This window comes from bacterium (assembly GCA_030247525.1).
In the GTDB taxonomy this organism is placed as follows: domain Bacteria; phylum Electryoneota; class JAOADG01; order JAOADG01; family JAOADG01; genus JAOTSC01.
The window spans coordinates 1-57,671 of the sequence record JAOTSC010000002.1; the positions used below are offsets into that span (position 1 = coordinate 1).

A 57,671-nucleotide genomic window follows, 5' to 3' on the forward strand; every position below is an offset into this window, starting at 1 on the left:
AGGAACCGTACATCGGCAAAAAATGTCCGATGGCGTAAAGGATAGTAGTAGGGACAGACGCCCCTGTCTGTCCGACGACAATGTTCGCGACATGGTTCCCGAGTCGCGAACCACTGTAGGAAAATCTTTCACGAATTCGACAGACAAGAGTGTCTGTCGTACCGATTCGGGTCGAACCCCGAGTCCCGAATCCCGAACCCCTACGAATGGAACCCCCATTGCCCAATCCCCATTGCCCATTGCCGAGCTTCTCCTGCCAACATCCTTGGGGGAATTGCGAACGGCGCTGCCGAGTGTGTATCAAATCTCGGCAAATGGAACACGCAATGAAATCGATGCGGTATTTGAACTAACCGACAAAAACACTTTCGGGATTACGCTCCCCAATGGCTACAACCCCGACCATTCTTTACGCATCGATCCACTTGTTTACAGTACATTTTTGGGGGGAGGGAATACCGACATTGCACAAGATGTACTGGTTGATCGTAGCGGGATGATTTACTGTGGCGGTGAAACGACTAGTACGGACTATCCCCTTACGCCAGGTGCCGTGCAACCTTTCTACTTGGGGATGTACGACTGTGTGGTAACGAAATTTAATAGTGCATGTACGCAACTGCTATTTAGTACCTATCTTGGCGGGTCTTCCATGGACGCGCTGTTAGCGATGGCGTTAGCCAATGACGATGGTATCTATTTTACTGGCAGTTCCATGAGTCCCAATTTCCCCACGACGCGGAATGCGTATGATCGTACCTTCAATGGTGGCGAAGGGGATGGCGACGCCATTATCGTACATCTCAATAGTAGCGGTAACGAATTGCTTGCCAGCAGCTTCTTCGGTGGCACCGACAACGAAAATTCTGGATTTATCCTTCGCAGTCCAAGTAACTACATTTACATTGGTGGTTATACCAAGAGCCCGGACTTGCCAGTTACTGCCGGTGCGTTCGATACATCCTTTACTCCCATCACTAACTGCTATCTGGCAAAGTTCGATGCTTCGATTTCGAGTCTATTGGCTTGTACTTTTATCGGCGATTCTGGAGGTCAACTGCTCTTTCACGCCGAGTTGTCCCGTGATGGCTCGATTCTCGCTGCCGGAACGACGACCTGTGCGGCTTTTCCCACAACGCCGGGAGCCTACCAAACCGAGTATCGTGGTACCACCAACCAAGTTATCGGCGGTGATGGTTTTCTACTCAAAATCGATTCTTCGCTGTCGCAATTGACATTTTCGACACTATTGGGCGACAGTGCTATCGAAATGATTTATGCATTCAAAGTGTTGAATAACGACGATATCGTCTGTACGGGCTATACGAACTCACTTCACTTCCCTATAACAACCGATGCTATTCAAGATACGTTTCAAGGGGGGGGGTGCGATGGGTTCGTAGTGAAGTTTAACGCAACGGGTACCCGGTTGCTATATAGTACCTACCTGGGTGGTAACAATTCCGACAACCTTTGGGGAATTTGTATCGATTCGACGAATAAGATTGCGATATGTGGGAGGACACAAAGTTCGAATTACCCGACGACCGCGAACGCGATTCAACCAACATCCGGTGGCGGTTTCGACGGCATTCTCACCTATCTGGATAGCAGTTGTTCGCAGTTAGTAAATAGTACTTATCTCGGTGGTTTCAGTACCGACAATTGTTCACGCATAAGGCAGATCGGTGACGACGAATTTCTGGTCGTCGGCTTTACCGGAAGTCCTGATTTCCCCATTACCTCCACCGGTTACGATACAGCTCAAAACGGTGATTGGGACGTGTTTCTCCTGAAAATTATTCTTGATCCAGTCTCGGTCGCTACGGAGGTTTCTTCTCATCCGAATGATTTTTATTTGTACCCCAACTACCCGAATCCGTTCAATGCAACGACTCGCATTACTTACTCAACGCAGTTTCCTTCCCGGGTACGTTTGGTCGTCTACGACGTAACGGGTCGCAACGTTGCGACCTTAGCCGACACATTCCAATCGCCCGGTAAACACTCACAAGTCTTTTCACCGCATACCCTACCCTCGGGTGTCTATTTTGTCCAGCTCCAAGTCGGCAAGGAAGCGGTATCTCGCAAACTCGTTCTCCTAAAATAGGAACTAGTACAATCCAACGGCCTTAGGTGTATCAACCGAAGAGGAGCGCATCATGAAAATTGTCGTGAATCTTTTCGCATTAATCGTTCTCGTAGCTATATCTGCCGCAGTAGCAAACGCAGTGATCAATTTTCACGGTATGACTTGGAACGGCAATTCGGCATACGCACGGGCGTATGCGCCAAGTGGGTATTCTGGATTACAAACTGTAACGTTTTACAACGCCAAGTGGGAATGCGATCGTTGGTGGGATTCGACAGCGAGTGCGATGTGGGTCACCGGCACCTACGATTCACTGACGCATTCAGGCGATACGCTTCATTTGCGGTTCTATCGCGGCTTGAATAAGTACTATTACAACATTGCCGATACCAATGCGACACCCGATTCGATTCGGCAATTTTACAACACATTGACTAACTATTACAATAATGATATAATGGATCCATTAAGGCGAATTTATTTTGTAGAAGATTCTCTGATGCTTGCTGCGATGGGTCGGGAATATGTCTGGTATCAGTGCGATATCCGCAGCATCGATTTCCTGCGATATGGGAAATTCCGCTGGGATGTTCGGGCAAATTTCCTGAGCGATTTGAATGGCTACTTACATCCGGGATTGTGGATCTGGCATGACGATTCTATCAATACCAGTGCGACACCTGACGATACCATTTACTCGAATTGGCAACAAGCGCAAAACGAAATCGATTTTGAGTTTGGCGGATGGAGTCAACAACTTGGGGGATGGACTGACCAGAGTGGTTGGATGAATACGGCTGTCCAACCGTGGACCGGTCCGGATGCCGGGAATTGGGCTTGGTGGCCGGAACGCGGGAGAAATCTTCCGATCCAAGATGGCAGTTCGACTCATGAAATCACTTACCTACCGGAATCAATTCGATTCTTCAGTTACTGGGACACAACCGGAACCGATACATCCTGGACATTTCCCGATCCTCTGAACCCGACACCCCGCCGCGGCTACATCAATAATGCCGGATGGGGCGGTTTAGCCAGTGGTAAACCGGAACCCATTCGTACGGATTCATTAATTCTTGTGCCACGTTGCGGAATCGGCAATCGCGCCCGGATCGATTTATTGGATAAACTGCTCGGAACAGCAGAATATGACGATGGCGATTCATTCGAAATGGTTGTCACAAATTTCACGTGGACTGGCATCCCCGATCTTTCGTTTCGGGATACCGTTGGTGGGCCGTGGCCGTGGGCAACCGGTGAATGGCATCCATCGGGTTGGCATAAGTCGATGATGGTGACGACCGATTCGAATGTTACAACGACTACCATCAATTCAACCCATTCGTGCGATACCATCCGCTATGGTGAACGGGCGTGGGTGTATTGGGGGGTTCGTAACGTCGGAACCGCAACGATTCCGCCAAATGAAGGAATATCTACTTCGTTCTATGATAATGACGAATTACTCTTTACCCGGCAGCGCTTGGATTCGTTAGCGATTGGTGCAACCCTCTACGATTCGGTACAACTATCTTTAGAACCCGGCAACCACTGGCTGAAACTGATTACTGGTGTCGAGTATGGCGGTAGCAGTTTGGAAGAATTGCGGAAAAGCAATAACGCCGACTCAATCAAGATTAATGTCACTGTTCAGGACGCATCGTTAAAGAACACTGATGGGAGTGGGTTGTCACTGCAGCGTGGCGCACACTGCACAGAAGCAAAGGTAACTGTGATGGGCACTCGATGTTTGTACTTCAGTTTGTTTACCGATTCAATTGGCAGAACTCATTGTATGTAGAATAAAAAATCTTCGTAGTTCAGGAGCTTATGTCCGGACATTGCTAATCCATCTGCTATCCATCTGCTACAAATTGGGGAAAGTACTGTGGTTCTGTTCGGAGCTACAGTGATCCATTTGAAAGCTGTTCCGTTTGGTTGGAGCCAGAAGGTCACCTCCATCGTTTCGACTTCATCCGGAACGCCGAGATCCCAGTACACTTTCTCTTACGATTGTCTACTCCATTCTACAACCTTCCGTTATCAAGCTCGTGAATTGGAGAAAGATTCTTAGTTGGGTTTCCTCTAAAATGAGAATGAGGAATTTTCCGCAATGATTGAGTGATATGACACAAGTTGAAAGTGTGGAAAGTTATGAGAAGGGTTTCTTGTTACTTTGGGCTCCACAATTCTTTTCTATGTACTGTAATAATAATTACATAGAATATCGTTGCGTTCTTTTTGCCGTATCGGGTGACTACACAAAGAAACGGCACAGCTCTTGCACAGCTCAGGTTGTCAAAAAACCAAGCCCTACGTGAATTGGTTCACTTTGTCAAAGTTTTTATTTTACTTGTTTGTTAGGAGGATAATACGTGAAGTCCACGCTCACCTTCGTGGTGGCAATCCTATGTTTCGCTGGGCTCTCGTTTGCGCAGATTAGCGGCACGCCGCACGATCTCTCTTCCGCTACCAGCGGTTCCAACGCTTACTACTCCAATCAATCGCAAATCTGCATTTTTTGTCATACGCCACACGCTGCCTCATCCGCTCGCACTCAATTGTGGAATCGCAGCGAACCTGCTGGAACATTTCAAGTTTACTCCAGCCCGACGATGAATGCTTTTGATCCAACCGGTCCGATACCCAATGTGACAGGTTCTTCACTGATGTGTTTGTCCTGTCATGACGGTGTTACTGCATTAAACTCATTGGTCTATAACGGTAGACATGGTGTTCCTCAAATGACAGGTGGAAATACGCTTACCGGACTCGCCAATTTGAATGACGCCAGTGGATTAACCAACGATCACCCGGTTTCGATTAATTATGCAACCGCTGCCGCAGCTGATGCTGAATTGCGTCCGATTGGCACTTTGCCCGGCTGGGCAATCAAAGATGGCAACTCGATTCAATGTTCAAGTTGCCATAATGTTCACTCTTTTGGCGCAACTTCGGACATGCAACCTTTCTTGAATGCATCGAAGACGGGTTCCGCACTTTGCTTGCAGTGCCATATTAAGTAAACCGGTAGTTTAGCTGCGTCCAGTTCAGTAAGACGAAGCGATCTTAAACGACATAGCTTTTTTTTTTACAGGGAATCAGTGTCATGAAACGTCATTACGTCGGAATCCTAATGGTGGCATTAGCACTTTCTTTGTGCTGTGCGCTAGTTGCAAATGCCCAAATCGTTGGCACGAAGCACGACTTATCGCTAAACGGCGGTGGATATTGGGCTGGTAACGACCCGGCAAATCAAGTTTGTGTCTATTGCCATACGCCCCACGCCGCATCGACGACCCAAAAGCCGTTGTGGAATCGTGCTGCAACCGCAGAAACTTTCATTCCGTACACCAGCTTGTCCTACAATGGTGGAAATTACGCAGCCGACCCGACCGGACATCAACCCATGGGTGAATCGAAACTTTGCCTTTCTTGCCATGATGGTATCACGGCACTAAATGCATTACTTCACACCTATGGTCCCCCCATCCAAATGGTTGGTGGTTTCGACCAATTGGGTGATGTATATTACCCCGGTTCCCCTTACTCTACGGGAATGGGTGCGAACATCGGTGAAAACTTTCCCGGCGGCGCTGGTTCCGGCCATACGATCAACAACTTAGCAAACGATCACCCGGTTTCGTTTGCGTTCAACAACGCTTTGATTTTGGAAGATGCAGGTGGCGGCGCAGCTCAACTGCAGTTACCAGCAACCGGCAGCGCAATCAAACTGTTTGGCACGAATGGCGACCAACTCGAGTGCAGCTCCTGCCACAATGTTCACAGCAACACCAACGCACCATTCCTTGCGATGAGCAACAACGGAAGTGCGATCTGTTTAACTTGCCACATTAAGTAGTCTTAATCGGCTAAGCATAGATAGAACTAAGTATTGTGAGTACCTCACCCTCTAATATCAGTTACCATCAGAGGGTACTGAATCAAAAAAAGTGCCACTCTCCAGACCTTTGGGGAGTGGTTCTTTGCTTGATTACATCATTTTTTTTTTGTGTCACGTCGGGAATTGCTCAGCCACGACTGGCATTTCAAGCCGAACTGGAATCCGGTTATCGGACAACCCAGAACTTGAACGACCCTTCTTCAGGAAGTAAAGGCAGCGAATTTCTCCACAATTACGGATTTGGGTTGCGTGGGTATATCCTGTCCCCCAACTTTATATCCTACCGAGCCGGGATGCGGCTTCACCAATCCAATCGAAAGTATGGTGACACCTGGACGATCACCCGCACACTTGATCTTATTGATTTGAACACTCACGTTTTCCAAAACCGGCCGCTTTCGTTTAAGTTCAATTATCGACGAACACAATCGGACTTCACTTATGGTCGACAGACCGATCGGAAGTACGATAACTTTGCCGGAGCCGACATTCTCTATCAAAATCCGATACTCCCGTCGATTCAACTCAGTTATCTATACAACTCCACGGAATCCGATAAATATGGAACTGCCGGCTCGCACATCAGTTCGATTCGATTACAACGCTACACCGATTTGGCGACTGTTAGCGCATTTTTTCTGGATGAACAGCGCCGCGATTTGATTGGCGGTCGATTTGCTCGTCACCAGCAAATCCAATTGGATGGACAAGCGAACCTATTCGACCGAACAACCACCTTGACCTCCAACTTCGAGTATGCCGGTTACAACAACAATTACCGTTCCACTCGCTTTGGTACCCGGGTGTTAAGCATGCCCAATCCGAAGAACCGGGTGTTAGCACAATATGGCTTTAACACTACTCAAAGTATTGGTTCCTCAACATACTCAAATGTGCTCCAAGCGGATTACAAACGATTCTTTACCCCGGAGTTGACTGGAACAGTGCGGGGTAGTCTTTTTCGACAGATGCAACTCACGAAAACAACCGAAGAAGAATTTGTCAATCGAAGCGTTAGCGCAGGTTCCGAGTATATTTCAGTAAAGCTGCATAACGACAAAACGATGCGCACGATTGCCAACGGATTCTTCGATTACGACAAAAGCTCCACCACCGATGACAGGGTAGTGTTTCGCTCTGTTGGCGCTTACCAGATTCAACAACGGTTTACAACAAAGTTTGCTTGGTCGAATATGTACACGCTTTCGGGGCGGGTATCGCGTACCCGACAATTGAATGATTACAACGTAAATCATACGTTTGAAAATCAGATGTCGTTTACCCCAATTCGCGTCGTTTTGCTTCAAAACATGATTACCTTGAAGGATCAAGAGGGGAGACGGTTCACGCGAGGATTTGAGAATCGTAGCAATCTTGCGTTACTCTTTTCTCATGGGTTTTCGGTTCGTACCGGCTTGATCACTAATGTAACAGTACAACCAGATTACCGACGGGTTGATTATTGGACGAGCAATCTTGGATACGAAATCACAAGAAATCTGGTCTGGTCAGCCCAATCTTCCTACACGTTGGACCGGCAGGTAGATGTTGAATTCGGGAAGGTCGAATCGAGTCTTCGCTATCAATTGAATGAACTTGCACTAAGTCTTCAAGCTGAAGAAAGCATATCTCAAGATCGAAAAGATTTAACTCTATTCGTGAATGCATCGAGAAAGATCGGTGGTGGCCTTGCGAGATAAGCGACATTTCGCATCGATTGCAATAACCCTGCTGGCCGGAGTACTTGTTATTTCGGTTATCGGATGCTTTTCGTCTCAAGAAGCAGTAATCCGGCAGCCATTGAGCCCGATAGTATGGCCACAACTACCGGAACAAGCCCGTATCCGTTTCGAGTATTCCTTTCAGTCGCCGGAAGAGCTTGGTGTAAAAAAGGGATTGTTATCTTGGTTAGCAGGAGATTCTAAACAGAATCAGTTGATACAACCGGTTGCCGTGGCAGTGTCCGATGATGAGACGATATATGTGGTTGATGTGACGGGTGTATTGTCGTCTTATCAAGTTGCGACGAAAAAGTACCGTCAACAACGATCAACAAAATCGGGATTACTTCATACACCAGTTTCGTTAACGTTGGGAAAAAACGACTCCGTGTATTTAGTTGATTCAGAGAGCAAAAAGATTACAGTTTACACAAACAAACTTCATCCCGTTCGTGAATTGGAAACCGGGTTAGATCGTCCAGCCGGGATTGTTTGGGATAAGTGGTCGAATCGGCTATGGATTGCCGATGCCAAAGGAAATCGAGTTGTCGCATTCAATTTGTCCGGCAAAGTAGTTGCCCAGATAGGGGATGGGCTCGATTCATTAACAAAGTTGAATACCCCAACACATCTATGCATCGACTCATTGGGAATTTATGTAACCGATGCCTACAACTTTCAGGTGAAAAAGTATTCATTTGCGGGTACACTGACACAAACGTTTGGTAAGTTAGGTACTAATTCCGGAGCTTTTTCGCGACCGAAGGGAATTGCCATTGACTCTGACTCGAATCTGTATGTCGTCGATGCATTATTCGGTAATGTGCAAATTTTCAATCCGGAAGGAAAATTGTTGCTCTTTTTCGGAACAACGGGCGTAACCGAGCCGGGCAACTTCAATCTACCGAACGGAATCAGTATCGATCATCGTAACCGGATCTACGTTGCTGACACCCATCACGGGATGATCCAGGTGTTTCAGTATCTGGCAAAACAGGCGACGACAAAATGATGAACGACTCGAAAATAAAGTTTCAGACTCGATTTCAAGTTGTTACTGTAACCGCTGTTTGTTCGTTGTCTTGTGGGGAGGAGCCGATGGGACATCCAAGCAAGCTTACCATCCCGAGAATGTTGGCTCGCATCTTCCCGATTATCGTCTCAATGATGATATCACTCGCATTAGCACAGCCGGAAGCGGTGACCAATACAAAGCACAACCTGTCAAGTTCCGGGACTGGCAACATTCGCGCGGTGGCTGAAACTCAGGTTTGCATATTCTGTCACACCCCGCACGGTGCTTCTTCGGAAACGCCGCTTTGGAATCGCAACGCAGTAACTACCACGTTCAGTATTTATCCGTCGGGTGGTTCGATGCAATCGACGGTTGGACAACCCAACGGCTCAAGTCGACTCTGTTTGTCGTGCCATGATGGCACTGCCGCGATTGGTGTGGTTCGTAGTCAAGCGGGACCGATTTCACTATTGGGAACAACTGTTGGTGGGATGTTACCGGCTGGTACAAGTAATTTGGGGGTGTCGCTTACCGACGATCATCCGATTTCATTTACTCCCTCATTGCTTGATCCTGAAATTCGAAATCCGCTGCCTACCGATCCCGTTCATCTTGATCAATCCGGTCAAGTGCAATGCCGAAGTTGCCACAATCCCCACAACAACCAGTATGACGACTTCTTGGTAGCGACTACAAATCGGGGGACGTTGTGCACTACTTGTCATATCGAAAGCGGATGGGATGTCTCTTCCCATGGCAATCCACAAAATCCATTATTCAATCAATTGACAGAGCAAGCATGTAATAGTTGCCACGTCCAACATACGGCAGCATCTGGTCCAAGGTTACTGCGAGCGGTAGAAGAAAATCTCTGTTTAAGTTGCCACGATGGTACCCAAAATGCGAGTTGGGAAACTTCTGGTGCTGTGAATATGATTACGGTTTTCCAAAAGACTAGCCGACATAGTGTTTCGATGAATGCCGGGGTACACAATCCAGGCGAAGGTCCCTTGAACTCGATACCAACTCCTTCGAGCTATTTACCGGAAGAATCGCCGATTGCCCAACGCCATGTAGAATGTGCCGATTGCCATAACTCTCATGCATCTACAACCGAAGACCAAGTTGGACAAATCAATGGGGCAATTCGGAATGTGTGGGGTGTATCGGCAGGCGGCACAAAAGTTGATCCTGCGATTTTTGAGTACCAGATTTGCTTTAAGTGTCATGGAGACTCACGCAATCTCCCGACGAATCAAACGAATAAGCGGCTGGAGTTCGCCATTACGAATGCCAGCTTTCATCCAGTGGTCGCTCCCGGTACGAGTTCGGATGTTCCCGGTTTGCTTGCACCATGGACGACATCTTCGACGATGAATTGTACCGACTGCCATAACAGCGATGAAGATGGTTCGCCACGTGGACCCCATGGTTCGATATACAGCCCATTGTTAAAACGAAACTATTATACTGGAACACGTGAACCGGAAACTGCGTCACTGTATGCATCATGTTATGAGTGCCATGATCGAACGAGTCTGTACAATCCTTCGGTTTCTCATTTCGGTGAGCATTCTCGACATGTGGTTTCCCAACAATTTTCCTGTTTCCTTTGTCACAGTTCTCACGGCAGCGCAAACAACCGACACCTTATCCGGTTTGATAGCAATAATTTGAATATCTCACCCTCATCGAGTGGAAGATTAGAATATTTGCCCAGTGCGGATGGGCACGGAACTTGCTTCCTGACTTGTCACGACCATAATCATAATCCGGGTATTTACTGATGGCATTTCGAATGATGAAACGGGTAGTTATCGTTGCAATCACTCTTCTGATCGGGTACTTAACTCTATCGGGAGCTGGCTCTGCACCTTTGCTACAGGTGATGTATCCTTCTAAAAGCAAGATGGAAGTGTCGACGCCTCATCATTATCTCGTGGGAGATGTCGATACGTTTACGGTAACCCGATTGGAATTGTCGCGCACTACCGAGCGGATTGATCAAATGACAGCAAAGTCCGGTTCCATTCGTAGTGAGTTTGTGAAAAAGGTTAGTGGATTGTTTTCCCGTGATTTCCAGATTACTAATTTTGAAATCACAGTGTTTTCCTTGAAACCGAATACGAAAGAAGTGAAGCATTCGATTTACTTCCCCGCACAGAATCGAGTCAACCGGGATGCTTTTTGGCAATCACACGAGTTTCAATCGATTTATGAGAAGGTTTTTAAGGATTCGTTGTTCCGTGGTCTCAATTTTGTCGCGAAAGGTAATCTTGTTTCCCATGTCGAGTTATCAAAACGGCGGTTGCTGGACAAACTCGGTTCAAAATTTGTCATGCGGGTCGATTTATCACCCGGACAAAATGATTATACGCTTCGTGCGATGGACAATTCCGACCGAATTTTAGAGGAACACCGTTACTCATTCCTGTATAAACCAGCAGTGAGCGAAGAAATCAAGAGTTTACCGGGATACGAAGCGGTGAAGTTTCACACGCCGGAACAAGAACAAAACTGTGCCAGTTGCCACCGGATGAAACCGAATGCATCGGAGTTGACTTCGAATACGGCAACTGTCCGATTGTGTTATCCTTGCCATGTCTGGGTGACTGCCAGTACCAATGTTCACTATCCCATTACCGAATGGAATTGTTTCTACTGTCACAGTGCACCAAAATCCGGTGAATCCGGGTTCGATGTTTCCGATAAACGCAAAAGCGATCAAACCTGTTTTGAGTGTCACGAAGACCTGAAGGATGCTTTGGCGAAAACCGATTTTCCCCATGCTCCTGCTGGTTCCGGTGATTGTCTTATTTGCCATAACCCGCACGGCAGCGATTTTCGCGGGATGTCAGTCATGAAGCCGAACGACCTTTGTCTTTCCTGCCATGAGAAGAAATACAGCAAGGATCACCCTGTGATGATGCATCCCGTGCAGGGCGTTCGTGACAGCAAGTCTCCGAAACAAGAACTATCGTGCGTAAGCTGCCACAATCCGCACTATGGAAGTAATGAGAAACTCTTTTATAAAGCGACCGGAACCTTCCAGCTTTGTCAGGAGTGCCACAAAAAATGAACGTACGTCTGTACAAACATCGAATTGATCAATGGCGCGACTGTCATTCCGTTCCGCTCAACTTGTCTATCCTTGTTTTGTTGTTGATTCTCGGTATTGTGCCAGCCAATGCACAAACCCTTTTCGGACAAAGTGGTGCGCTTTCCACTCCTTCCGCTGACACCTATCCTGCAGGAAATTTCTCGGTTGGAAGTTACTTTCGTTCTTCATGTTTTCAGCCAGAACGGTTCGACGCTACCAGTGTTTATTTGATTACTGGATTAAGTCCAACCACCGAAGCGAGTTTTTCTTTCCCGGGAATTTGGGGTAACAAAACACCACCTGCTCATTTTGAAATCCCGGCGCAAATCAGCTTCAAGCAAAAAGTGTATTCCTTACCGAAAAACCGCTTCCGCTTTGCGGTAGAAGGAATCATGCAACGCCGCCCGATGGGGGAAGATTCCGTATATGATCAAAGTGCAAATTGGGGTCTCGGTGTAATAGGCAGCAGTACATTTGGTCGAAATACCTATCATCTGTTTTACAGTCGCATGGTGTCTCGCGGCAACAAGAAGAGTCCACAGGATTTTGCCGGCGCTGGATTGGATCGCTCGATTTCCGAGAAATTGGTTTTCAATTCCGATATTTATGTCGTGTCCGAGAATTTCTTTACCCAGCGCAAAGAAATCACTACGATGATGGGTTTTCGTTATCGGGTGAACTCCTATTTCCATGCAATTGGTGGCGGCGGTGTCGGTATTACCAAGGGTAGCAATGATTGGCAGTATTTCCTCGGACTTTCGTTTACAACCGACATCAAGAAATCCATCTATACAACCTTAACAGAAACGGTTCCACCCCCACCACCGCAAAGCGATCTTTACGAACAGCCCGGTTACGACATTGCCGCAGGTATTCCACCACCCGGATCACCGGAAATCATTGAAGCTCCGCATAAGAATGGCAATGGGAATGGTAATGGCAACGGTAAGAAGAAACCACCATTTATTTTTACCCGGTTGTTCTTCGATGAGAATTCATTTGAGCTAAGTGAATTCGAGCAACAGAACCTCCAGTTAATTTCGCGGGACATTAATAAAATCGGTCGCGACCAGTGTTTAACGGTTATCGGTCACTCCGATCCCACCGGTTCGAATCAAGAGAACTATGCCATTGCGATGACTCGTGCGTTAACCGTTGCGGGAAAGATTATCGACAGTGCCGGGTTATCGCCGGAGAGCGTCATTATTGGCGGCGCGGGCGAAGTAATGTTGTCGGATCGAAGAACGACATCGAATGCGTTGCAGATGAACCGGCGTGTCGAACTTCGCACCTGTAATCGGTTAAGTGTGCAATTGGACACGATACCTGAAGATAGTTGTACCATTCGTCAAGCAATTCAATGGCGTTCAGGCTCACACGGTATAGCAAAAGGTTTCAAACAGCTTTCCGTACAAATGGCGAACTGTCTGACGAAACTGGGCGAATTGCAACCAGAAGAATTCTATATCATCTCACCGAAGTGGGATCCCCAAGTTGATTATCGGACAACGGTTTACCGGACAGCGCTATTTTGGTTGTACACTGTGCAAACAAAGCAAATAGCACCCGAACGTTGTTTTCTTAAACTTCAGCCCGAATTGAATTTTGCCGGTGAAACTGAGAAGAATGCAGCATCGGAAGTTGGAATTGACGCACAACTCATTCATGTTGAAACTGGGTCAGACTCAGCGACCGTTCGGATTCGCTTTACCAATCAACAAAAAAGTGTCAAACGCTCGGTTTATATTGTAGTCACAGCGAATATCGATGGCAAACAAATTTCCGTTGTAGGTGATACACTACCTGAAGATGCGATTCCCGAGTACAATACGGGAAAACGGTATCAATTCAAACACCAAATCGAACGAGAGTTTTCATTTCCACTTACTACGCAGGGAAGCAGTAAACCGGACTTCCAAGTGTACTTCTACGATGCAAATGGAAAAACCCTTGGTACTACGCAAGCACTAAAATCGGAAGGGTTATCGCCACGATGGGCGAAGCGGTTTGCCGAAGCGCTTCATCTATCCGAAAAGGCAGTCGAACAACCGAGTGACTTGGAAATCAGTATTCGTAAGTATCGCAGCAACGATGTTAGAGATTTTAATACCGCAGAAAAGTGAGGATTGGATGTTTTGTATCCCCCGTAACTGGATGTTTCGTTTGTTCGCTATTGTTGTTTTAATGATGACTGTAAGTATTGTGATGGCATACCCGCAGGGACATCCGATGGCGGGTGGTTTAAAGAAGTCGGCGGATAGCACGAAAAGTATGGATTCGATCCCCCAAACACCGCTCCCGACATTCGATAAAGTTTGGATTTCGATTCGGAAAAGTAACGGCGACAGTTTAGCGCCAATGGCAATGATGCCGAATGAACTCTATGCACTAAAAGGAACCGATGTCTTGTTACGTGTTACCGATTGCTATAGTCATTGGATGATTAAAGGAAAAGCGGTAAACTACTCGAAAGAGGAAAAGAACCCGGCGGTGAAAGTCGAGATACTTAAGGGTGAGACGGTATTGTATACCCGTTGGGCATTCAAAAATATCCCGTTCTTTGGAATGAACAACATGATGGGACACACCCAATCGGGTGATAATCAACTCTATTTCACTTTGACAAAATATGAAGGGATGAAGTGGTAATTGTAGTGGTGAATAATGCTTGAACTGCCGGTGTGAGATTTCACAATGCAGTTGGCAGTATTACACTACCACACCATTCGCGTAGTATTAAAGCGATCTTATAGCTAATCAATGCATCCTTTCCTTTGCGAAAATGATTCGAGGACTGCAAACGACGATTTGTTCTTGAATTCCCGGTTTCCGATATGCTAATAAAAAAATTCAGTTTGCGATACCGGATCATCGCCTCGATGGTCTTAGCAATGACGATACCCATTGCCATATCGAGCTGGATTTCGATGAACGAGCACCGGGAGTTAATGATTGCACAACACAAGCGATATCAGCAGTCGCTGATACAACTCGCCTTGAACAGCGTCATGCTGTTTATGGACACCAACCACCCCACTGAAATCCACAACTCCCTGACAGGACTACGCGATGAAACCCACATCAAATCGATTCGAGTCATTTCCAATGAGGGTATAATTCGTTACAGCTCGAGTCATCATGAAATCGGTTCTGCCGTTCCCGATTCGTTGTGGCGGCGCTTATCTAAGAAACCGATTGATATGAAGACGCAAGATGTCATCGATTTCACAAACCAAACAATGACACTCGTTATGCGGATACCTAAGGAGCAGCGCTGTTTGGCTTGTCATGACGAACAAAGTCTCAACTTGGGTTACATAAGTATCGTCGACGACATATCTAACATAAACACCGAGCTGAATATCCACCTTCGCGAATATTTAGTGTTATCGACCGGGATAATACTTACCGTCGTGTTGACGATATTTGGTATTCACCTCCGTTTTGTTCAGCGCAACATAAAGCACATGGGCGGCGCAATATCAAAAGTCGAGCGGGGCGATTTTCGCTCGCATATCCCGGTTGACGACTCAGAAGAGATTGGGACATTAGCGCGCTCGTTCAATGGCATGATCGATCGCTTGAATGTGATGCGCGAAGAGCTGCGGATTGCACACTTGAAGGAATTGGAACGTGCCGATAAACTTGCCAGTGTCGGGCAGTTGGCTGCGAGCATGGCACATGAGATAAAAAATCCGGTTGCCGGCATCTCCAGTGCGATGCAAGTCTTGATTGAAGACCCCGATCAGGACCAGCAAAATGTCCAGATTTTTGAAGAAATCGCCCGTCAAGTAACACGCATTGATCACGCCGTGAATAGTTTGTTGTATTTTGCTCGACCGAGTGAACCACGGATGTCATTCACTTCGGTTGACACCCTGTTGGAATTTTCGATGAAACTGATTCTTCAACAGGCACGACAAGCGAATGTAGTTGTCAAACAGCATGTGGATGAAAACATCCCGGAGTTGTATGTCGATCCCGGACAAATCGAACAAGTTCTGGTGAATCTTTCGATAAATGGCATTCAAGCAATGCCGTCCGGAGGTACATTAACGATTTCGGTGACATACCAAAAAGAGTCAGACAAGATATTCTTTCGAATCAACGATACCGGAGAAGGTATCCCACCCGAAAAATTGAAAGAGATTTTCAAGCCGTTCTACACCTCCAAGCATAAGGGAACCGGTCTTGGACTATCGATTTGCACCGGTATCATTACCCGCCATGGCGGCGAGTTGTTTGTAGATAGTGTTGTAGGCGCTGGTTCAACATTTTCATTCGTTTTACCACGGGCTTCCCTTGCTTCCCAATCCAAGCTGTAGATAACTTTTCCAGTAACCCCCTCTTAGCACTTGAATTAGAACCGTTTCTTATTAACTTACATTGCGAATCGGCTATCGAACTCACGATTCTTTTGAATCAGACCGATTAGCAATGAAAGAACAATCATACAATTCCATTGCTTGTGGACAGGGGTGAGCGTGTCGGATTACAAAATCAAATTGTTGATCATCGACGATGAAAAGTTGATCGGCTGGTCGTTAGCCAAACAATTTGAAAAGGACGGTTATCAGACTTTTACAGCTTTGTCGGGGGAAGAAGGACTCGAAGTGTTCCGTCGGGAATCCCCGGAAGTGGTGTTCCTCGATAACCGGTTACCCAAGAAATCGGGATTGGAAGTCCTGAAAGAAATTCGACATCACTCACAATCCACCATCGTCATCTTTATGACTGCCTACGGATCTACCGAGACCGCCGTCGAAGCTATGAAACTCGGTGCCTACGATTATGTGAACAAACCGTTTCAATACAACGATGTCAATTCAATTGTCGAACAAGCAGTTAAGGCAAACAAACTCGACGCGGAAGTTCTGGATATCCGTCGTAAGCTTATGAGCCGCTACGGTTTTTCCAGCATCATCGGCGAATCGAGCCAGATGATGCACATCTTTGAGATTATCCGAAAGATAACACATTCAGAAGCTTCGACAGTTTTGATTTATGGCGAATCCGGCACCGGCAAGGAAGTAGTCGCCCGGGCGATTCATTACGAATCAAATCGTTTCCAGAAACCATTTGTAGCGATTAACTGTGCAGCATTACCGGAAACCCTATTAGAGAGCGAGTTGTTTGGCTATGAGCGTGGTGCATTTACCGACGCCAAGCAGATGAAACGCGGACAGTTCGAGTTGGCGGAGGGGGGCACCCTGCTCCTCGATGAAATCGGTGAACTCAGTATCCAAATGCAGGTGAAATTACTTAGAGCGTTGGAAACCCGAACATTTAAACGACTGGGTGGTACACAGGACACCAAAATCGATGTCCGGGTCATAGCAGCGACGAATCGTGACCTTCAAGCAGCAATAGCTGAAGGGCGGTTCCGGCAGGATCTTTATTTTCGTCTGAAAGTCGTCACGGTGCAGCTTCCCCCTCTGCGAGAACGTCCCGAAGATATTCTGATACTGTCTACTTACTTCATTAATCACTTCAACAGGGAATTTTCCAAAAAAGTTACCGGACTTGATGAACCAGCTCGATGTGCAATGCTTGCGTACGAGTGGCCGGGAAATGTCCGTGAGCTCAAGAATGTGATTGAACATAGTCTCGTACTCGAAAATGATACCCTCATCCGGTTAGAGCATCTTCCAATAGAAATCCTTGGCAAAAAGCCTCAAAAAGTAGATCCCAGCGCTGTCCAATTAGAGTTTCCGGTCACCGGATTCCCTTTAGAGGAAATCGAGAAGCTGGCAATCCAGAAAGCACTTAACTACGCCAACGGCAACCAATCAAAAGCGGCAGCTTTGCTTTCAGTCACCCGTGACACAATTCGTTACAAAATGAAGAAGTTCGGATTACTCGATTGAGCGAGTTTTTCGGGAAAGCTGAGGATTTACGCGCAGGGAACTGGGTGATATTGCACAGTCCAATTCCGATGTGATAATTACCGGTCGATACCACCCCTTGGTATTTGCGGAAAAGAAGCATCTGAGTTGTCATCTTGGATGGTGTCGCCTGGCAAGAATTTTCAATAATGATTTTATGTTGTTGTTATTATAGTGTTTATATTATACTAAGCTGATCATATCCCATTCGAGTCTTTCCTTCCCGGTCATCAGGTGAATTTCCGCATATATGGCACACTCTTTGCCAATCTGTCGGTAGCTAAATAGGCTTTACCAACCCAAGGTATCGAAGGATTCCCAAGAATGTTATATCACTCGAAACTCTCACGCACCGGAACGATTTGCATCGTTGCACTCATGGTCGCCGTGACCATCACGTCTGCCCTTGCGCTTCCTTCCTTTATCCATGCCACTCGCACCCTTGACGGGATTACCGTCCAGCCGGAGCGGGTCGCTGTAGCTCCCAATGGCATAGTTTATCTGTCCGAACCTCAAAGCAACCGGATCTTAGCTGTTTCGACCGAGGGGATCGTTGTGGGTTCGATTCCGGTTGCTAATGTAATCGCTGTTGGTGTTCTTCCGAATGGCTCACTACTTGCCAGCCACGGAACCCAAGTCGATTGCTACAATGCGAATGGCACTTTTCAATTCTCATTGGGTAACGGGATCGGCGAATTCAACAAGGCAGGCGAGATTGCTGTTGCAACCGATGGTTCGATCTATGTGACCGATACCCGCCAACACGTTGTCAAAGTATACCAACCTGATGGAACTTTCCGGTTTGCATTCGGCAGCCGTGGTTCCGCCAACGGACAATTTGTATTTCCGACCGGCATCGCCCTAAGCGCAAACGAAACCGAAGTTTTTGTTGCCGATCAAGGCAATAGCCGCATCAACGTATATAGCCGCACCGGCAGCTATCTTCGTAGTTTCGGCCGTGCAACCTATCAAGTCGGTTCAAGCTGGGTATTTGATGGTACGTTTACCCGCGTTCAGGGAATTTCGGTCGATCAACTGAATCGACTCTACATTTCTGATTTGTATCAGAATGATGTACAAGTTCTTTCAGCCCAAGGCGAATTCTTAGGCAGAATCGTTCCTGGAACCAGTCTTCCCTTCGCTCATCCTGCAGATTTGGTCGTAAGTGGTAACCAACTCTATATCCTTTCGACTTTCTCGAATCAAGTGTTCGCATATTCCATCGATGGCGTTACCAGTGTCAACAATCCAGCCGCCGCGATTGTTTCGCACTTTGCGCTGAATAACAATTATCCCAACCCCTTTAATGGTACGACTCGAATTCCGTTCGCCCTTAAGCAAAACGGTAAAGTATCGTTGACCATTTGGAACGTACTGGGTCAGCAAGTCGGTACTCTCATCAATGCGAATATGAATGCGGGATACCATGAAGTCGTTTGGAACACTACCTCCGGCAGCTACGGCGCAGTGACCAGCGGTGTTTATTATTGCAAACTTTCCGTTGTCGACGAATCCGGAACCTCTCTTTACCAGTCGACCGGTAAAATGCTCTTTTTGAAGTAACCGATTTTACTAAGTCTCTACACAATGGAGCGATTCTCAATGTTTTTGAAAAAACATCTTTTCATAGCGATTGCGGTGGTATGCGCATTGACTTCTGTTGCCCTTTCGGAAGTAAATGAGCTTCAAGCTCCGCACGATGCGACGAACGCGATGGCATGCGCCAGTTGCCACGTACCTTATAATACAGTGCCACAACCGGTTCCGGAGAATTGGTTAACCACTTCGGTTTGCCAAAGCTGCCATACCAGCGGTGGTGTTGCTTCCAACATGAAAACTCACGTCGCCAATGCCGATACCGTATGGTGCCAGACTTGCCACGATCCGCACATGCACCAGACGACGTATCCCCGTTGGTATGTCAAGAATCAGATCATCACTCCGAATAGCGGCGCTCGTCCGTCGGTAATTCGTGATTCGCTTGACCTGATGCACGGCGCCACTGGTGTGGTTCAACCCTATGATGGTGTTTGTGAAACCTGCCACACTACTACCCCGATTTTCCGCAACAATGCTTCGGGTCTGCACCCGACTACTGCTGCGTTGATGACCCATGAAGGTTCGGACAAGTGCACGAACTGTCACCAGCACAAGAACGGCTTCCAGTCTTCGACCAGTGCAAACACCTGTTTCGCTTGCCACTCCGCTTCCACGAATTCAGTCCGCGATACATCGTTGCATTACACCGCGTCGAATATGTACAGCCGTTTCGATACGCTGCGCACCACTTCTCACCCGGTTCGCAAGCTCTATGACAATGGACGCTTTGTGTTCGCCAAGGTGGAAGGCAATGCCGCAATCACGACCAAACTACTTCGTACGCCGTCATGGTTTTCTGGTACATCTTTAACCAGTTCATCCATGATCACCTGTACGGATTGCCACGGTGACTCTGCCGCAACCGCTTCGAAGGGTATGCATGGCTTGAGCTATCCAATGATGGAAGAGACGACCGCAGTTGCACTTCAGTTGCGTGCCAGTTTACGCCTCGGTATGAATCAGGAATACGGTCCCAACTACGATCTGACTGGTAACGCTCTGTGCTATGCTTGCCATACCCCGGAATACTATCGACTGAGCGCTTCTGCTCGTCCGACCGGTTTCATGCGTTCAGACTCGAATCGTTGGTCCCGTCACTATTCGCACGTCGTGTACCACAATGCGAATACTCAGGAACGTCAGGAAAACTGCGTGACTTGTCACGGTGTCCATGGTGGCGCCACGACAGCACAAGATACTACGTTCCCAATAAATCGTGCATACGGTCGCACAGGCTTAATCCGTTGGTCGAAGCAAGCAACCGGTTTGGTGTTTGAACACGGTCAGACTGGTCCGGACTCCATTACCGTTCCAGACTCTACCTTGAAGACTGCGTTAACCGGCGGTTCGCCGCAAATCGCAACTGGTTATAAATCAGCTGCGTACGGATATTTCAAGTTCAAGAACAAGACCTATGATCGCACAATTCCACCGTTGTTACAAACAATGTGGAATCTACGAGATACCGCTATCGTGAACGTAGCTGGTGATACCATTGCTGATTACTACCTTGGCTTCTGCTACGTCAATTGCCATACTGGTAAGGATCTTCCAATGGTTGCTGGTGACACAGTTGGTACAAAGCATCCGAATAATCACTACGGTCGCTCTGTTTCCTATCGCATTTGGCGATAATTCGCACTACTTTGTTGTAACTTTCTAAAAGCAGGGTATCGGGCAACCGATACCCTGTTTTACATGGATTTGTTCCCACAAGTGATAAAGCAGTATTGATGCAAAGGAACGTGGGTGTTACATTGCAGTTCATGTTATGAAGGTATCGTTTCGGAGCTGACGACTCCACATCCATTTTGACGGGAGTTACTCGTAATGAATCCGGCAAAGACTTTTTTGCTTTTCACCTTGTTTACCTCACTCACACTTTTTTCTGTGGGTTGCGCTCCCAAACAGGCAATCAAACCCGATTTAGTCTGGCCGTCGGCACCGGAAAAGCCAAGGATAAAATTTCTACGAAGCATCCAAGGTAAGAGCGATTTCACTACATCCAAGATGGATGCTTTCAAGAAGACGTTAGCGGGTGAAACATCATTAGAACGGGTAGTGAAGCCCTACGGATTAGCGATTGACAGCAAGGGACGCCTACTTGTAGCTGATGCCGGAAATCGTTGTGTGTTGGTGTTCGATGAGAATGCGAAGAAATCAGGCGACATCCTCACTTATATCGGAACAAGCGGTGCCGGTCAATTGACAGAGCCGGCAGGAGTTGCGGTCGACGATGAGGATCGAGTTTACGTGACCGATGTTCGACTAAATGCAGTGTTTGTTTTCGATGCAGAAGGAAACTTACTTCGCAATATCAAAGACACAGTAGCGTTTCAACGTCCTGCAGGTATCGCCTATAACAAAGTCACACAGGAGATTATCGTCGTCGATACGAAAGCGTATCACGCGAAATGCTTTCGGAAAGATGGCTCGTTCGTTCGGACGATTGGAACAAAAGGAAGCCGGGAAGGTGAGTTTAATCTTCCCAGTAACATCGTTTGTGACACCGATGGGTACATTTATATCGTCGATACAATGAATTTCCGGGTACAGGTTTTCGATAAAGATGGTAAATTTGTTTCGACCTTTGGACAAGCGGACAACGTACCCGGCAGTTTTTCGCGGCCACGTGGCATCACTGTCGACAGCGATAACAACATCTATGTCGCCGACGCGGCTTTCGATAACATACAGATATTTCAGCGTGACGGGTCATTGCTTTTATACTTCGGGGCGGCTGGTAAAGGGGATGGACAGTTTCAGTTACCGGCGGGTTTATGTTTCGATCAAAAAAACCGCTTGTATGTCGCCGACCAGTACAATGGTCGGGTACAGGTTTTCCAATACATCCAATACAAAGCGGAAACGGGCAAATAGTCTTTAGTACTACTCTATTCTTCCAGTTTCTTTCGCTGTCGGGTTTGGAATAAGACCACTGTGAGACCGACCATTAAAACGATACAACCGGCGTACACAATGGTGGTTCCCGGGTCGTAGGATACGGTAAACACCGATATTTTCGGCGGTCCGGGTATCACGCTGTATTGGTAGATTTTCCAACCGTGATACGTTAACGGCGCGTTCATTTCGATGTCATACGCGAAGGAACTCGCCGATCCCTCATTCACCGTCACCTCACTCGAGATCCCTGCAGCGATTTTGTTGCCGGGATAATACTTCTGATTGACTTTGTTTAGACGTAGTGCAAATCCCAATTCATCGGTGTGGGAAGTCAAACGAAACAGAACATCGTTGTGGTTAGAAGCGAGTTCCGAATTCTTCTTCATCCAGAATGCATTTGATCGCCCGCCCGTAGGATCTTCGATTCGGAATTTTAATGCAAACTCGCCTTCGCCGCTTTTTGCCGGGACAAAATTCCTCATCTGCACCGCAAAACTCTCTAAGGAGCGTACCGTAACGGTATTGATACTGTCAAGTACCAGTTTCTGTCCAAGCGAAATCGGTTGCAGAATGGGCTGTGGCGCATGGACGGCGAGATAGGATAAATCGGATTCGGTTGCAACCAGTAAATAATCTGCAGGCGCTTCCAGCAGATAGGACATATCCATTTTATCGCGGGGAACAAAGGCGAACAGCAGTTTTTTGCCATTCGGCAACATGACTTCGCCATCCGGTCCATCGCCACACCACAATTGCTTATCGACTTCTTTTCCCAGTGCTTCCAACGTTACATCAATGAGCGGTACACCGGTTGGATCGGAGACGTAGGTGAGTTTTCCCACTCCCGATGGGAGGTAGCGGAGTAGTTCGATCCGGCCTTTATTGAAGGGGAGGTCGATACGTTTCGGTCGTCCGTCTTCTGAGCGCGGAATTGTCTCAAAGCGAAGCGGTAACACCGCCGAACGACCATCGGATAACTGAACTTCCAGTTGATAAGAGTTGCGGTTGAGTAGCCTTGTTGACTCGCCTTCCGCTAACTTAATTGTTCCCTCGATACTGTATTCCCGACTGATAACCGCACCAATTAACACGACAAGTACACCGGTATGAGTCATCAACCACCCGATTTGCCCGATCCGATAGGGAAACCGTTGTACGGTACATGCGATGAGATTGACTGCTAATAAACCCAACAGAAAGTCAAACCAGATGCTATGGTAGATGTCGAGTTGTGCCAGCAAAGTTCCTGCCGTTGCTTCATACGCAGTCCCGGTCATCATCGCAAGCGCAATGACGACGAGCAGGACAATCGTCAACTGGATCGAGGCAAGAAAGCGATAAATCTTGGCAAGCAATGTTACTCCCATGACGGTTTACGTCGATTCGACAATAGGTGCAGCTGGCTGCTTGGCACAAGGTCGTGATTATTTGTCAACAAATCCAGTCGCTGATTTCACAACCAATTGCTATCAGAAGCACAGCCGGCAACGGTAGATAGGATTAGCAGATACCGTACCAAAGCTTTGTCAGTGGTTGTTTGACTCTGGCTAATCCCGAGTTACATACGTAAACATCGGCTCGGTAGTATTTCTGCAACTTTTCGATGATTTAGCACCTCACACTGGTAAGAATCTGTGATTGCAACTTCGTTTGTGGCGAAATGTTTTTTTCTCGCAAACGGAGTTCAATTGCAATGAGAACCAATTGCAATCGTGAGGATGTCATGACACACTGGATACGCTACTTAACAGTTTGTTGCATCGCGCTCGGAATTCTCTGCTCGAGCAGTTTTTCCACATCGGCGCCGTTGGGTGAGATTACCGCTTTGCGAGTCGATCACCCACCGAAACTGGATGGGGTACTGAATGACCCAGTGTGGCAACAAGCACAGTTGGTGGGGGATTTCATCCAGCAAATGCAGAAAACCGGCGAGCCGGCGACCGAGCGTACCGAGTTCCGGGTTATCTATACCGACCGGGCGCTTTATATCGGTGCGACTTGTTACGATAGTGAACCGGATAAGGTCACTGCCCACTCGATGGCGCGTGATTTCAGTATTTATTCGGATGATGTCTTCGCCGTTGTTTTGGATACTTACTTCGATCACTCGAATAGTTTCTTCTTTTGCACCAATGCGAATGCTGCCTTATACGATGCGCAGTGCGAGCAGGATGGAAATATTGTGAATGACCGCTGGAACGGAGTGTGGGATTGTCGGTCGACCAGGCATTCCCAAGGCTTTACGCTTGAAATCGAAATTCCCTTTTCGACGTTGCGGTTTCCCGATAAACCGGAACAAGTTTGGGGATTGAACATCGAGCGGGATATTCAACGGCGTCAGGAAGTCACAACATGGCAACCGGTATTGCCAAATGAATTTATCGCGGCAGCTTCCCGATGTGGAAAATTGGTAGGACTCAAGGACATCAAGCGGGGAGGTGATATCGAAATCAAACCGTATGGTGTGGCGGGAATTAGCGAATTAAATACCCCAACCGGTGACGGTCAAACTACTTTGACGAAAGCCGGTGTAAATGCCAAGTTTCCGGTAACTTCCCGCATGACAGTCGATGTGACCATCAATCCCGATTTCGCACAAATCGAAGACGATCAAGCGGTTGTGAATCTAACGCGATTTCCGCTCTTTTTATCGGAGCGACGTGAGTTCTTTTTAGAGAGCGAGGCGAACTTCGGATTCAACACCAGTAGCAACAATCCGGTGTTCTATAGCCGCCGCATCGGTTTGTACCAAGGAAAAGCGGTTCCTATCATTGGCGGCGTCCGGTTGGTTGGACGAACCGATAAGTATACGGTTGGTTTTCTCGATATGGAAACCGATAAAAAATATGGACAGCCAAACACAAACTTCGCCGTAGCACGGTTTAAGCGGATTCTGCCAAACGGTTCTTACATCGGTATCATCGGGACGAATAAAGAGCAGCCGGAACATTTCAACCGGACGTTTGGTTCCGATGCCCATTTCCGGTTCTGGAATGCGAATCGAACGATTGCCTATGGCGGCGGTGGGGCAGTCGCATTTTCCCATACGAACAACATTCCCAACGAACACAATGCTTGCTATCGCGGATATCTCGAGTACCCCAACGACCGGTTGAATGCGCAGGTTTCGTTTCGGCGGGTCGAACGCAATTACAATCCCGAATTGGGGTATGTGATTCGCTACGGCGATGCGCTTGCTGGTTCGCTGGTGCGTTCGTGGCGGCGGCAGAATTCATGGTTCTACTCGTTTTCAGTAACGCCCGTTTCGGTAACCAGGATTTGGGATCTTGACCATGAATTGGAATCGGAGAATTACTCGGTTACGCCGTTTCGTGTAACATTCAACGATTTATCGTCGTTACAATGGTCGGTTACCCGGGCGTATGACCGGGTTGATTATCCTTATCCTTTGGCGGGTTCGGTGGTTATTCCAGTTGGGAAATTTTGGTCGACCACCTCGAGTTTGAATTTCAATTCTAATGTCACTCGCACATTTTTTGGCGGATTCGGATTAGAGGGGGGCGATTTTTACGCCGGTGAGTATAAATCGTACTCGACCTATGGTGGATTCCGGGTCGATCCTCATTTCTCCTTCGATTGTTCTTATAAATTGACCGAAATCGATTTCGACGATGGGAAAGCGAACACGATCGAAGTCACCTCCGGTGCGGCGTATGCGTTTAGTACCCATTGGCAGACGACCCTTTATTCACAATGGAACAACGAAGATAAAAACTTGGGTTTGAATTATCGGCTGCACTGGATTCCATCGGCGGGGAACGACGTATATCTCGCTTACAACAATCGGATAACCACTGAAGATAAGTTGAAGAGTGAAGAGTCCACGGTACTACTCAAAGCTGTGTATCGTTTTGTCATTTGAGTTCCCGGTCACTGTAACGTTGGATGATAGGTTGAAAAAGTCGGGTGTCCTTTGTGGCAATTTTGGTGATTGGTCCGAATCACAGCCATAAAGTCACCCGGTTTTGTTAGGAACATTAATCGTGACTCGATCACTAGCCCGGTGTACTTTTGGGTACGCCAGTTATGGAAAAAGTGTTCTTTGTGATAGATACTGAGCTGTTCGATGGGGTTCAGTTCGGATGAGTGATTCGGCAGATACTTCGGTTCAATGTGATGGCATTGCAACGACTTAACTTTGTGCCATCAGCATTTGAAGACTGTAATTGCTGATGGCTTCTACCAGTTCAGTTAAATTGACATTTTCGGGGATTAATCGATCTGCCGCATTAAGAAAGCTAAACAACGCATGTGTGATTATTAAATCACATATCGGAAAAGTCAATGTGTTATGCCAAAACCTCCAATTGAAATGCTTGCTTATCGTTCCTACTACGTATCACTATTGTAATCGATCCTCACCATTGCAAAGTTTTGAAACAAACCGCGATCGACTTTTCTAAAAGTCTCGACGAAAGAAAACGCAAATTTTATCGAAGTCAACTAACACAAGTCAGTTGACTAAGTCGCATGAAAAGTGTATTCGCGTTCATTTCATTCTATTGAATACATAGCTCTCAAACGAAAAATTGGCATCTATGGCATGATTTGAAATTGGGATGGTTAAATAATGGAGTAGTGTCGGTTATCGGATCTATAATCCCCTCAATAAATTCTCTGAGAAGAGAATTGTGAAAGTGTGACTTGAATCCGAATCATCGGAATTGAGTATGTATCAAACCTATCCAACACCAACGAAGGTTAAACAATCAAGGAGAAACCATGAAAGGTTTCATTAATGACATCGAAGATCTCACGATTAGTAACATCGAATTTCGCCGGGTACTCTACACGGCAAAACAAATCCAACTTGTAGTGATGACATTGAATCCCGGCGAAGAGATCGGTGAGGAAGTTCATGAAGGAGACCAATTCTTTCGAATCGAAGAGGGTTCAGGCGATGCGGTCCTCGACCATGTCCGAACGGAGATTAAAGCAGGATTTTCTGTTGTGATACCCGCAGGAACGAAGCACAACATCATCAATACCAGTACTGTTCCGCTGAAGGTCTACACTCTGTATTCGCCGCCGCATCATCGGGATGGTGTTGTTCACCATACCCGTGCCGACGCAGATTCCGACCCGGAAGAGTTCGATGGTAAAACAACTGAATAGTCGGTTGGTAATTGCAGTACTACCATAATCCTGAAGTCGATTCAACGGGTTTCTGGTAGCTCTCGGTCTCATGTTTCGCTGCTTTGTTCAGGTAGCCGGGGCTTTAGACCGCACTGACACCAAATTCGAGATCGCAGGCAAAAGCCTGCGGCTACCATTTGAGTCAAAGTAATTCGTTAAAGGCTTACGCCCGCGGCTACCCATTCGTGAGTGAGATATCAGAAAGGAACAAACGCAAATGAAGATTGAGGTATCCAAGAATGATGTAAACTCTTACTTGAGTAAACACCAACTAACAGCGATTGAGTTGTATCTTGATTCGATTAGCTCAGAAACAGTACATTTGAAAGCGACCGGAAGTATCCCATGCGTGCCAGTAAAAATCAGTTTCAATCTGATTCTCAAAAACTTGACAGCTACGATGAAAGATGGATTGACGGGATCTTTTGCCATGGAAATTCCATTACTCTTGCGACCGTTTCGAAGTCTGATTGAGAGTTACATCCAAGGCAAAACCACGCTGGTGAATTTTCAGACGAACCGGTTTTCCATTCCACTACCGATTGAACTTTGGAGCTACATTACAACAGTGACAATCGCTTTGTACCCAGATGAAGTCGTTCTAACCGGTGACTTTTAGCGTTACTGCTTAATCAAACTTTGTAGTACTTGTCGTCGAAGGAGCTACCCTTAAAACAACATCATAGTGTTCCTCAAAACTGGTAGCTGCAATTGCTATTCTATCAATAAACGAATCGTATCGATCTATGCGTAATAAATGGGACATCGCAAGAAGTAACGCTTGGTCAATTGTAAAGTTCTCGTGGAGCCGGTTTTCCGAGATTGATGGAGCGCAGCGGGCAGGTGCTTTCGCCTACTACGCATTCTTCGCGTTGTTCCCGCTGATCATCCTGATTGTTTCGATTGCTTCTTTATTTATTGACCGGGATCAGGCTGGTCATTCTGTACTCAACTTTATCCAGAGTTACATTGCAATCAGTGGAGACATGAAACAACAGATCATTGACAACATAACCAGTGTGATCAATGCCCGTGGGCAGGCGGGAGCGATTGCGTTTCTGATGTTACTTTGGGTGTCGACACAATTTTTTACCACAATGATATCTGCAACGAACAGGGCTTGGGGTAGTGAAGATTACAACTGGTGGAGAATGCCCTTCCGAAGTCTCATCTTGTTAGCAGTAACAGTTGGTTCCGTGTTTATGGGTACTGGAATCCCGATGTTAGTCCGAATGGTAAAAAATTGGATTTTACCCCAGCTTGCCCAAAACTGGGGATACAACTTACTTCTATACACGATTTCGTTGTCAGTAGTTTTTCTATGCATGCTTATGTTTTACAAGTTAGCTCCACGCCGATACACCCGGTTTTCTGAAGTTTGGTTACCTGCATTAATCGTTACTCTACTACTTCAATTGGGAGAAGCTTTGTTCATCGTGTACTTGAACAAGTTTTCAACATTTAATGCAGTTTATGGTACAACTGGCGGCGTAATGGCGTTACTGCTATGGATTTATTTATCGGGGTGCATCTTCATTTTTGGTGCTTGCTTGTGTGCGGCACAAGCGGAAGGGAGGATTCAAATCAATCAATAATCACATGCGCCTCACATAAACAAAAAGCGTAATCTGTCATTTTCAAAATTGGTTTAAACCAATGCCACAGATAAATTATGGATAAAGCATTAGGCCTCCGAAGGTGGTTGGAATGAGATTGCTTTTCACAGGGGGAGGTTCAGTCAAAAAGAGGGGAGAACCTCATCGATCACAGATGATCAATTACTGAAAGCTGAAATGATTCTACGAGGGTGGATTCACTACAAGAGTTTTCATCGAATTTTCTCAATTTAGTAGAGGGAGAATGAACCATGCGAATAGTAATTGCATTATTTTCAATTCTTCTCATGATTAATATATTGCATGCCCAACCGACCCTCGAGTGGACATCGCCGACTGTACCGAGTACTGGGCAAGCGGGCTGGTTCTATTATACCGTCGATACATGGCGGTTCTATACGATGGATGGCACGAATCTACGGGTGATGTCCGGCCCGGAATCGAGTACTCCCGCCTTAACGATTCCGTTGCAGACCGGGGAGTACAACGCCTACTCCTACATCGAAGTAACCGGCGACGGGATATACGACATCGTGATTTTCAAATATGTGACAGTAGGCAGTAACATCAAGTTCTCACTCCGAATCGTCGATCAAACGAATGGCGCGAATGTCATTACGTTCGACAATGCCAATTACTCCTATTTATTGAATACCGTCCTCGACATCGATCACGATGGCTTCACCGAATTGGTAGTGGAACGTTCCCCCTTTCCCCCGGCTTCCCCTGACAATTTCAATTTTCTGGTCTACCAAACCAACGGGACTTCGGTCGAGCAACGTGAGATTCCCACTTTGCCACAGCAAATCGGTCTCGCGAATTATCCTAATCCCTTCAATCCTGCAACCAAGATTACTCTCACGCTGTCGCAACCGGCGTTGTCACTAACCGCCACGATTTACGATGTCAGTGGTAGGCGGATCAAACAACTGATGCTGGGACAACGGGTAGCAGGTACACACGAGATTGGGTGGGATGGTACCGACGAGAACAACCTCCCGGTCGTCAGCGGTACCTACTTTTGCCAAATCAGTGAGGGAACTACTACCTTACAGGCACGTATGATGCAACTTGTTCGGTAGTTCAATGACCCTTCTCTTTATCATGATAGCAGTATTCGTAGTGTTGACATTCACTGCGAAGATTCCGCGCGGCATCGCGTTATTTCTTGCCGGCGTTGTTGGTGCGCTGCTCGGCGGTTACGGCATTCCGTTCCGCGACTTGGTCGAAGGGATGTTTATCTTCTTCGATCCGTTGCTGATTGTCGCCTCGGCGCTGCTTTTCCTGCGGATGCTGGAAGAGGCAGGCGCGCTCACCGTACTCCGTACTATATTTCTTCGCCTAACACAGAAATCTCCGGCAGCATTTCTTATCGCCATTGTCATTTTCCTGATGCTGCCCGGCGCGATGACCGGACTCTCTTCCTCCGCCGTACTGACGACCGGAGCTCTTACCGCTCCTTTATTAATGGCATTGGGATTGGAGAAACGAAAAACCGGCGCTTTGATTGCGTTGCTGGCGATCTATGGTATGATCGCTCCCCCGATCAACTTGCCGGTAATGATGCTCGCCAATGGCGTCGATATGCCATTCATCGGATTTGAGAAACCGCTACTCCTTATTACTGTTGTTCCAGCAATCGCCACCGCTTTTGGGATGGCATATCCGACACTCCGGCGGGCAGTAAAGGAGCGAGGTACGCTCCTGCTGCCGGAATTTGCCGAACCGATTACACAACGCGCCCTCTTCTCATTACTGCCGCTAATCGTTGTTGCCTTGCTACTCGTTATCATTCGCATCATCCCGGAAAAACTGCCTGATCCGGGTGTGCCCGCCCTCTTCCTGCTTGGTACTGTGCTTGCCTTACCGTTTGTGCCTGCTGGGCGGAAAGTCGCCGCAACAGTGTTGGCGTATCGCTCGACGCTACCGGTTGCCGCAATTTTGGTTGGGATTGGAACCTTTCTGCAGATTCTTGCACTGATTGGCGCGCGAGGTGATTTGGTCGTGACAACGATTATGTTACCGAAAGCGTATCTCCCGATAGCGGCTGCGGTAGTTATGCCTCTGTTTGGCGCACTTTCCGCATTCGGCTCGGCAACGGTGTTGGGGGTTCCGATACTGCTCGCACTGCTGGGAAAAAACGAAATCGTGGTCGGAGCCGCCCTCTCAATGTTTGCCGGATTAGGGGATATGATGCCGCCAACAGCATTAGCAGGCACTTTTGCTGCAGAAATCGTCGGTGAATCGAACTACTTGACGCTTCTGAAACCGGCATTGCCATGGTTAGTGGTAGGCATCTTATGGGCATTGGTGATTCTCTGGTTTGCCCAGCCGGTGTCGCAGTTGTTGGGAATGCAGTAAGTGGATAGCAAATAGTGTCGCATACTCATACGGTAACCCGTTGGAAACACGATCACACCTTTGGTCAGGATGTCCGAAAATCGGGTGAACTGAAGACACGAATCGTCATTGTTATCACCGCGATTACGATGGTGGTTGAGATATTCGCCGGGGTGTATTTCGGATCGATGGCGCTGCTTGCCGACGGTCTCCACATGGGCTCCCATGCGTTGGCATTGGGGATTGCCGCCTTCGCCTATTACTTCACCCGCAAGTATGCCAACGACCGCAGTTTTAACTTTGGCACCGGCAAAGTCAATTCATTGGCGGCATTTGCCAGTGCGATTTTACTGGTTGTTGTCGGTCTCGCGATGGCGTGGTAAAGCGTCGCTCGATTACTTAAACCGATAGATATCGAATTCGATCAAGCAATCATTGTCGCAATCATTGGGTTGATTGTCAATGGAATTTGTCTATTGATCCTTGGAGCGAAACATCACGACCATGACGTATCGACTTCCCACGATCATCATCACCATCATGACCATGAACATGAGCATCCGCACTCCCACGATCATCATCACGACGACCACGACCATGAACACCAACCCGATACTAACGAGTTAAAACACGACCACAATTTGCTCGCGGCGTATCTCCATGTGCTAACTGATGCCTTGACTTCGGTCTTGGCGATTGTTGCCTTGCTTGCCGGGAAGTATTTCGGGTGGGTGTGGCTCGATGCCGCGATTGGATTGCTGGGAGCGGTACTCGTCGCTAAATGGTCAATCGGATTACTCTTTTCTTCGGCGAATGTACTACTCGACAAACAGGCGCCGGCGGAAATGCACGAGCAAATTCGGTCCGCCATTGAAATCGGTGAGCAGAAAGTAACCGATCAACATATCTGGTCGGTTGGACCGAATATCTATGCCGCCGAGATTTCGATTGTCACCTCCGACCCCCGCGAACCGGAATACTACCGAGGACTATTGCCACAACATTTACGGTTGGTTCACGTTACGATTCAGACTCATCACTGTAAAGACCAATCGTGTTGACAGTCGCAATCACCGGCGCCAGTGGCTTCGTTGGTTCCGCATTACTCCGGCACCTGTCCAATTCCGGTTACCGGGTGATTCCGGTTTTGCGCAAGAAACCGATTGCGACTTCGCAAGCGATCCAATGGAACCCCTACGATATCGCTGGCACCAATCCCCAACAATGGGAGTATCTCGATGGGGTGATTCATCTCACCGGGGAAAGTATCGCTGGCGGCCGCTGGACACCTGAACGGAAACAACGGATTCTCGATAGCCGGATTCGCAGCACGGCGACCTTGCAGAAAATTCTTGCCCGACTGCAGCATCCACCGAAAAGCGTGATTTGTGCATCGGCTACCGGGTTCTATGGTAATCGGGGGAGCGACTGGGTCGATGAATCATCCGAGCGGGGAGTAGGGTTTCTTGCCGATGTCTGCGATGCGTGGGAACGGGAAGCCCGAACGATTGAAGCGTTGGGCATCCGCGTTGTTCAGTTGCGATTAGGGATGGTGTTGTCGATCGAGGGCGGCGCACTTGCGAAGATGTTGACGCCGTTTCGGTTTGGTCTAGGTGGGAAATTCGGCAACGGACAACAATATATGAGTTGGATAACGCTCGAAGATTTGGTTGCCGCGTTTTCGTTTCTTCTGCGTACCGAATCGATTCACGGAGCGGTGAATGCGGTAGCTCCTCAGCCGGTCACCAACACCGTCTTCACGAAAACGCTGGCAAGTGTTTTGCACCGCCCGGCATTTGCTACCGTTCCAGCAGTAGTTCTTAAAACAATCCTCGGAGAAATGGCGCAGGAGCTATTGCTCGACGGTGTTCGGGTCAAACCCCAAGTACTTCTTGATCACGACTTTCCATTTCGCGATCCCGATCTCCGCACCGCGCTGCAGCATCTACTCAGTCGTTAATTCTGTCCTCAGTTCGCTCACAGTCCCACCATCTGAAATGAAAAGAGGGAATCGCTCCCTTGCGCGAACCGGTATTTTCCACGATAGGTTCCGGTAACGACGTCAAAGTTGGTGAAGAAATAGGAACAGAACAGCTCGCCGCCGACCCGCAAATATCCGATGGAATCGTTGGCAGTTGCGCTGCCAGATACGCTCCACTGTCCCTCGAAATTGTAAGTAGTACTTTCCCCGGTAGTGGAGTCGCGGGATAACTCACTGGTACCGATTGCCGAATAGTCGCCACGCGGTGAGGAATAGTTAGAGCCGGTTTTCCGGTTATCGAGAAAGCTCCAGGTCAATGGAGCGCCATAGGTTATCGTCCGCGCCGGAAATCCGAGAACACTAACCTGCAATTGATACTGTACATTCATCGAACCGTTGTGGTACATTCCGCTCCGGACATTATTCAACACCGTTGCCACGGTGGTAGTCGTTACATCGAATGTATCGGTATAGCTGAGCCGCAGTTCTTGATCGATTACATCGGGTACACCGCCCGGCAACCGGAAAGGATTGGGAGTGTACTTCCAACGTACTGCAATCGACCCACCGTATAAGGTATCGCTGGTGCGGGTGTACCAGCCATCGGTATAAACAAACCCAACTGTATCGTTTAAGGTATAGTTATCGAGCTGGTACGCAGTTCGCCGTGCCGCAAGGAGTCCGGTATTCAACATCGCAAGAAAGCCGGGCGACGTATCGGTATCGGGGAGTGCGGTGTTAAGTCCGGCAATCTCATGCCATCTCGACAGTGGCTGATTCGTAAAGATTTCCGTTGCGGTTGGTCCGGCATTTGGATTCGGAGTGATTGGCGTCGATTCGTCGCAACCCGAAACCAGAATGGTAGCCAACACCGCCACAGCAATTAACTGGGAAAAGTTACTCTGCATACGAAACCTCTCATTCCAGTACTAAGGCAATTCTCATCCTTAACTACTTGAAAATCCTTGCCGAAATCTGTCGTTTTCGTGCATTTTGTTTGTCATGATATTAACGTCGAATAAACAAAATGCTCCTCACCGAGATTTCAACGAGAAAGGCAACAACAAGCTGCCAATTACCTCGCGCTTTAGCAATATACTGTCGTAAAATTGAAAATTCTCTTGGATTGGTTTGCATAGCTTCTTACCTTTCGACATTAGGTGAATTTTTTCTTTCACCACGGGAAACTTTGCATTGTCTATTGGAAAGGAGACGGAATGAAAATTCGCGCTTTGATAATGTCCGCAGTCGCCTTGGTGCTCATGCTGAATGTGAGTGCTGAAGCGTATCCGCGAAGCGCTGTGATGATCGAAGATTACACCAGCACGACTTGAGGCCCCTGTGCGTCGGCCCATAACTGGCTCGACCCGCTCCTCACGTCGTGGGGAACGAACGCTCAATATGTTGGTTACCACATGAATTGGCCGTCTCCCGGAAACGATCCGTGGTACGCTGCCAATCCGACCCAGAGTCTCGAACGAAGAAACTACTATGCAGTGAATGCTACGCCTACGTTTAAAGTGGACGGAGCTACTGCATCGATTTCTTCCAGTTCTATTTCGAATTTGTACAATCAACGACGCGCCGTCAATTCACCGGTATGGTTTGATCTGAGCGCTCGGATGACCACTGGTGATTCGCTGGTGTTAACAGTCCGCGCGGTTGCCGAATCTCCGATTAGCGGCAACTATCGTCTCAAGACTTACTTACTGGAAGTCCATGAGCAATGGAGCCCCGCCGCACCCAATGGTCAAACCAGTTTTGATTATCCGTTTGTGATGGCAGCTCCCTCGGTCGCAGGTGTTCCCTTTACTCATAGCGGTAGCACCTCCGATACGTTAATCTTCGAGTCGCGTTTTCCACCTCGCACGACCGGTCAACAACCCTACACCGTCGATAATTGCGGATTCATCGTTTATCTCCAGAACGAAACAGCAGTCGGTACAACCAAGGAAATCGTGCAGGCGAAGTTCCTCCGGATGCCGTTAGACTTCCCAAGCTTATCGATTGCAACAACTGCTGCAGTTGATTTAAACGGGAATTTGGACGGTCGTATCGACGATGGAGAAAATGGTAGAATCACTGCTTCTATTACGAATGGTACCTATTTCGCTCCGGCGGCGAATGCGCGTGCAATTCTTCGCACAACGGTACCCGGGATAATCATTACCGATAGCACGTCTACTTTTGGTTTGGTGAATCCGGGTGCAACGATTTCCAATGATGCCGATCCGTTCCAAATAGCTGTTACGGCTGGAACACCGGTACAATGGGCGACCTTTACATTGGTGATGTTAGCTGATGGCGATTATGTCAATTCATCTACTTTCCGGGTACGAATCGGTAGACCGGATTTGCTCCTGGTGCAAGCGGACTCTTCTTTTGACTTCAGTTCGCAATACACCACTGCATTGACCAGTTCGCTGATCGACTACGACCTCTGGGATAAAGATGTAAGCCCACTTGACGAAGTGGAAATGAATCGTTATCCCAATGTCATTTGGTTCACCGGTATGCGTTCGACAAACGTTCTCACGGTTGTCGACCGGACGATGATAGGCGATTACATCGATGATGGCAAAAACTTCATGCTTTCGAGCCAGAATGCCTTGGAGTATCTGATGTCGGTCGATTCGGTGTGGGCACAAACCTATCTCAAGGCGAACCTTGTGATGAGCCGTTTGACGAATTACACTATGAACGGCATTGTGGGCGATCCCTTCTTCGGGAATCTGACGGTACGTACGGCAGGTGCCGGCGGTGCCGGTAACTGCGACAATGCGACGGTAATGACGCCCCGCGCTGGAGCGACTGGTATCTTAATGTACAATGGCCGTGCCGACTTCGCCGGTGTGTACTACTACACCCCGAGTACCAGCGGTCATGTTCTTTTCCTCGGAATTCCTTTCGAAGCGATTAGTGGAGCCCAAAGCACAATGACCCGCGAATTGTTTATCCAACGCGCGATGTTGTTCTTGAACTCGACCAACGACGCACCGGAATCTCCGACGGAACTTCCGACTTCTGTTCGCCTCTCGGAAGCATATCCCAATCCGTTCAACCCGACGTCTACGGTGAAGCTCTCATTACCGCGAACATCGGTTGTGAATGCTGTCGTTTATGACCTAGCCGGACGAGAAACAAAATCGATTACTCGCGCTCCGTTCGCGGCTGGCGAGCATACGATTGCAGTCGATCTCAACAACCAACCAAGTGGGATTTACTTCTTGCATGTGGAAGTAAACGGCGTAACGAATATTCGAAAACTCGTGTTAATGAAGTAAGAGTTTTCTTATCAGCCGAGAGCGAGGCGTCCTTCGAGAGGACGCCTCGCTTTTTTTCTCTCCGGTCTAATCGATCCTTGCTCGGTCGCAACGATGAGGAGTGAAGATAAATCATCACATCTTCGGAAGTGCTTTGATGAAGCGGCTTTGCTGTCTCATCCCCGTGATTGAACATCAGATTTACTCGTTTCTAACAGTCAGTAATTTTGCGTTTGAGGTTAAAAAGCAAAGATATTTCTCTTCGCTACGTGGAGAATTTTGACGAAAAATTTCTCATTGCCTCTTGCATTCGCGCGTAAGATGAAGTATCGTTAGGAAGTGTTGAGGATGCGTCCACATTTTCACTTTGAAGAAGAGGATTTGCATCGAACCGGAACCGGGAAATTCGCTTTCACGCTTCCGAAAACACAACCGAATCATTGTACGCGAAACCTTCCCCAGTTCGTCGACAATGCTTCGGAGCAGGGCACCACGATCGGAAGAGGAGAGCCGGTCACGGTGATTAGCTAAAGGGGACGAGGCACCACACGGTGCGTCGCTAGTTACTGAACTGACAAACCTCGTAGGGAGTGAACGATGGCAGAAATGGCAAAGAAGCCGGCAGTCAAGAAGCCCGCAGTTAAAAAACCTGCAGCGAAAAAAGCCGCGCCGAAGAAAGCCGTAGCAAAGAAGGCTGTTGCACCGAAGAAGGCAGCACCCAAGAAAGCTGCACCGAAAAAAGCCGTAGCACCGAAGAAGGCTGCGCCGAAGAAAGCTGCACCGAAGAAGGCAGCACCGAAAAAAGTAGCACCGAAGAAGGCAGCACCGAAAAAAGCGGTAGCACCGAAGAAAGCTGCACCGAAAAAAGCTGCACCGAAAAAAGTAGCACCGAAGAAGGCAGCACCGAAGAAAGCAGCACCGAAGAAGGCAGCCGCTCCGAAGAAGGCAGTTGCTCCGAAGAAAGCAGCGCCGAAAAAAGTAGCACCAAAGAAAGCTGCACCGAAGAAGGTTGCACCGAAGAAGGAAGAAGTTCCGCCTGCACCACCGCCGGTGATGTAATTCGGTCGCTTCTAATTGATTGAACAACCCCTGTCGCTTCCGATGGGGGTTGTTTTTATTTTACTTCGTGGTGTAGATTGCAGAATTGAGTTTGTGGGGATTCTTGTGAGTGGTTGGATTGATACGCATTGTCACATAACCGACGCCGCATTTACAGCGGATCGTCTGCTTGCGCTCAATCGGTGCAGGGAGCAGGACGTCGCCCGCGTTGTTACCTTGGGAATTGATATCGCTACGAGTTTCCTTGCCCGTAACCTCGCCCGGTTACACCCATCGGTTTACTTCTGCGCCGGGGTGCATCCCCATGATGTTGATCGCGAAAATGCCGAGGATCGCAAACAAGAACTGATGAGATTATGGAGTGACCCTAAGTGTGTCGCTATCGGGGAAATCGGGATGGACAACTTCCGAGATTACTCTTCTCCAATTGCACAGGAACGAAGTTTCCGCTGGCAGCTTCGCATGGCAACGGAAATCGGGAAACCGGTTGTTATCCATAATCGTTCTGCCGGTATGGAAATACTACGTATACTGGAGGAGGAAAATTTCACGAATGGTGGTATTTTTCACTGTTTCTCCGAAGACGCCGAGTATGCCGGGAAAGTTATTGCACTTGGTTTTTATGTTAGCTTTGCCGGGAATGTAACCTATGAGAATTCGCCTTTGCTTGCCGTAGCCAAAGCGATTCCGACGGAACGTATTTTAATCGAGACCGATTCACCTTGGCTGGTTCCGAAACCGTTTCCGAAACGCGACCGTAACGAGCCGTCCTATGTTGCCCATACCGGACTCTTTTTAGCAAATGCACTGGGAATCGAACCCGCTGTTTTACAACAGCAGTTGTTTGAAAACACGATAACCTGTTTTCGGATGAAGTAGTTCTTCGATAAAACAATCAATCCTATTTCGGATCTTACCATGAAACTTATCGCATTCTCGCTCGACGGACACCAACGTCGGATCGGCATTCTCCACGATAATCTCGTTTACGATTTGCGCGATCTGTTTGTCGCATTGGCAAAGCAGCGCGATTGGCCGGTATTGCCGGTTTTCGATTTCGCCGATTTCTTTGACGCACCCACCTATGCAAACTTCGACACGTTGCAGGCTGCTTATGAGTTGTCGCAATCGCAAGGGGTTACCACCTATGAGCTTGACCGGGTAAAGCTATTGGCGCCATTTGCAAAAGGGGCAAAGATGATTGCGATTGGCCGCAACTATGGCGCTCATGCCCGCGAACTTGGCAACGAACTGCCGACCGAACCGATGTACTTTGCGAAATTAGCAAGCTGCGTAATCGCGCCGGGTGAACCGATTGTTTTGCCACCGGAATCGAATCGGGTCGATCATGAAGGTGAACTTGCCGTTGTTCTTGGAAAGCGATTGTCGAAGCCGAAATTACTCGATGAGGCATTGGCGGCGGTCTTTGGATATACTTGCGCCAACGATGTCACTGCCCGCGATATCCAGAAAGCGGCAGCGGCAAAGGGACAGCCGTGGACCCGCGGCAAGAATTACGATACGTTCTGTCCCATCGGCCCCTGCATTGTTACTGCCGACTCCTATGATGCGTCGGCGGTGGATGTCCGTTGTCGAGTCAATGGTGAGATCAAGCAAGATGGTAATACCCGTGACTTTATCTTTTCGGTAGGTACATTGTTACATTACGTATCACAACATATCACCTTGGAACCGGGTGACGTTTTGTTAACGGGAACCCCCGAAGGAGTATCGCCGTTATCGAATGGGGATATTGTGGAAGTGTCGATCAATGGAATCGGCTCGCTCACCAATCCTGTGAAAGCGTTGTAGCGGCGTATGGCATACGCCAAGTTAAGAGGGCGGACAGGGCGTCCGCCCCTACTGTATGACAATTCGATAACCATCAATCAAAGAAATCTAACCAATGAATCGATTTCCTTTTTGGAAACTGGAAGGTACCGGTAACGACTTCATTCTATTCGATGGAATGAATGAGTCAACTCGTACCCAATTACTTACGTTATTGACGACTGAGCGGATCGTCGCACTCTGTGATCGGCACTTCGGCGTCGGCGCCGATGGCATTATTGTTCTTACTGCCGGCACGCTTGGTAAATTCCGAATGAATTACTGGAACGCTGATGGTAGTATCTCTCAGATGTGTGGAAACGGACTGCGTTGTACGGCGCACTTTGCCCGGTTGCGCGGCTATCACACCGAAACACAAGTTTACGTCGATTTACCGAGCGGCGAACAATGCGTCGAAATCGAAACCAAAGACGAGAATATTTACTGTGTAGCAATGCCGACGGCAAAGTTTGACAGAAGTTCTATTCCGATGACAGGCATTGGCGACTCCCGCACGACGATCGCTATCGGCGACCGTTCTTTCGAGGGAATCGGGGTGAATGTCGGGAACCCACATTTTATTGTACTAACTGGCGTAACGTCACGTACATTGGCGGAAAAATTCGGCAGCATCATCGAAACCGATCCGCTGTTCCCGGAAAAAATTAATGTCGAATTCGCAGAAGTGTTGAACCGTACCGAAGTGAACCTCTGGGTTTGGGAACGCGGTTGTGGTATCACCCTTGCTTGCGGTAGTGGTGCGACGGCAACTGCGGCGGCATTGGTCAAAGTTGGCAAACTCGATGCCGATAAACCGGTATCCATTCATTTACCGGGGGGAACTCTTTACGTTACCGTTGCATCGAACGGGGAAACGATTTCGATGTATGGACCTGCCCGTGAGGTATTTGCCGGCGAGGTCGATTTTGACGAACTAAAAGTAGGCGGGTCGTAATGGGCTATCCGTTAGGAGAAGGGGTAAAAATTCTACTCATCGCGATGGGTGGAATTTTTGGTTTGGAGTGGATTCTCAACGCCGATTGGTCGATGTTCGGTATTGTTCCGGCTTTAGTCTTACGGGGACATGTTTACCAACTCGTAACCTACATGTTTCTGCACGGCGGCTTCATGCATCTATTACTGAATGCGATGGGACTGTTTTTCTTTGGACCGACGCTCGAGATGCGGTGGGGAACCGGAAAGTTTCTGCTCTTCTTCTTTGCTTCCGGCATTGTCGGTGGTTTGACAGCAACTCTCTTGTCGCCCGATTCGTTAGTTCCGATTATCGGCGCATCCGGTTCGATCTATGGCATATTAGCAGCAAATGCGATCCTCTACCCCGATGCGATTGTGTACCTCTACATGATTATTCCCGTGAAAGCGAAGTGGCTGGTGATTGGTCTTGCTGCGATGGAATTCTTAGGACTGTGGCGCGGCGGCGGAAATACGTCCCATGAAGCACACTTGGGCGGTTTGTTTGCGGGGACCATCTTCGTGTTGGCTACCGAACGGTATTTCGGCTACCGGATCAAACAGTGGTTCCGGAAACGAAGCTACGAGCGGGAAGCGGCGCAGCGTGAGCGCGAATGGGAACGGACAAACGCCTTGCGCAGCGAAGTCGATGAACTACTCGATAAAATCAATCGTGAAGGAAAAGACGCCCTCTCTCCAAGCGAGCGCAAGCGGTTGGACGATGCCTCTCGTAAACTGCGCGGTGAATAGTACTTGTAACCCGAGTACAATGTTTGGTTTATAGCATTGTACTCAATATCATTAGCGACTCCGCCAAAGCTCGGACTTTTTGGCGGAGTTTCGTTTTATCGAAATATCGTAAATTCACTTGAGAAATTGTTGTAAACTCGCTTGCAGTAAGTTTGATGCAATCCTTGTAAGTAAAGATTATTTAATAAGTTGTCGATAAAGAGCTAAGCCCTGAGGGAATGGAGTTTCCAGAGTACCGGCAGGGTGAGTTCAACCGGATGCGTTGGGGGCTCGCGCCCTCCCCATTGCTATGGTCTCAACGCGGGGACATAGTAATGGAACTAATCAATAACAATGCTCCTGTGGAGGGGTTCACACCCGCACAGGTGCATGCGCTAACCGGCGTTCCCCCGAATACCCTGTCACGGTGGGAACGGGAATTCCGCGATTACTTACAGGCAGCGCGTACCGAAGGTGGTCATAAACGGTATGCTCCCGAGGTGATCCAACGAATCGAAATGTTAAAGGAGATGATCCTTGACCATGGACTTTCGTTGCAGGGGGCAAAACGTCACTTGGAAGTACCGCCGCGGGAAGCAACTTCGCAAGGGGAGATCCAATCGGCAGTGAAGTCGGTGGCGTCCGAATGGGCGCAGGGCCGTACCGAGTTGCTGGACAAACTGGCGGAGCGGATGGCAAACCATATGCTAAAGCAATTGGCGCAAGACACGCTTCCTTCGACACCTGCAGGCTAATCAACCGGTCATGCCACTAAGAACGCCCAATGAAAGTTGGGCGTTTTTTATGCAAAGTAAAAACAACATTCCCCTCTGTAAACAAAACGCTCCCTGCCGGGGTATTCCCAGTAACCAACCATTCACCCGAGAGGAGAGTTCTCATGAAATCGTTCTATAAAATCGTCTTCGTCGCGGTTCTTATTGTCGCTATCCAAGCTCTGTGCTTAGCCGAGCCAGCTGGAGATAACGCAGTAACGAAAGCCGTTGACGAAATCATAATGCCTACCCCCGATGGCGGGATGGCGGCATTAGCCAAGCAAATCAAGTATCCCGATGCGGCGCGCAAAGAAGGCATCACCGGAACGGTGTATGTCTCCGCGGTGATTGCGAAAGATGGCACCGTTACCAAGACGACCATCGAAAAAGGAGTGAATAACGAGCTGGACGCGGCGGCTGTGGAGGCGATAACCGCAACAAAATGGATTCCGGCGAAAAAAGCGGGGGAAGCCGTCGAAGTATCGGTTACGATACCAATTTCCTTTAAATTAGATTGCAAGGACAAAGTGAAGTAATCGCTCGATACTCGCACTCGATGTACAATTAGTGCACTCAGCGTTTGCCGCTTGGACGCTGCAAAAAAACAACGCGAAGTCTTTGCGAGTCGTCATTCTAAAAGGATAGCAGCATCCCACCACTACCGGACATCATCGCCGCCATTCTTGGCGGCGATTCCGAGCAGTATCGTAACGTCATCCGGGAATGGCGCGACGAGCTGCTGAAAACGGCGTATCATTTTACCGGTAGTTGGGACGATGCGGAAGACATCACCCAAACGACATTTATTAAAGCATATTACAACTTGGCAAAATTCGATGTGAGTCGTCCATTTCGCCCGTGGTTGTTTCAGATTCATCTGAATAATTGCCGTAGCTTTTATCGCCGGCGGCGATGGGAACTACTCTTGCGGATGCCGTTGCAGAAGGCGGAGGCGAAGCTAACTGGCAAGGCAGCAGACCCCGATAGCGAAGAGAAAATCCGTGCGCAGATTGATCGGCTTTCGTGGCAGCAACGTGCGGCATTTCTACTGCACGAAGTGGAAGGGTATCCGCCTGAAGAATGCGCAGAGTCGATGAAGTGCTCGGTCGCAACGTTCCGGGTTCATCTGTTTCGCGCGAAGCAGACCCTGCAAAAACGATTACGTTAAATAGGTATTACCGATGAAACGATGGAATGATTTTCTCGACCAGCGTCGCGCCGATGTCCCGCCCCCCTTTTCGGGCAAACGGGTCGAACGCAACGTTATGGCTGCGATTACCGGAAACCTCCGCTCTTACAAACCGCAACGTTCCCGTGCTGTTCCGTTTGTTCTGGTCGGTTCGACGCTTGTTATAATGCTTTTCGTGATAGGGTTACTCCAGCATAGACCGCGACCGCAGGAATTGAGTGCTGTCAGCGCTTATTCCGCAGTAGCGGTAACCAGCGGCGACCATACCGCAATTTGGCTCTTTCCCGAAAACACACCAGGCAAACAAGGGGAGTGAACATGAAACATCTAAACATAAAACTACTCTTGTTGGCACTGGGTTTGTTGCTGTGCGTTGGCTGCGAGCGCATCGGCGCTCCCGCGAAGTATCTCATTTCCGCCCGGGTCACCAGTTTCGCCACTCAAAGCGGTTCCAGTCAAATTCACTTTCCCGTGATGGCACAACGCATCGGCAGCGACGAATTGGTGCGCGAAATCGATGAAGCGGAATACTATTATAAGAAGCTGTCGGCACTCTACGATTTTAAAACTTTCGCCCTGCTTGGCACCCAATCGCTGGATACAGTTTTGCAAGGAGAAGCGTCATTACCAAACCCGGTAACGCTACTGCCCGCCAAGTTATCGGGCACAAAAGTCACGGTGAAACTGCTCGCCATCAATGCGAAAAAGGGGGAGTTTCAGTGGTCGATGCAGGATAGCGGGAAATCGGACAAACAGTATTTTTTTCCGGTGGAAAACGGGAAATCGTCCTCAATTGGCGTCATCGTCGATTCATTGAAAAATGCTGGTGTGTTAACCGTGGTATCGTTCTGGGTAATGCCCATCGATAAGAAGACTACCCCGGAAATGGTGAAGCAGTTTCTCGCCTCCAAGAATCGCGTCAAAAACCCGGCAAATCCGATTCTTAGCGAATTCAGCGAGACCGACCAATCTCTGCTTGATCAGTTATTCGGGGCAGGCAAACTGAATCTCCCGATGCCTGCGAGAACCGATTCACTGTCCGAAAAGGAAGTACCCTTCATTAACCTCGACCAACCGCCGCTCCCGATTGGTGGCATGAGCGCCATCGCCAAGCGGTTTCACTATCCCGACATCGCGCGCGATAAACAGATACAGGGGACGGTTTTTCTTTCGTTACTCATCGATTCCACCGGAAAGATTGCCCGTAAAAAAATCCTCCGCGGCGTTCATCCCGAGCTGGATCGAGCGGCATTAGCGTGTATCGATTCGGTGCAATTCTCGCAACCGAGAGCGGCGAATAAACCGGTAAACGCGTGGGTAACGCTTCCCATTTCCTTCCGCTTACAGTAAAAAAAAGAGGTGCGGTCACCGCACCTCTTTTATGAATGTTCAAACCGAAAATCAGTCGTTCAATGGCAATCCGAGGCTCTCATCGCCATGAAAACAGACCCGGTTCCGACCAGTTTGCTTCGCTTTGTATAACGCTTTGTCCGCCGCCTCAACCAATGTTTCAACATCTCTGCCGTCGTCGCCGAAGGTGGCGACTCCCATCGACATCGTGAGATCGCCCTGCGGCTGTTTCTCTTCGTGAGCAAATTGATATTCTTGAATCATTTTCCGTAACGACTCGGCGACTCGAATTGCTGCATGTTTTGCCGTCATCGGAAGCACGAGCAGAAACTCCTCACCGCCGTATCGCGCCGGTATATCGCTCGCTCGTAAACGAGTGCGCATAATTGTCGCAATCGACCGCAGAACTTCATCACCTGCGGGATGTCCAAAATTATCGTTATAATGTTTAAAGAAGTCGACATCGCACATTACAATCGAAAGTGGTTCTTCAAACCGAATGACACGGGCAACTTCTTTCGATAAGATATCATTCAACTCGCGGCGGTTTGCGAGTCCTGTCAACCCGTCGGTGGTTGCCAACGATTGCAGCCGGCGGTTTTGCGTGAGCAGCGTCTTTATCTGCTGCTTCAGCTCTTCTTTATCCTCTTGCTCTGCGAGTTCAGCGTCGTGGACTTGTTCCATGTGATAATGAATTTCCTGCACAGTGCAGATGTGTAGCACGACCTCCACTATCCGGGCAATATCGCACTTGATAGATACCAACCGACTGATGACACCGGCTTCTACCAGCGGTAGCAATTGTTGCCATTCTGAATCCTGAAACAAACAAAGCCGTTCACAAGACGTTTGTTGTGGTGAAAAGGTTTCGACAATTTCCCTGCGATACTTTTCGGCATAATCGAAAGACATTAAGATTGTCGAATAGGAAGAGTCTTTTAGACACTCCTCAACAGAATGCTCCGAACTCGGAACCACAATCGACGCTCGGTGACTCAACACTTGGTTGAGTTGAGTTCGCAATGCATCATCGGTAACTATGAGTAATATGCGAGCGGTCTTCATGATCCAGAGCTCCTCGCTTCGGGTGGTAGTATCGCAACGTATGGCAAGTCTCGATGTTGTTCGGCATAATCCAAACCATAGCCAACAACAAAGTGATCGTCGATGGGAAATCCGACAAAATCCGCCGTCATCGGCACATTCCGCCGCGATGGTTTATCCAGCAATACGACAACATGACAAGAAGCCGGGTTCTCTTTGAGGATTTGCTCTTTCACCTTCGAGAGTGTTAGACCGGTGTCAAGAATGTCGTCGATTAGCAGCACCCGTTTCCCGGTAAGTGGTGATTTTCCCAGCCAATGCATCGTAACCTGACCAGTCGAATACGTGCCAGCGCCATAACTGGAAGCGATTAAAAACTCTATCTCCGATGAAACACCGTGTTGCGACAGTGATCGGATAAGGTCTGCCGCAAAAACAAATGCCCCTTTTAACAAAGCGACAACGACGATTGGTTGTGTTCCGAGCGTCGAAACGATTTCACCGGCGAGCGCTTTAACTCGCTGGGCTAACTCAGATGGTTCGATAAGGGGAGGGAACTGATAGTGCAAATCGGTTTCCAAGATAACTCCAACAATGCATCCCGGTCTATTTCGAGTATGCAAACGAGTAATGCGGGAACCAAACTGGATGGTTGCCGCTGGTCAATATGTACTTGCGCGTTGTCACAAAGGTAGAATCGACTTTGTACTGGATTCGTCGTATTGTACATTTCCAAGATTAGAAAGTACAATGTGAAGTAACGTCGATTAACATAGTCACTACAATAGTACTACAAACTTCTGTAGTCAAGTATTGTGACGCGATATTCACATGAATAGTGTCTTTTGTTTGAAGGAGTGACAATGAAAGTATCTACCATCTGGTATTGGGTAAGCGATTTAGAGAGCATGACCGCGTTTTACCGTGATCTGCTTGGTTTTCAACTAAAACGTCTCGACGATGAAGGGGGTTGGGCAGAACTCACTTCCGATAATGGCGTAAACATTGGACTTAACCGGGTCGATGACGAAGACGAGTTGGAAACCGGAATCGGCGCGGTGCTAACACTGGAAGTTACCGATCTGGATAGTTTTCACAGCCTACTCGTCAAGAATGATATCGAAGTCACCGAAATTGAAGCGGTGCCGGGTGATGTTACCCTATTCAATTTCTGGGATCCCGAAGGAAATCCGTTGCAGGCAATGAAACCGCGGTAAGAGCACTATTCACATACAATGGCATGCTAACACAACCATCCGATAACACGATAGCGCTTACTACCTGCGAACTTTCAAAAAGCTTCGGCGGTGTTCATGCCGTAAGAAAGCTATCGATTGAGGTACCGGCTGGTCAGATTTTCGGAATTCTCGGACCGAACGGTTCCGGGAAGACAACGCTGTTTAATTTGATCAGCGGCATTACGAAAGCCGACCACGGAGAAATCGAAATCTTCGGTAAGCGAGTTACCGGGCTTCCTCCGCATCGAATGGCGGAAGCTGGTTTGGCGCGAACCTTTCAAAATCTTCGTCTGTTTGCCGGGATGTCGGTGTTGGAAAATGTTCTGACCGGTGGGCACCGTACCGTTCCCACTGGTTTTCTTGCCGCCGCTGGTCACACTCGGCGGCATCGAGAATCCGAAAAGGCATTATTGCAACGCGGTCGAGAACTTCTAACAAAGGTGAGTCTCCACGATCAACAGCATCAAATCGCTTCACAGCTCCCGTATGGCGCTGCCCGCCGGTTGGAAATCGCCCGGGCGCTCATGACACAACCCCGCTTGTTACTGCTCGATGAACCGGCAGCGGGGATGAATCCACAGGAAGCTCAGCAATTAGCGATCTTGATTCGCGACATTATTGCGATGGGAATCACCGTAATGGTCATCGAACATAATGTGCGGCTCATGGTTACGCTGTGCGATTACATCGTCGTACTCGATCACGGGGAAAAGATTGCGGAAGGAACTCCGGAAGCGATTGTACAACATCCCGCGGTGATTGAAGCATACCTCGGAGCACCGGAGGCAGTTGCCTCATGAGTGACGATTTACTGACAGTCGACGGCTTAACGGTCATGTATGGCGGCATCATTGCGGTACGGGACATTGCATTCACTGTGGCGAAGGGGGAAATCGTTGCCCTGTTAGGCGCGAACGGTGCGGGAAAAAGCTCCACGTTACAGGCGGTAGCCGGCGCGGTCTCCGCAACCGGTGCCGTTCGGCTTCGGAACGAAGAGATTCAGACCCTGACCCCTGCCGAACGGGTAGCGAAGGGGATTGTGTTGTGTCCCGAAGGGCGAAGAATTTTCCCCTATTTAACCGTACAGGAAAATCTTCTTGCTGGCGCATTTCTAAGTAAAAGTCCTAAGGAAACCGCGGAACGGATGGAATACGGGCTGTCGTTGTTTCCCTTGTTGCGCGAACGGTTGCAACAGCCGGGACGAACCCTCTCCGGCGGTGAGCAGCAAATGTTAGCGATTGCCCGCGCTTTGATGGCGAATCCTGAACTATTGCTACTCGACGAGCCTTCGTTGGGTCTTGCCCCAGTCGTAGCGAAAACTATTTTTCATACTCTCAATGCTTTGCGGGATGCCGGTGTCAGTCTATTGTTGGTAGAACAGAATGCCAACGCAGCGTTAAAGCTTGCTGACCGTGCCTATGTGCTGGAAACTGGAATTATCACCCATAATGGCGCTGCCGATGAACTCGCCCGCAACGTCGAAGTCCGAAAAGCGTATCTTGGCGGGTAGTTATTCATTCGATATCGGTTTAACTCCATCCTTAGCAAACCTCTCCCCTCCCAGAGTGTTAACTTCCGAATTCTGAAACTCTTAGAGCACATACCTCATCAAATCAGCCCGCCATCCCGCTTCAGTCTGCTCAAACTGCCACTTGAAAGCGTCTCAAAACCGTCAATTTGGAAACAAAGGCAATGCCTACGTACAACTAACAACGCAAGTGGTCGATAATGTATGCTTGTTAAGCTAACATTTTACTAACAACCACCCCTGTTTATGAGAATAAGTGTAGTTAATGTTATGTAATATCAACTATTTATAATAAGCAGTAAGAAAACTTGCTTTTCGGTTGACTTCGATTAGCTTAGCAGGAATTCAAGGGCGGAAGAATCAAAACTCGATACTCAAAAACGATCACTTGTTGAGAGTCTCTGTGTTTTCATTCGGCCATAACCACTGACTTTTTTCAACCATAACTACTGAATGAGTATTTACCATTCACACGAATCGACAAAGTGTAATTGGAAGTGCGAATGGGAAGATTTTCGTTTTAGAAATACACCTAAATCGATAGCAATAAAGTAATTGAATTAGTCCTAACTTTTGGGGGATATGTGAAGAGAATGAGATTGCTTACAGCGGTTGCGCTGTTAGCGTTCGCCGGGTTGGCATTCGGGCAATTGACCGGTGCAAAGACGATTAATTTTGCCGCGCCGACCGCTGGAAATAACTACCAAACCTTTGCCGCTGCAATCACAGCCTTGAACGCTTCAGGTGTCGGTGCTGGCGGCGTTACGTTTACTGTCGCTTCGGGAACTTATGCCGAAGCAGCTTTGATAATAACTACTCAGACAGGAACCGCCGCCAATCCGATTAAATTCGTGAAGGGCAGCGGCACCGTAACGATTAACTCCTCGGCGAGTGGTGTAGGATCCGCTGCGGTTAGATTATTCGGCGCAAGGTATGTTGAATTCGATGGTATCGATGTCAGTGCCGCAAACGCCATTTACGGTTACGAGATGCTCAACACTGCCGCAGCAGGTGCTGGTGCAAGAAATAACACGATCCGTAATTGCACAGTCACGGTGAACAAAGCAAGCGCAGCAACTCGTGTCTTGATCTCCAACTCGAATTCTGCTACCAACGCGAGCGCCATCAATCACAACAACTCGTTTATCAACAACATCGTTCATAACGGAGTTGGTGGTATTCGTCTTACCTCCGCTCCCGGCTTCCTTCAGACCGGAAATGTCGTAATGGGAAATCAAGTCGGTGTTGGCGTAGCCAACGACATTAGCGGTACCAGCTATGTGAAGGGTATTCACGCCGCGTACCAAAATGGCGTCACGATTACCGACAACATCGTTGCCAATGTAACGACAACTTCGGCTGGCGCAGCTGCCGCAATTGGTCTCGAAGATGCCGCTGGTATCCATGTCGAATTATCGAGCGGTACGATCACCATCGCGCGAAATGAAATCTCGGCGATTTCCTCCACTGGTAACAACTCTTTCCGTTCGACCTTTGGAATTATTGCTGTTCCGAATGTCGGTGGCGGTAACGTTGCCAATATCTACAACAATATGATTACTGGTATTACGCACAGCCGCAACGTCGCTACCTCGACGTTTTCCGGTGCGCCGACTAACACGAACCCGGGTTATGGTTGCTTCGGCATCTATGTAGCAACCGGTACTGCCAACGTCTATCACAATAGCGTTTTAATGAATGGCTCCAACTTGGTGTCGTCGGCCGCTTACTGGAACGGTGGCGCAACAGCCAATGTTCGTAACAATATTTTCGCGAACATCGTTGCCGCCCAACTGACACCGAAGCACTACGGCTTCTGCCGTACTGCCGGCACAGTAACCGCCGATTACAACAACATCTATGTAGTGAACGCCAACGGTTTTGTCGGTCGCGATGGTACCACTGACAAGGTGGACGAAATTGCTTGGAATGGAACTGGTTACGGCGCGAACAGCGTTTACACGGATCCGTTGTTTATCAGCGGCACTGACTTGCATATCCAAGTCGCGAGCGATTCGCCAGTATCGAATGCCGGTGTCGATCTTAGCGCAACCGTTGCCGACGACATCGACGGTGATGTTCGTACGATCACGCCGGATCTGGGTGCGGATGAAGGTGAATTCAGTGTCGTACTTCCAGTTGAATTATCTTCTTTCCTTGCTACTGCCACGGCAGAAGGTATTGAGCTACGCTGGCGAACCGAAACCGAAACCGATAACGACCACTTCGTCCTTGACCGCTGGGTTGATGGCAACGAAGAAGATATTCAAACGGTTTCGATTTCAAGCTTGAGCCGGAATGGAAACAGCAGTGTCGCATTGAATTACTTCTACCGCGATACTCGCAACTTACTTCCCGGCAACATCTACCATTACCGTTTATCGGATGTCAGCCTTTCCGGTGACCGTCGATTGTTGCAGGTGATTACTGTCAACAATTCCGCCACCGAAATCGTTGTCCCCCGTGGGTTTGGTTTAGTGGAAGCGTTCCCGAATCCATTCAATCCGACTTCGACGATAAAAGTGCAGTTGCGTAATCCCGGTTTAGCCACGGTAGCTGTCTACAATGCCGCTGGTCAATTGGTACAAGAACTGTATCAAGGCAAAATGGGTATCCAACCCATGAGCTTCCAGTTCGACGCCAGCAGCCTTGCTACCGGCGTATATCTGGTACGGGTGACCAGCAGCGATTTCTCCACCCAGAAGAAAATTGTCTTAATGCGATAGTTTTCGCCTTATGTGCAATCGGGAAAGGAGCGCAGCAATGCGCTCCTTTTTCATTATCTGCATTCTTGGACTTACCTCGTAATCCATGTGGAATTCTGATCGTACCGAGTGTGTCTTTCCTCTCTCACCAACTATATTACGGCATGTCGAATATCGCCTGGGATGCACTGCATCCAAATGTCCGCAAACTGTTCCAATGTCAATCGCGCCCTGTGCTTGCGCTCGCGCCAATGGAGGATGTTACAATCCTCCCGTTCCGACGCATCATGAAGCGGAACGGCGCTGATCTGGTGTATACGGAGTTCATCGCCGCCGCCGGATTGGTGCGTGAAATTGCCTCCTGTATCAAGAAACTCGAGTATGAAGAATCCGAGCGACCACTCACCGTTCAAATATACGGCTCCAATCCCGATGAAATGGCGCGGGCGGCTAAGATGGTCGAACGCTTAGTACAGCCGGAATTCATCGATATCAATCTCGGTTGCCCGGTGAAGAAAATTGCCGGGCGTGGTGATGGCGCCGGTCTCTTGAAACCCGACAGTTACAATTCTCAGATTCATACTGGAGCCCCCACTGACCTCCCACCCAAAAACCTCGAAGCGGTCGTCTGCTCTGTGGTGGATGCAGTATCGACCCCAGTTACAGTGAAAATGCGGCTCGGTTGGGATGAGCGCACGATCTATGTGGTTGAATCAATGCCGTGGTTTAAGTCGTGGGGTGTGCAATTCATTGCACTTCATGCACGTACCCGCGCACAAGCCTACACCGGAAAAGCCAATTGGGACTATGTGAAATTGGCTAAAGCGGCAAGCGAGCTTCCCATCATCGGAAATGGTGATTTAGTGTCGGCTGAGTTGATTAAACAACGGTGGGAAGAAACCGGTTGCGATGGATTGATGATTGGTCGAGGGGCGATAACGCAACCGTGGCTGTTCCGTGACGCTGTGGCGTTGTTGGAAGGGAAGCCGTTACCGCCAGCGCCGACATTGCGCGAACGGGTGGAGCAGTACATTGGAATGATTGTCGAATCGATTCCAATGAAAGGGGAGTTCAAAGCTGTTATCGAAATGCGGAAGTACCTCCCCGGCTTCTTGAGTGGAGCGTACAACGCCGCCCATGTTCGCCGTGAGATTGTCCAGATGAATACTCTATCCGAAGTGGAAACGAGATTATTTGCCTACGTTACAGAACGGGAAACTGATCAAGAACATCAATTTCAGGCGCACCTCGCCCGCGAAATTGATGCTGAGTTTCAGCAGAAATTCTTCACGTCCCATTGCAGTGGGTAGCCGATTTATTGCATTGTTTGGTGATTTTTCGCAACGTAATTTGCAAATAACTTTATGTAAATTATTAAATTACAATGCTACTATCTATTGTGATATGCGTAAACACATACAAAGAATCACTGAGCTACGGTAAAAAAAACAATTAGGAAGGCGCTCTCGAATTTCGCTTGCCCGAGATTTGACAACTGCCAAAACTGATTACAATCGATTTAGAATCGATTCAGTTTGAAAACATTACCGGCTGCGTCATAAATTTAATGTAATATTAAAATGATCTACTAATTAAAAACTCCGCCCAACTTCGAAGCAGTGACCGGTACTGGGTGTCTGGTAGCGCATTGAGCAACGGCAGAGCTTCCTTGATATAACCATTCGCCAAATCGAGGGTATATTGCACGCCGCCCGAGGCGATGAGCCACTCCGTGACCGCTTGAACATCTTCCGGGGTCGCTTGACTATTGCCGAGTACGCGATCCATCCGGTTCCGTTGCTCGAATGATGCTCGATGATAGGCATAGCTCGCAATCGTCGTCCGCTTCCCTTCCCGTAAATCGCTGCCGACCGGCTTCCCAAGTTTTTTCTCATCACCTGTGATGCCAAGAATATCGTCCTGCAATTGGAAGGCGATGCCACACAACGAAGAAAAGCGTCCGAGTGCATTGACAGACGGATGATCCGGCTCATGCTTCCCAAGACCAATCAAGGCGCCGGCTTGGGCACAGAATTCGTATAACACGCCGGTTTTCCGCCACAACATATCAACGATTTGCTTTTCATCGACCTTTTCGATGGGGAGGTGAGAGAATTGGACATCGAGGACTTCCCCCTCGACCAGAGTATTCAACACCCTTGTATCGAGCAGGTTGATGAGATGCAACGTGGTAAGTGGGTCGACCCCGTTTCGGGTCGTCAACTCGGTCATCATCGAGATGCCCCAGCCATGTTGCACATCGCCGGCGAGGATTGCAATCGATACGCCATAGTGCGCCGCTTCGTTACTCGAGAGCGGGTACTGCGGACGCATATTCATGCTTTTGCGGAATCGCTCGTGTACGGTATCTTCGCCACGGCGCGTCCCGTCGCGGTCGATAATATCGTCGTGAACAAGCGTCCACGTGTGGAATACTTCGACGGCGGAGGCTGCCGGGATTGCGAGTTTTTCATCGCCGCCAACCGCGCCACAGGAAAAGAGAAGAATTGCCGGACGCAGCCGTTTTCCGCCATAGCGGATATACGCGGCGACCCCCTCGCGGATATCGTCGGGCGCGAATCGCGAAAGAAAGCGATCCTGTAGTAAGAAATCTTGAATCCATCCGACCCGCTCATCGAGTGCGGCGAAAAAATTCTGTTCGTTGGTTAGGGAAGTTTGTGTCATAATGCGGGTAAATTAACACAATTTCTTCGAGAAAGTAAACAGGAATGGTCGTAACGCATTTCTGAGATTTGGTTCGGGATCGTGTTGAGTATGTAGAAATATCGCATCGATAATAGATTAAAAGAGGGATGGGGAGTGTTCGCTATGAAACACCCCCCGTCCTATTCGATTACTGTATATGGGACAAATACTCTTGTAAACAATCTAAGTGCGAGTGCGCGCCTTCGATTGCGTGGAATTGTGTCACCACTTCGTCGCGCTTTTCAATGGTTGTGAACACCGAGTGCATCGTCAATTTGGTATCGGCGCCGTGATCCTCCAACGTCATCGTAACAATGAAATCGACATCCGCTTCCTCGTCGCAATTGTGTGAGTAGACCAATCGCTCATTCATAACGACTTCCCGGTACGCAACATAATTTTCGTAGGTTTCGCCGGCTGGACCATACATAACAAACCGCCACACTCCACCGGGTCGAACGGTCATGTTCCGATTGGTTACGGTATAACCTTTCGGACCCCACCAATTCACGACATGATTCGGATCGGTCCATGCCCGATAGACTAATTCCCGTGGCGCTTTCAGAATTCGCGTCACGATGATGCTGCGGGCGGCAAACTCCGCTTCTGTCTCATCGCTGCGTTTTGCAAATTCGCCGGGGTCTCTCACTGATTTCCGCTCGGTTTTCATGCTGGCGTTCGCCAATTCTTCGGCACATTCCGCAAAGTGCAGCATCAGGGTCGACCAACCTTCGCGTTGTTGCTCCTCACTATGGGTTGCTTCCAACATCAGTATCAACGTGAGTCTTGTTTTTCCCGCAATCTCCTCAAAGGCAGTAACAAGCGCTCTGCCATCGGCAAGCACATAGTAAAGAAGCGCTGGTTCCCGGATGTCGTGATAGACCCCTTCATATACAAAACTATGGGCATTCTCCGGTGACGCCATGCCAATGCGAAACGTGCCGCCGGGACGAACATCGGTTTCCGCAAACGGCACCGTCCAGCCATCGGTAGCGTAATGCCATTTCACGATGTGCTTCGGATCGGTAAATACTTGATACACCAACTCCCGCGGTGCATCGATGTCCCGGGAGATGACAATCACACGATTGTCTACTCCCGACGGTTGTGGTTGATTTGCTTCCAAGTTTCCCCCCAAAAATATCCTGATTACGTGATACGACCGGAATCGCGAAGAAAATCGCGCAGGATACTGTTGCGCGACGTACTCATTTAAGCTCGTTCGTCTGTAATGATTTTAGATATTCCTCAAGCCGGTCCAGTCGTTGTTCCCAAAACGCACGGTACTCGTCCACCCAACTTGCGACATCCTGTAATGGCTTTGCCTCGAGTCGGCAGGGACGCCATTGTGCATGGCGGCTTTGGGTAATGAGTCCTGCGCGCTGGAGCACTTTCAAGTGCTTCGTTACCGCTGGCAGCGTCATGTGAAATGGCGCGGCGAGTTCGGAAACCGTCGTCTCACCGGATGAGAGGCGTTTCAGAATCGCGCGGCGGGTCGGGTCGGCGAGCGCCGCGAACGTATTACTCAGTTGATCCGTTGGCATCGTAGTAAACCGATTCATTAATTAACCATACGGTAAAATAACAAAAACAGAGATGCTTGTCAAGTATTGGCAATGAGGTTTTGTTCTTACAAGATGGTGCGTATTTTACGACTAAGGATATTTCAACGAATAGTCTATCGGTTGGTGCAACATGAAAGAAAGATTCAAAAAGAGTTCGTTTATATGGTTAATACGCATTAGCATCTATTGCGTAATTTCTTTGGTTCTATTCCAGGGTTGTGACAATCTTACTACATCAAAAAAATACCAAATCGTGATTGACGATAGTAATGTTGGAGGTATTAACGTTTGGAAAAAATTCTTTTTGATGAAGAATGTCGAGAACGCAATCGATAGAGTAACTCAATATTTTGAAATTCCCCTTAAGGATGCATTTTATGTTATTATATTAAATAGTAAAAAGTACGAAGGGGGAAGGAAGGCAGTTTACTTAGACAAAGATGGTTATAATAAAAAAAGTATGATTGTGCACGAAGTTACACATGCCCTACTCAAACTGAAAGAACACAATTTCGAACTGGAAGGGATAGCAATGTTAATGGAATACAAGTTTATCAATGATACAAAAGTGGAAAAGGAACGATACATAAGATTCAGAAACAGAAACGATTGTGATACCTATCCCATCCAATATTTGATTGAAAACGATCAATTATATTACCCTAATACAAAAATCGGGCGAAGTGTATATATGCAGTCTGGTCTATTTTATCTTTTCTTGGATGAAAAATATGGAAGAAAGAAAATGCTCGAATTCTACACACAAGGAGTTCGGAGAATCGAATCGGTTTATGGGGTTCCACTTGATAGTTTAGATGCCGCTTGGCAAAAGTGGCTATTGCAGTAGTGTAGGGGTTCGATTCATCGAACCCGACTCAAAAGGGCGCAATGAATTGCGCCCCTACGAAAGAAGATGAAAATTACCTTCGATGAGCCCTTCGGGTGTTGCCACGTCGCTACGGTCGCACAAGGTTGTGATCAGCTCTCCACACAACGACAAAAAGGGCGGCTGCCAGCCGCCCCTACTATGAAACTTCGGGCTTGGAGCCCTAACCACCAACCATCTATCACCTATTCCTCAGCACCCAAACCCAACACCAACATCACCCCATCGCTTTCGCCCAACGTACGAGATTACAATCGTGGCGGTGTGCAAGTTCGGGATGGCTCGGTACTACCCGCACCGAGAAGCCATGACGACCGCTCTGAGTACACGTTAACACGCTACGATATAAATAGGTGTTGTCGGGGAGTTTCGATTCGAGTCCCATCGACATTGCTTCCCCTTGATGCAATTTGCCGTCGGTATTCACCGCGCCGAAGAATACTTCGATCGCGACATCTTCCGGAGTCAGCCCATTCAAATTGACCCGCGCCGAAATCGAAATCGGATCGTCGACGATTAGTTCAATCGTCGGATCGGCAGAGATTTTGAGAATCGATACGCCATCCCATTGCCGCCGTACCCGCTGTTTCCATTGCGATAGCGACCGCAACTCGGCCATCCCATTGGCGCTAAGCTTTGCCATGTGCTCCCACGCCGGCTGGTAATACTTCTCGGTGTAGTCGCGCACCATCCGGTTCGTATTGAACATGCGCCCCAGTGTTTGCATCGAGTGTTTCATTTTATTCACCCAATCGCGCGGCAGACCGTCGTTGGTGCGGTGATAGAACAACGGAATGACGTCTTTCTCGAGCAAATCGTATAACGCACGCGACTCGACATAATCCTGATAAGCGGAATCGTCGTAATCCTCCCCGGCGCCAATTGCCCAACCGGTATCGGGCTGATATCCTTCGACCCACCAGCCATCGAGAATCGAGAGGTTGATACCACCGTTGAATACGACTTTCATACCGCTGGTGCCCGATGCTTCATAGGGGCGGCGCGGATTGTTGAGCCAAACATCGACCCCTTGTACCATATACCGGGCAACGCCCATATCGTAATCTTCGAGGAAAACAAACCGGCGGCGGATATCCAAATCCCGGGTAAAGTGGACAATCCGTTTGATGAGTTCTTTCCCTTCGACGTCGGCGGGGTGCGCTTTCCCCGCAAAAATAAACTGGACGGGACGGTCGCGATTCGTGAGAATCCGCTTGAGCCGGTCGGGATCGTGCAGCAGTAAATCGCCGCGTTTATACGTAGCAAATCGCCGGGCAAATCCGATGGTGAGAATCGAACCGTCGAGTACTTCGCGCGCCGCCTCGATTTCCGATTTCGGTGCGCCGCGGCGATCCAATTGCGTCCGTAACCGGCGCCGAGCGTAGGCAACGAGCCGTTCCCGCCGTCGCTCGTGGGTTCGCCAGAGCTCCTCGTCGGGAATCTCATGAACGGCATGCCAGGTATCTTCTTCAGTCTGCTTATTCTGCCAATCGAGTCCCAAATATCTTCCCAATAACTCG

At 48.5% G+C, this 57,671-nt stretch carries 47 protein-coding genes and 1 pseudogene (1 of these 48 running past the window's edge); 40 read left to right on the top strand and 8 right to left on the bottom strand.

What is annotated here, in order from left to right; all coding sequences use genetic code 11:
- The 15 genes from OEM52_00310 to OEM52_00380 all read left to right on the top strand — a co-directional run.
- Positions 1–2,110: T9SS type A sorting domain-containing protein (locus OEM52_00310; protein ID MDK9698578.1), on the top strand; the 2,110-nt coding region annotated here is incomplete at its 5' end.
- Between the two features lie 52 nt (positions 2,111–2,162).
- A complete protein-coding gene (locus OEM52_00315) occupies positions 2,163–3,893 on the top strand; it encodes a hypothetical protein (GenBank protein MDK9698579.1) in 1,731 nt (576 codons plus the stop codon).
- Positions 3,894–4,467: 574 nt separating this feature from the next.
- Complete coding sequence (locus OEM52_00320) at positions 4,468–5,118, top strand: cytochrome c3 family protein (GenBank protein ID MDK9698580.1); 651 nt, start codon at positions 4,468–4,470, stop codon at positions 5,116–5,118.
- Positions 5,119–5,201: 83 nt separating this feature from the next.
- On the top strand, positions 5,202–5,954 hold the full coding sequence (locus OEM52_00325) for a cytochrome c3 family protein (protein ID MDK9698581.1): 753 nt from the start codon (positions 5,202–5,204) through the stop codon (positions 5,952–5,954).
- Between the two features lie 128 nt (positions 5,955–6,082).
- Complete coding sequence (locus OEM52_00330) at positions 6,083–7,696, top strand: hypothetical protein (protein ID MDK9698582.1); 1,614 nt, start codon at positions 6,083–6,085, stop codon at positions 7,694–7,696.
- Complete coding sequence (locus OEM52_00335; protein ID MDK9698583.1) at positions 7,686–8,729, top strand: hypothetical protein; 1,044 nt, start codon at positions 7,686–7,688, stop codon at positions 8,727–8,729. Before OEM52_00330 ends, OEM52_00335 begins: the two co-directional genes overlap by 11 nt.
- A gap of 86 nt (positions 8,730–8,815) precedes the next feature.
- Positions 8,816–10,519 carry a hypothetical protein gene (locus OEM52_00340; GenBank protein ID MDK9698584.1) on the top strand — a complete coding sequence of 568 codons (1,704 nt, stop codon included), beginning with the start codon at positions 8,816–8,818 and terminating at the stop codon, positions 10,517–10,519.
- Positions 10,519–11,811, top strand: a complete 1,293-nt coding sequence (locus OEM52_00345) for a cytochrome c3 family protein (protein MDK9698585.1) — start codon at positions 10,519–10,521, stop codon at positions 11,809–11,811. Before OEM52_00340 ends, OEM52_00345 begins: the two co-directional genes overlap by 1 nt.
- Complete coding sequence (locus OEM52_00350; protein MDK9698586.1) at positions 11,808–13,955, top strand: OmpA family protein; 2,148 nt, start codon at positions 11,808–11,810, stop codon at positions 13,953–13,955. The genes OEM52_00345 and OEM52_00350 overlap by 4 nt, the downstream gene beginning before the upstream one ends.
- Before the next feature lie 7 nt (positions 13,956–13,962).
- Positions 13,963–14,481: a hypothetical protein gene (locus OEM52_00355; GenBank protein ID MDK9698587.1), complete on the top strand. Its 519-nt coding sequence runs from the start codon at positions 13,963–13,965 to the stop codon at positions 14,479–14,481.
- 185 nt (positions 14,482–14,666) lie between these two features.
- Positions 14,667–16,157 (top strand): ATP-binding protein, encoded by a 1,491-nt coding sequence (locus tag OEM52_00360; GenBank protein ID MDK9698588.1) that lies wholly within the window; start codon positions 14,667–14,669, stop codon positions 16,155–16,157.
- 159 nt (positions 16,158–16,316) lie between these two features.
- Entirely contained in the window at positions 16,317–17,699 is a 1,383-nt protein-coding gene (locus OEM52_00365; GenBank protein MDK9698589.1) for a sigma-54 dependent transcriptional regulator, read from the top strand.
- Positions 17,700–18,041: 342 nt separating this feature from the next.
- Entirely contained in the window at positions 18,042–19,280 is a 1,239-nt protein-coding gene (locus OEM52_00370) for a 6-bladed beta-propeller (GenBank protein ID MDK9698590.1), read from the top strand.
- A 39-nt stretch (positions 19,281–19,319) separates the two neighbouring features.
- Complete coding sequence (locus OEM52_00375; protein ID MDK9698591.1) at positions 19,320–20,951, top strand: hypothetical protein; 1,632 nt, start codon at positions 19,320–19,322, stop codon at positions 20,949–20,951.
- A 195-nt stretch (positions 20,952–21,146) separates the two neighbouring features.
- Entirely contained in the window at positions 21,147–22,196 is a 1,050-nt protein-coding gene (locus tag OEM52_00380; GenBank protein MDK9698592.1) for a 6-bladed beta-propeller, read from the top strand.
- A 14-nt stretch (positions 22,197–22,210) separates the two neighbouring features.
- Here OEM52_00380 and OEM52_00385 read toward each other — a convergent pair whose 3' ends face one another.
- The gene (locus OEM52_00385; GenBank protein ID MDK9698593.1) at positions 22,211–23,587 is read right to left on the bottom strand and encodes a cytochrome c biogenesis protein ResB; all 1,377 of its coding nucleotides are present in this window, start codon (positions 23,585–23,587) and stop codon (positions 22,211–22,213) included.
- Between the two features lie 356 nt (positions 23,588–23,943).
- Between OEM52_00385 and OEM52_00390 the strand changes: the two genes are divergently transcribed.
- The 8 genes and pseudogenes from OEM52_00390 (at position 23,944) to OEM52_00425 (ending at position 33,293) form a co-directional block, all read left to right on the top strand.
- Complete coding sequence (locus OEM52_00390; GenBank protein ID MDK9698594.1) at positions 23,944–26,103, top strand: carbohydrate binding family 9 domain-containing protein; 2,160 nt, start codon at positions 23,944–23,946, stop codon at positions 26,101–26,103.
- A gap of 860 nt (positions 26,104–26,963) precedes the next feature.
- Positions 26,964–27,356 (top strand): cupin domain-containing protein, encoded by a 393-nt coding sequence (locus OEM52_00395; GenBank protein ID MDK9698595.1) that lies wholly within the window; start codon positions 26,964–26,966, stop codon positions 27,354–27,356.
- Positions 27,357–27,594: 238 nt separating this feature from the next.
- Positions 27,595–27,996 carry a hypothetical protein gene (locus OEM52_00400; GenBank protein MDK9698596.1) on the top strand — a complete coding sequence of 134 codons (402 nt, stop codon included), beginning with the start codon at positions 27,595–27,597 and terminating at the stop codon, positions 27,994–27,996.
- Between the two features lie 127 nt (positions 27,997–28,123).
- Positions 28,124–28,972: a YihY/virulence factor BrkB family protein gene (locus OEM52_00405; GenBank protein ID MDK9698597.1), complete on the top strand. Its 849-nt coding sequence runs from the start codon at positions 28,124–28,126 to the stop codon at positions 28,970–28,972.
- Between the two features lie 272 nt (positions 28,973–29,244).
- Positions 29,245–30,075, top strand: coding sequence for a T9SS type A sorting domain-containing protein (locus OEM52_00410; GenBank protein MDK9698598.1), 831 nt, complete (start codon positions 29,245–29,247; stop codon positions 30,073–30,075).
- A 4-nt stretch (positions 30,076–30,079) separates the two neighbouring features.
- Positions 30,080–31,354, top strand: a complete 1,275-nt coding sequence (locus OEM52_00415; protein ID MDK9698599.1) for a TRAP transporter large permease subunit — start codon at positions 30,080–30,082, stop codon at positions 31,352–31,354.
- 11 nt (positions 31,355–31,365) lie between these two features.
- A pseudogene (gene dmeF, locus OEM52_00420) lies at positions 31,366–32,394 on the top strand (CDF family Co(II)/Ni(II) efflux transporter DmeF).
- Positions 32,388–33,293 (top strand): TIGR01777 family oxidoreductase, encoded by a 906-nt coding sequence (locus tag OEM52_00425; GenBank protein ID MDK9698600.1) that lies wholly within the window; start codon positions 32,388–32,390, stop codon positions 33,291–33,293. The pseudogene dmeF and the gene OEM52_00425 overlap by 7 nt, the downstream one beginning before the upstream one ends.
- Positions 33,294–33,310: 17 nt before the next feature.
- Here OEM52_00425 and OEM52_00430 read toward each other — a convergent pair whose 3' ends face one another.
- A complete protein-coding gene (locus OEM52_00430) occupies positions 33,311–34,222 on the bottom strand; it encodes a hypothetical protein (protein MDK9698601.1) in 912 nt (303 codons plus the stop codon).
- Between the two features lie 507 nt (positions 34,223–34,729).
- On the opposite strand from OEM52_00430, the gene OEM52_00435 reads away from it, so the two are divergent.
- From OEM52_00435 to OEM52_00485, 11 genes are all read left to right on the top strand, one after another.
- Entirely contained in the window at positions 34,730–36,598 is a 1,869-nt protein-coding gene (locus tag OEM52_00435) for a T9SS type A sorting domain-containing protein (protein MDK9698602.1), read from the top strand.
- Between the two features lie 576 nt (positions 36,599–37,174).
- Entirely contained in the window at positions 37,175–37,636 is a 462-nt protein-coding gene (locus tag OEM52_00440; protein MDK9698603.1) for a histone H1-like repetitive region-containing protein, read from the top strand.
- Positions 37,637–37,741: 105 nt separating this feature from the next.
- On the top strand, positions 37,742–38,515 hold the full coding sequence (locus OEM52_00445; protein ID MDK9698604.1) for a TatD family hydrolase: 774 nt from the start codon (positions 37,742–37,744) through the stop codon (positions 38,513–38,515).
- 39 nt (positions 38,516–38,554) lie between these two features.
- Positions 38,555–39,448, top strand: a complete 894-nt coding sequence (locus OEM52_00450) for a fumarylacetoacetate hydrolase family protein (protein ID MDK9698605.1) — start codon at positions 38,555–38,557, stop codon at positions 39,446–39,448.
- A 94-nt stretch (positions 39,449–39,542) separates the two neighbouring features.
- Positions 39,543–40,421, top strand: coding sequence for a diaminopimelate epimerase (dapF, locus tag OEM52_00455; protein ID MDK9698606.1), 879 nt, complete (start codon positions 39,543–39,545; stop codon positions 40,419–40,421).
- Positions 40,421–41,188 carry a rhomboid family intramembrane serine protease gene (locus OEM52_00460; GenBank protein ID MDK9698607.1) on the top strand — a complete coding sequence of 256 codons (768 nt, stop codon included), beginning with the start codon at positions 40,421–40,423 and terminating at the stop codon, positions 41,186–41,188. Before dapF ends, OEM52_00460 begins: the two co-directional genes overlap by 1 nt.
- Positions 41,189–41,502: 314 nt before the next feature.
- Entirely contained in the window at positions 41,503–41,922 is a 420-nt protein-coding gene (locus OEM52_00465) for a helix-turn-helix domain-containing protein (GenBank protein ID MDK9698608.1), read from the top strand.
- 143 nt (positions 41,923–42,065) lie between these two features.
- Positions 42,066–42,476: an energy transducer TonB gene (locus OEM52_00470; protein MDK9698609.1), complete on the top strand. Its 411-nt coding sequence runs from the start codon at positions 42,066–42,068 to the stop codon at positions 42,474–42,476.
- 203 nt (positions 42,477–42,679) lie between these two features.
- Positions 42,680–43,108, top strand: a complete 429-nt coding sequence (locus OEM52_00475) for an RNA polymerase sigma factor (protein ID MDK9698610.1) — start codon at positions 42,680–42,682, stop codon at positions 43,106–43,108.
- Between the two features lie 13 nt (positions 43,109–43,121).
- Entirely contained in the window at positions 43,122–43,445 is a 324-nt protein-coding gene (locus tag OEM52_00480; GenBank protein ID MDK9698611.1) for a hypothetical protein, read from the top strand.
- Positions 43,446–43,447: 2 nt separating this feature from the next.
- The gene (locus tag OEM52_00485) at positions 43,448–44,479 is read left to right on the top strand and encodes an energy transducer TonB (protein MDK9698612.1); all 1,032 of its coding nucleotides are present in this window, start codon (positions 43,448–43,450) and stop codon (positions 44,477–44,479) included.
- Between the two features lie 51 nt (positions 44,480–44,530).
- Here the strand turns inward: OEM52_00485 and OEM52_00490 are convergent, their stop codons facing one another.
- Together OEM52_00490 and hpt are read right to left on the bottom strand one after the other, a co-directional pair.
- Complete coding sequence (locus tag OEM52_00490; protein ID MDK9698613.1) at positions 44,531–45,544, bottom strand: GGDEF domain-containing protein; 1,014 nt, start codon at positions 45,542–45,544, stop codon at positions 44,531–44,533.
- The gene (gene hpt / locus OEM52_00495) at positions 45,541–46,104 is read right to left on the bottom strand and encodes a hypoxanthine phosphoribosyltransferase (protein MDK9698614.1); all 564 of its coding nucleotides are present in this window, start codon (positions 46,102–46,104) and stop codon (positions 45,541–45,543) included. Before hpt ends, OEM52_00490 begins: the two co-directional genes overlap by 4 nt.
- Positions 46,105–46,386: 282 nt before the next feature.
- Here hpt and OEM52_00500 point away from each other — a divergent pair, with 282 nt between their 5' ends.
- The 5 genes from OEM52_00500 to OEM52_00520 all read left to right on the top strand — a co-directional run bounded on the left by OEM52_00500 (position 46,387) and on the right by OEM52_00520 (position 52,304).
- Positions 46,387–46,740, top strand: coding sequence for a VOC family protein (locus OEM52_00500; protein ID MDK9698615.1), 354 nt, complete (start codon positions 46,387–46,389; stop codon positions 46,738–46,740).
- Between the two features lie 23 nt (positions 46,741–46,763).
- Entirely contained in the window at positions 46,764–47,561 is a 798-nt protein-coding gene (locus OEM52_00505; protein MDK9698616.1) for an ABC transporter ATP-binding protein, read from the top strand.
- A complete protein-coding gene (locus OEM52_00510) occupies positions 47,558–48,271 on the top strand; it encodes an ABC transporter ATP-binding protein (GenBank protein MDK9698617.1) in 714 nt (237 codons plus the stop codon). Before OEM52_00505 ends, OEM52_00510 begins: the two co-directional genes overlap by 4 nt.
- Positions 48,272–48,882: 611 nt before the next feature.
- Positions 48,883–51,015, top strand: coding sequence for a T9SS type A sorting domain-containing protein (locus tag OEM52_00515; protein MDK9698618.1), 2,133 nt, complete (start codon positions 48,883–48,885; stop codon positions 51,013–51,015).
- Between the two features lie 143 nt (positions 51,016–51,158).
- Positions 51,159–52,304 (top strand): tRNA-dihydrouridine synthase, encoded by a 1,146-nt coding sequence (locus tag OEM52_00520; protein MDK9698619.1) that lies wholly within the window; start codon positions 51,159–51,161, stop codon positions 52,302–52,304.
- 265 nt (positions 52,305–52,569) lie between these two features.
- Here the strand turns inward: OEM52_00520 and OEM52_00525 are convergent, their stop codons facing one another.
- From OEM52_00525 to OEM52_00535, 3 genes are all read right to left on the bottom strand, one after another.
- Positions 52,570–53,679: a polyprenyl synthetase family protein gene (locus tag OEM52_00525; GenBank protein MDK9698620.1), complete on the bottom strand. Its 1,110-nt coding sequence runs from the start codon at positions 53,677–53,679 to the stop codon at positions 52,570–52,572.
- A gap of 169 nt (positions 53,680–53,848) precedes the next feature.
- On the bottom strand, positions 53,849–54,826 hold the full coding sequence (locus OEM52_00530; protein MDK9698621.1) for an SRPBCC domain-containing protein: 978 nt from the start codon (positions 54,824–54,826) through the stop codon (positions 53,849–53,851).
- Positions 54,827–54,908: 82 nt separating this feature from the next.
- Entirely contained in the window at positions 54,909–55,244 is a 336-nt protein-coding gene (locus OEM52_00535; protein MDK9698622.1) for a metalloregulator ArsR/SmtB family transcription factor, read from the bottom strand.
- Between the two features lie 274 nt (positions 55,245–55,518).
- Here OEM52_00535 and OEM52_00540 point away from each other — a divergent pair, with 274 nt between their 5' ends.
- Positions 55,519–56,112, top strand: coding sequence for a hypothetical protein (locus OEM52_00540; protein MDK9698623.1), 594 nt, complete (start codon positions 55,519–55,521; stop codon positions 56,110–56,112).
- Positions 56,113–56,368: 256 nt separating this feature from the next.
- On the opposite strand, the gene glgP is transcribed toward OEM52_00540, so the two are convergent.
- Positions 56,369–57,671, bottom strand: partial view of an alpha-glucan family phosphorylase gene (glgP, locus tag OEM52_00545; GenBank protein ID MDK9698624.1) — the 3' portion only. The gene runs 1,280 nt beyond the window's last position; the window shows 1,303 of its 2,583 coding nt (coding positions 1,281–2,583); its start codon lies beyond the right edge, outside the window — the gene reads right to left on this strand; the stop codon is at positions 56,369–56,371.

What these genes read in the sequence shown, in the direction of transcription:
- OEM52_00315 (MDK9698579.1), top strand. Translation starts at nt 2,163, where the DNA reads ATGAAAATTGTCGTGAATCTTTTCGCATTAATCGTTCTCGTAGCTATA.
- OEM52_00325 (MDK9698581.1), top strand. Translation starts at nt 5,202, where the DNA reads ATGAAACGTCATTACGTCGGAATCCTAATGGTGGCATTAGCACTTTCT.
- OEM52_00340 (MDK9698584.1), top strand. Translation starts at nt 8,816, where the DNA reads ATGGGACATCCAAGCAAGCTTACCATCCCGAGAATGTTGGCTCGCATC.
- OEM52_00345 (MDK9698585.1), top strand. Translation starts at nt 10,519, where the DNA reads ATGGCATTTCGAATGATGAAACGGGTAGTTATCGTTGCAATCACTCTT.
- OEM52_00350 (MDK9698586.1), top strand. Translation starts at nt 11,808, where the DNA reads ATGAACGTACGTCTGTACAAACATCGAATTGATCAATGGCGCGACTGT.
- OEM52_00355 (MDK9698587.1), top strand. Translation starts at nt 13,963, where the DNA reads ATGTTTTGTATCCCCCGTAACTGGATGTTTCGTTTGTTCGCTATTGTT.
- OEM52_00360 (MDK9698588.1), top strand. Translation starts at nt 14,667, where the DNA reads ATGCTAATAAAAAAATTCAGTTTGCGATACCGGATCATCGCCTCGATG.
- OEM52_00370 (MDK9698590.1), top strand. Translation starts at nt 18,042, where the DNA reads ATGTTATATCACTCGAAACTCTCACGCACCGGAACGATTTGCATCGTT.
- OEM52_00375 (MDK9698591.1), top strand. Translation starts at nt 19,320, where the DNA reads ATGTTTTTGAAAAAACATCTTTTCATAGCGATTGCGGTGGTATGCGCA.
- OEM52_00380 (MDK9698592.1), top strand. Translation starts at nt 21,147, where the DNA reads ATGAATCCGGCAAAGACTTTTTTGCTTTTCACCTTGTTTACCTCACTC.
- OEM52_00385 (MDK9698593.1), bottom strand. Translation starts at nt 23,587, where the DNA reads ATGGGAGTAACATTGCTTGCCAAGATTTATCGCTTTCTTGCCTCGATC.
- OEM52_00390 (MDK9698594.1), top strand. Translation starts at nt 23,944, where the DNA reads ATGACACACTGGATACGCTACTTAACAGTTTGTTGCATCGCGCTCGGA.
- OEM52_00395 (MDK9698595.1), top strand. Translation starts at nt 26,964, where the DNA reads ATGAAAGGTTTCATTAATGACATCGAAGATCTCACGATTAGTAACATC.
- OEM52_00400 (MDK9698596.1), top strand. Translation starts at nt 27,595, where the DNA reads ATGAAGATTGAGGTATCCAAGAATGATGTAAACTCTTACTTGAGTAAA.
- OEM52_00405 (MDK9698597.1), top strand. Translation starts at nt 28,124, where the DNA reads ATGCGTAATAAATGGGACATCGCAAGAAGTAACGCTTGGTCAATTGTA.
- OEM52_00410 (MDK9698598.1), top strand. Translation starts at nt 29,245, where the DNA reads ATGCGAATAGTAATTGCATTATTTTCAATTCTTCTCATGATTAATATA.
- OEM52_00415 (MDK9698599.1), top strand. Translation starts at nt 30,080, where the DNA reads ATGACCCTTCTCTTTATCATGATAGCAGTATTCGTAGTGTTGACATTC.
- OEM52_00430 (MDK9698601.1), bottom strand. Translation starts at nt 34,222, where the DNA reads ATGCAGAGTAACTTTTCCCAGTTAATTGCTGTGGCGGTGTTGGCTACC.
- OEM52_00435 (MDK9698602.1), top strand. Translation starts at nt 34,730, where the DNA reads ATGAATTGGCCGTCTCCCGGAAACGATCCGTGGTACGCTGCCAATCCG.
- OEM52_00440 (MDK9698603.1), top strand. Translation starts at nt 37,175, where the DNA reads ATGGCAGAAATGGCAAAGAAGCCGGCAGTCAAGAAGCCCGCAGTTAAA.
- OEM52_00450 (MDK9698605.1), top strand. Translation starts at nt 38,555, where the DNA reads ATGAAACTTATCGCATTCTCGCTCGACGGACACCAACGTCGGATCGGC.
- dapF (MDK9698606.1), top strand. Translation starts at nt 39,543, where the DNA reads ATGAATCGATTTCCTTTTTGGAAACTGGAAGGTACCGGTAACGACTTC.
- OEM52_00460 (MDK9698607.1), top strand. Translation starts at nt 40,421, where the DNA reads ATGGGCTATCCGTTAGGAGAAGGGGTAAAAATTCTACTCATCGCGATG.
- OEM52_00465 (MDK9698608.1), top strand. Translation starts at nt 41,503, where the DNA reads ATGGAACTAATCAATAACAATGCTCCTGTGGAGGGGTTCACACCCGCA.
- OEM52_00470 (MDK9698609.1), top strand. Translation starts at nt 42,066, where the DNA reads ATGAAATCGTTCTATAAAATCGTCTTCGTCGCGGTTCTTATTGTCGCT.
- OEM52_00480 (MDK9698611.1), top strand. Translation starts at nt 43,122, where the DNA reads ATGAAACGATGGAATGATTTTCTCGACCAGCGTCGCGCCGATGTCCCG.
- OEM52_00485 (MDK9698612.1), top strand. Translation starts at nt 43,448, where the DNA reads ATGAAACATCTAAACATAAAACTACTCTTGTTGGCACTGGGTTTGTTG.
- OEM52_00490 (MDK9698613.1), bottom strand. Translation starts at nt 45,544, where the DNA reads ATGAAGACCGCTCGCATATTACTCATAGTTACCGATGATGCATTGCGA.
- OEM52_00500 (MDK9698615.1), top strand. Translation starts at nt 46,387, where the DNA reads ATGAAAGTATCTACCATCTGGTATTGGGTAAGCGATTTAGAGAGCATG.
- OEM52_00505 (MDK9698616.1), top strand. Translation starts at nt 46,764, where the DNA reads ATGCTAACACAACCATCCGATAACACGATAGCGCTTACTACCTGCGAA.
- OEM52_00510 (MDK9698617.1), top strand. Translation starts at nt 47,558, where the DNA reads ATGAGTGACGATTTACTGACAGTCGACGGCTTAACGGTCATGTATGGC.
- OEM52_00515 (MDK9698618.1), top strand. Translation starts at nt 48,883, where the DNA reads ATGAGATTGCTTACAGCGGTTGCGCTGTTAGCGTTCGCCGGGTTGGCA.
- OEM52_00520 (MDK9698619.1), top strand. Translation starts at nt 51,159, where the DNA reads ATGTCGAATATCGCCTGGGATGCACTGCATCCAAATGTCCGCAAACTG.
- OEM52_00525 (MDK9698620.1), bottom strand. Translation starts at nt 53,679, where the DNA reads ATGACACAAACTTCCCTAACCAACGAACAGAATTTTTTCGCCGCACTC.
- OEM52_00535 (MDK9698622.1), bottom strand. Translation starts at nt 55,244, where the DNA reads ATGCCAACGGATCAACTGAGTAATACGTTCGCGGCGCTCGCCGACCCG.